29 protein-coding genes are annotated in these 50,970 nt (G+C 37.8%); 18 read left to right on the forward strand and 11 right to left on the reverse strand.

All coding sequences use genetic code 11. The annotated features are described in order from the left end of the window. Positions 1-40: 40 nt before the first annotated feature. From B3I52_RS14215 to B3I52_RS14250, 8 genes are all read right to left on the reverse strand, one after another. Positions 41-610: a DUF2911 domain-containing protein gene (locus tag B3I52_RS14215; RefSeq protein ID WP_293302414.1), complete on the reverse strand. Its 570-nt coding sequence runs from the start codon at positions 608-610 to the stop codon at positions 41-43. 65 nt (positions 611-675) lie between these two features. Further along, positions 676-858 (reverse strand): hypothetical protein, encoded by a 183-nt coding sequence (locus tag B3I52_RS14220; protein ID WP_293302417.1) that lies wholly within the window; start codon positions 856-858, stop codon positions 676-678. A 154-nt stretch (positions 859-1,012) separates the two neighbouring features. Then, a complete protein-coding gene (locus B3I52_RS14225; protein WP_293302419.1) occupies positions 1,013-3,508 on the reverse strand; it encodes a glycoside hydrolase family 9 protein in 2,496 nt (831 codons plus the stop codon). 77 nt (positions 3,509-3,585) lie between these two features. Beyond that, positions 3,586-4,158, reverse strand: a complete 573-nt coding sequence (locus B3I52_RS14230; RefSeq protein WP_293302420.1) for a DUF1573 domain-containing protein — start codon at positions 4,156-4,158, stop codon at positions 3,586-3,588. 1 nt (position 4,159) lies between these two features. Then, positions 4,160-6,292, reverse strand: a complete 2,133-nt coding sequence (locus tag B3I52_RS14235) for a DUF4838 domain-containing protein (protein WP_293302422.1) — start codon at positions 6,290-6,292, stop codon at positions 4,160-4,162. Positions 6,293-6,301: 9 nt separating this feature from the next. Further along, positions 6,302-9,172 (reverse strand): tetratricopeptide repeat protein, encoded by a 2,871-nt coding sequence (locus tag B3I52_RS14240; RefSeq protein WP_293302424.1) that lies wholly within the window; start codon positions 9,170-9,172, stop codon positions 6,302-6,304. Further along, complete coding sequence (locus B3I52_RS14245; protein WP_293302425.1) at positions 9,172-10,602, reverse strand: glycosyltransferase family 2 protein; 1,431 nt, start codon at positions 10,600-10,602, stop codon at positions 9,172-9,174. The genes B3I52_RS14240 and B3I52_RS14245 overlap by 1 nt, the downstream gene beginning before the upstream one ends. Positions 10,603-10,617: 15 nt before the next feature. After that, entirely contained in the window at positions 10,618-11,832 is a 1,215-nt protein-coding gene (locus B3I52_RS14250; protein ID WP_293302426.1) for a HEAT repeat domain-containing protein, read from the reverse strand. A 597-nt stretch (positions 11,833-12,429) separates the two neighbouring features. On the opposite strand from B3I52_RS14250, the gene B3I52_RS14255 reads away from it, so the two are divergent. The 4 genes from B3I52_RS14255 to B3I52_RS14270 all read left to right on the forward strand — a co-directional run bounded on the left by B3I52_RS14255 (position 12,430) and on the right by B3I52_RS14270 (position 19,074). Continuing rightward, positions 12,430-15,012: a phosphoenolpyruvate carboxylase gene (locus B3I52_RS14255; protein WP_293302427.1), complete on the forward strand. Its 2,583-nt coding sequence runs from the start codon at positions 12,430-12,432 to the stop codon at positions 15,010-15,012. Positions 15,013-15,140: 128 nt separating this feature from the next. Beyond that, a complete protein-coding gene (locus B3I52_RS14260; protein WP_293302430.1) occupies positions 15,141-15,599 on the forward strand; it encodes a GNAT family N-acetyltransferase in 459 nt (152 codons plus the stop codon). 90 nt (positions 15,600-15,689) lie between these two features. Next, entirely contained in the window at positions 15,690-18,065 is a 2,376-nt protein-coding gene (locus B3I52_RS14265) for a TonB-dependent receptor (protein WP_293302431.1), read from the forward strand. A 97-nt stretch (positions 18,066-18,162) separates the two neighbouring features. Beyond that, the gene (locus B3I52_RS14270) at positions 18,163-19,074 is read left to right on the forward strand and encodes a hypothetical protein (RefSeq protein ID WP_293302432.1); all 912 of its coding nucleotides are present in this window, start codon (positions 18,163-18,165) and stop codon (positions 19,072-19,074) included. Positions 19,075-19,089: 15 nt separating this feature from the next. On the opposite strand, the gene B3I52_RS14275 is transcribed toward B3I52_RS14270, so the two are convergent. Both B3I52_RS14275 and aspS read right to left on the reverse strand, forming a co-directional pair. Beyond that, complete coding sequence (locus B3I52_RS14275; RefSeq protein ID WP_293302434.1) at positions 19,090-21,504, reverse strand: S9 family peptidase; 2,415 nt, start codon at positions 21,502-21,504, stop codon at positions 19,090-19,092. A gap of 141 nt (positions 21,505-21,645) precedes the next feature. Further along, a complete protein-coding gene (gene aspS / locus B3I52_RS14280; RefSeq protein ID WP_293302437.1) occupies positions 21,646-23,394 on the reverse strand; it encodes an aspartate--tRNA ligase in 1,749 nt (582 codons plus the stop codon). 723 nt (positions 23,395-24,117) lie between these two features. Here aspS and B3I52_RS14285 point away from each other — a divergent pair. The 10 genes from B3I52_RS14285 to B3I52_RS14330 all read left to right on the forward strand — a co-directional run bounded on the left by B3I52_RS14285 (position 24,118) and on the right by B3I52_RS14330 (position 40,712). Then, positions 24,118-24,708 carry an RNA polymerase sigma factor gene (locus B3I52_RS14285; protein ID WP_293302438.1) on the forward strand — a complete coding sequence of 197 codons (591 nt, stop codon included), beginning with the start codon at positions 24,118-24,120 and terminating at the stop codon, positions 24,706-24,708. Positions 24,709-24,763: 55 nt separating this feature from the next. Continuing rightward, positions 24,764-25,948, forward strand: coding sequence for a FecR family protein (locus B3I52_RS14290; protein ID WP_293302441.1), 1,185 nt, complete (start codon positions 24,764-24,766; stop codon positions 25,946-25,948). Between the two features lie 237 nt (positions 25,949-26,185). Continuing rightward, a complete protein-coding gene (locus tag B3I52_RS14295) occupies positions 26,186-29,488 on the forward strand; it encodes a SusC/RagA family TonB-linked outer membrane protein (RefSeq protein ID WP_293302444.1) in 3,303 nt (1,100 codons plus the stop codon). A 12-nt stretch (positions 29,489-29,500) separates the two neighbouring features. After that, the gene (locus B3I52_RS14300) at positions 29,501-30,997 is read left to right on the forward strand and encodes a RagB/SusD family nutrient uptake outer membrane protein (RefSeq protein WP_293302446.1); all 1,497 of its coding nucleotides are present in this window, start codon (positions 29,501-29,503) and stop codon (positions 30,995-30,997) included. A gap of 223 nt (positions 30,998-31,220) precedes the next feature. After that, positions 31,221-33,695: a zinc-dependent metalloprotease gene (locus B3I52_RS14305; RefSeq protein ID WP_293302448.1), complete on the forward strand. Its 2,475-nt coding sequence runs from the start codon at positions 31,221-31,223 to the stop codon at positions 33,693-33,695. A gap of 73 nt (positions 33,696-33,768) precedes the next feature. Continuing rightward, the gene (locus tag B3I52_RS14310; RefSeq protein WP_293302450.1) at positions 33,769-35,916 is read left to right on the forward strand and encodes a TonB-dependent receptor; all 2,148 of its coding nucleotides are present in this window, start codon (positions 33,769-33,771) and stop codon (positions 35,914-35,916) included. 157 nt (positions 35,917-36,073) lie between these two features. Beyond that, positions 36,074-37,219: an ATP-binding protein gene (locus B3I52_RS14315; RefSeq protein ID WP_293302453.1), complete on the forward strand. Its 1,146-nt coding sequence runs from the start codon at positions 36,074-36,076 to the stop codon at positions 37,217-37,219. 2 nt (positions 37,220-37,221) lie between these two features. Next, complete coding sequence (locus tag B3I52_RS14320; RefSeq protein ID WP_293302455.1) at positions 37,222-38,784, forward strand: PSP1 domain-containing protein; 1,563 nt, start codon at positions 37,222-37,224, stop codon at positions 38,782-38,784. Beyond that, the gene (locus tag B3I52_RS14325; RefSeq protein WP_293302457.1) at positions 38,777-39,370 is read left to right on the forward strand and encodes a gliding motility lipoprotein GldH; all 594 of its coding nucleotides are present in this window, start codon (positions 38,777-38,779) and stop codon (positions 39,368-39,370) included. The genes B3I52_RS14320 and B3I52_RS14325 overlap by 8 nt, the downstream gene beginning before the upstream one ends. 154 nt (positions 39,371-39,524) lie before the next feature. Further along, positions 39,525-40,712, forward strand: a complete 1,188-nt coding sequence (locus B3I52_RS14330) for a thioredoxin family protein (RefSeq protein WP_293302460.1) — start codon at positions 39,525-39,527, stop codon at positions 40,710-40,712. A gap of 73 nt (positions 40,713-40,785) precedes the next feature. Here the strand turns inward: B3I52_RS14330 and B3I52_RS14335 are convergent, their stop codons facing one another. After that, positions 40,786-42,087, reverse strand: a complete 1,302-nt coding sequence (locus B3I52_RS14335) for a UDP-N-acetylmuramoyl-tripeptide--D-alanyl-D-alanine ligase (RefSeq protein WP_293302462.1) — start codon at positions 42,085-42,087, stop codon at positions 40,786-40,788. A gap of 167 nt (positions 42,088-42,254) precedes the next feature. On the opposite strand from B3I52_RS14335, the gene B3I52_RS14340 reads away from it, so the two are divergent. From B3I52_RS14340 to B3I52_RS14355, 4 genes are all read left to right on the forward strand, one after another. Then, positions 42,255-44,735, forward strand: coding sequence for a M14 metallopeptidase family protein (locus tag B3I52_RS14340; RefSeq protein ID WP_293302465.1), 2,481 nt, complete (start codon positions 42,255-42,257; stop codon positions 44,733-44,735). Positions 44,736-44,934: 199 nt separating this feature from the next. Then, complete coding sequence (locus tag B3I52_RS14345) at positions 44,935-48,063, forward strand: SusC/RagA family TonB-linked outer membrane protein (RefSeq protein ID WP_293302467.1); 3,129 nt, start codon at positions 44,935-44,937, stop codon at positions 48,061-48,063. 11 nt (positions 48,064-48,074) lie between these two features. After that, on the forward strand, positions 48,075-49,628 hold the full coding sequence (locus B3I52_RS14350; protein WP_293302469.1) for a SusD/RagB family nutrient-binding outer membrane lipoprotein: 1,554 nt from the start codon (positions 48,075-48,077) through the stop codon (positions 49,626-49,628). Between the two features lie 12 nt (positions 49,629-49,640). After that, the gene (locus tag B3I52_RS14355) at positions 49,641-50,528 is read left to right on the forward strand and encodes a DUF1735 domain-containing protein (protein WP_293302471.1); all 888 of its coding nucleotides are present in this window, start codon (positions 49,641-49,643) and stop codon (positions 50,526-50,528) included. The last annotated feature ends 442 nt before the right edge of the window (positions 50,529-50,970 follow it).

Consider the following 50,970-nt stretch of genomic DNA (forward strand, 5'->3'; position numbering starts at 1 on the left):
TCTCTTTTGAGACAGCCCCTTTTCATTTATCTAGTAATTGCTACTTTTTAAATCCGATAGGTAAAAAAACTTGGGTATTATCCCAGGCTATTACCAAATTAGCACCTTCTGGAGCATCGATAAAAGTAATAGAAAAAGCCTCAATCGTTTTTTCTGTTTTATTGGTAACCACCTCTGTTCTTAATACATCTTTCTCCATGTTATAAGAAAATGCGCCCCATTTGTCAGTCTGCTTATTGATGATGATAGTCCATTTATCCTGACTAGGAATAGCAAAAAGACTATATCTTCCAGCTTTAATTTTTTTGCCTGCAATGGTTACAGCCTTAAAAAATTGGATTTCGGTATTTTCGTTAGCCCCTAAACGCCAAACTTTATCAAATTGCTCTAAAACGCCAAAAATTTCTCTTCCTTTTTTCTGCGGACGAGAATAGAGTACACGCATTACAGGTGCGATTAAATCTTTAGACTTTGTAACGTTTAATGGGTAGTAAATTACATCTAAAGGGCTAGCATCTACTTTTGGAAAAGTAACACCAGTTGATACATTTTGTGCATTTACAGCCAATGGTCCTACTAAAAAGAGCATCAACAAGCTTAATTTTTTCATCAAAATATTTGTTGTTAGTGGTGTATCTTGATTTTATTGCTTTGCGGCTATAGCTATAAAGGAACCTAGTATTCTCTTCCTTTTACAATTGTATTTAAAAAAACACCACCGAAAATTAAACCGATGATAGCTGCAAGGAAAAGATAGCCAATATGTAAAGTAACGGCAGATACAGCAAGTACAAATGCCAACATGCCCATTACATACCAAACCCAATCAAAATTGTTTTTATTTTCTGAATTACTCATTTTAATAACTTTTGTGCCAAAGTTAATTATTTCAATGAAAAACACCAATTATAATGTAACGATTAGCTAATTCGATGATATGCACAAAAACCAGTAAATACAAACACTATTCATTATCACATCAGCTAATTATCATCTCATTTGGATAATTATATCAATTTTTTAACAACTGGCTTACAGTAACAGCTTTGTAGTCCTTTTGTTTGAGATACTTCAAAAGTTCGGGAAGCTTATCGTAAAATTTATCTTTTCTTCTAGGGTCTGTACCTACATGCAATAACAATATAAAACCGTTTAGGCTCTGCTGTTTTTCGTAAGCAATAATTGATTGATAAATTTCTTCACTGTCTCTGTACGATTTACCCATTTCTGGATAGGTGTAATCTGCAGTAGAACGTGTTCCTGGTGTAAAATTGATGAGTTTAAGTCCGAAATCTTCTGTCCAATTGCTAATGGTTTGGTTATACCATTCGAAAGGAGGGAGAAAGTACGGAGCAGATTTTTTAGTAATGCCGAATTGCGCCATTGCTTTGTAATTGGCAAACAAATCGTTGTTAAATTGTTTCTTCGTTACTAAAAGCGAATCGCGTTTTTTCCAATCGGCATACAACAAATGTTGGTTAGAGTGGGCGCCTAAATAATGCCCTTTTGCTTTAGCTGTTTTTATAAATGCTGAAAATGCAGGGTTTCGATAAAAATTGCCAGTAAGAAAGAAAGAGGCTTTTATTTTTTCTCTTTCTAATGCCGCAATTATTTTCTGACTGCCATCTGCGTATTCATCGCCGGTAAATACAATTGCCAGTTGCTTTTCTTTGGTATCGCCCCTAATAATTGCCCCTTGTTCTTTTTTATAGTTAGAAAACTCTTTACTCGTTCTGCTATCGTAGGCGGCAAGTAGATAAACTAACGAAGCTGTGCCGTCCATGGTTGGCTCGTTGGTGCTATAATCGCCATAATCATCGTGGTAAACAGCTAAATCGCTTTGGAATTCCGCATAATCATCGGGTTTGGTGAGTTGTATGCCAATTAAATTTTTGTAGATGCTGGTGTAAACAGGGCCGTCAACCAAACCGCCATCAATTGGGTATTTTCCCAAGTGCGTAAAAGCCGAATGCGGGTCGGTTGGTGTGTCTCCCCAGTTCGGCAAACCGTAAACCATGCTCGTTCCCCAAGGGTTGCAGCCAAACAGCCAATCGAAGTTAGCCTGTTCTAGCTCAGAAAAAGTACCATCGCCGCTCAATTGCTTGTACCACATACATTGCATGGCAAAGGCAACGGTTAAGTTGTTACTGCACCAGATAAAAGGTACGCCCCGGTAAAAGGCATTATTTTTTGCCCTGCTCCACACGTGCGTGATGCCGTGCTTGTAGTAATCTATCAATTCTCTTTTTCTATCTCCACTGGATTGTTTAGCGAGTTCATAATGTCCTAAATTGATAAATGGATACCATTGATAATGTTTGGCGGTATCTGCTATTAACCAGGGAGTGATAGGCTCTTGTTTGGCATAGTAATAAGCAGAGTCTAAAGATTTTTTGCCGTAACCAGTGGTTTTTCCTGTTTTAGCCAAGGCCAATTCCATGTCGTCAACCCAGTTCTCTTCCGCATATATGTATGGCGATTTTACAGATACTGTTTGTGTAACGCCTTTTTTCTTGAGTGCGTAATAGTAGGCAGTTTTAGATTTTTCTGCTAATTGTTTGGCGTAGTTTTTATCGTTTTGGTAAAGTTCGCTTGCCAAAGCAAAAGCACTGGCAAATTTGGCCGCCGTAGAGCTGGTACCTTTGGTATCGTTCATAAACTTGCCTCGTTGCTGCGGTTTGCCATCAATAAAATATAAGGGGCGTTCAAATCCTTTTCCGTATTGGCTATCTTCTTTTGGGATACGCATAGAGATGTGGTCTCTGTCATCTGCCAATTGATTGAACATGATATTGGGCTGTGGGTGCATTTTCATCAACCAATTTAAACCCCATTTGGCTTCATCTAGCACATCGGCAACGCCATTTTTACCTTCGAGTCCGGTTGCCAATTTGGTGTCTGAAAAAGCTTTTGGGAAATCCCGATAGGCCATTAATAAATGATAGGTGGCATTGGCCGTAGTGGTAGAATATTGGAGGTAATCGCTGGCATCGTGCCAACCGCCAACGGCATCAAAATGGGTGCTATCCTTAAGTCCTCCTTCTTTGCCGTAAACTACAAAGCCATCGTGAGTATGGCAGCTATCTTTTAAAAACGGATTATAGCCACAACGTTGCTGGCGCATGTAGCGCAGGGCAAAATCTGCCGTGTTTTTATAAACGTTTTCGTTAATGATAATTTCGGGCGAAGTAACGCCATCTACTTTGAGGTAGTAATTGCCAGGCGTTTTAAATTCAGAAAAATTTAGCCTTGCCGATGTAGCAAAAGGGCCATAAGCCCCAAAAACCTTGACGTTGTTAGAGCTATAAACAGGCTTTCCACTTGTTTTGTCGATGAGTTCGAAACGCGTTGGAATCTCATTGCCTTTGCTTGCCCATACCGCCACTTTAATAGATTTTGGTTGGTAGCCTAGAAGGTTAACCCTGATCCAGCTTTGCTGATTTTTTGGTTTAAAAGCGAAAAAAAATAAAAGGACAACAACTATGGCAAAAAATGATAGTTTCTTCATAACTAACGGCTAAAATTTGGTTAATCTAAATTAATCAAATCTTTTAAAGAACCGCTAGTTTGTAAATGGAAAGTATGCTACTTGAACTTTCGCATTTGTTTCGGATCTACAATGTAGCCTTGCTGATTTGCTGCACCATCTACCAATTCTTTTACTAAGCTTTTGTTAGCTTCTTTGTCGGCATTGTAAAGTTCTTCGTAATCTTTGGTGTAGTGTGGGTCTGGTACCACGTTAATCTCGAAGAAGAATGTTTGCGAACCTTCTTTTGTATTGGTTTTTATAGTGGTGTAAATGCCAACGTAACCTAAGTTCTTATTACTGTTGTACTCCATTTCTATGGTGCCATATTCGCCCACAGGGATTAGCTTTGTTGGATATTTTGCTACCGTACAACCGCACGAAGGGTAAACCGCGAATATTTTTAATGGATTTTTGCCTGTATTGAAAACTTTTACGTTAATGTTTTGGCGTTGTCCTTGTAAAATAGGAAAATACTTACGTTCTGGGTCTTCAATTTTTATTGTGGTAGTACTGCCGTCCTTATTGTTCGAACAGGCAGATAAAAGGCTTAGCGCTATTATGGAAACGCTTAAAAAGAGCAATAATTTACCGTTATCAAAAAACAATACTTTCTTTCCGTTTCTATTCATACTATTTAATTATTATTTCATCACAAGCCATCGATCTTTTTCGGTTTTCAGCCTGCTTTTTGATTTCAATTCTTAATGTATCATCATTGGCGCCAATTTTTATTGGAATACTGGCACGCACAATTTTTCGGGTATCGCCAACTTCTTCCTTTTCTCCCAACATTATTTCGTAGTTATTTTGCCCAATATATACGCTCACTTTTTCTGGTGGGTATATCTTGTGCTTTTTATCGTAAAGGAAATCAATTTGTAGGGTTGTGGCTTTTTGTAATCCGGCTGTTGTGGTTTCTAAAGAAAACAAGGCGGTGCTGTTGATTAGCCAATTGTTGTAATAATCTTGAAAACCTATGGCACCATCGCTTAAAATGTCGGTAGTTGCGTAATCTTCGTCTAACTTGGATGTAGCCTTAAAATGCTTATGATAAGCTAGGCTTTGATAAGGAGCTGTTATTATCCTCGAGTTCCAAGCGCTGATATAATTGGAAATTGTAAAACCAATTTCATTGTATTTTTCAATTTCGGTAGCACTGCTTAATTGTTTTAAGAGCGAAAGATACTTTTCAACAATAGGGTTTAATGTTAGTTTGCCCCTTTCAAATGTTGCATAACCATTTTCGGCAATGCCGTTTACTCTTAAAAGTTCTAGGTGCTGGAAAACGAGAGATAGCAATAATGTATTGGCTGCTTTTTTATCTGTAGGTTTAAGGTGGTGTTGCTTGGCCGAAATAACATGAATTAGTTTGGCTAGGTCATCTTGTTTAAGGTATTTATGTACCGCATTTTTAATTCCGCCGTAGATGTCTAAGGTACGCTTATTGTTTAGTGCTGTTTGCTCTATTTCAATGTAGTAATCAGCGAGTTCTTTGCCAAAGGCCGGGTACTTAGTTTCAAGAAATAATCTTGTGTGTTGTTTTAGATCTGCTTGTAGATTGTTGAGCAATTTAGCATATAAATAAGCCTTTAAATCTCCAAAAGCAGCAAATGAGCCTTCGTCGCTTCCGTGTATAAAAATGCCTGTAACACCATTTTTAACATAAAATTGAAGGTTTTTCTGCGTTATGGAAACCGTAGGGTGAGCTTCAAAGTAATTGTCGAAATTAATGGCATAATCCCACAGGTAAATGTTTTGGGTTGTTTTTTGCCATTTCTTAAAGGTTTCGGCAATTGAGGCCGCGTGGTTTGAGTGCGCTAAAACAATTCCCTTTGGGAACGACATGGTGCTTATCATTACGCCCACATTTGCATTTACAGGTTTGTTAGGCGGATTTTCGGTAGTGATATAGGCTGTGCTGAAAAAACTAGCCATTGGAAATTTTGCTGCTAACTTATTAATTAAGGCATACACAGCTGGGCTAGCGTTGGTTTTGGTGTTTCCCATTTTAATGCATTTTTCGCAAGTGCATGTCAATTCATTATCGTAGGGCATTACCATAAATTTGTTTGCCGCTGGGTTATCCGATAGCTTTTCGGCAATAGCTACTTCTAAAGCGTTTTGCAATTCGGGGCTAGAGAAGTTCAATTGTTCTTCGTTAGGCACGCCATTAACAATGGCATACATTTTCGGTGTTACTTTAATAAACTTGCCAATGTTGTGTCCCCATAATCCCCAAGTTTCTTCAAGGGTGTTGGTGTTGTTCCACAGTCTAAATTCACTGTCGAAGTTTTGGGTAAAATACGGCTCTTTATAAGTCAATACCGCATCCGATTGGTAAGATAACTCCATTGGCACCACAATGATTTCCTGAAGTAGTTTAGTTTTGTTTTTAGTAAACTCATTTAATGTGGTGTAGTTGCTAAAGAAATACCTTATGGCTTGTTTTAAATCTTTTGCTGAAGATCCAACCACAGAAAGGTAGTTTTCTTTTTGCGTAAGGCTAAAACCGCTTATCTCGGGATTTATTTCGAGCTGAATATAGGTGCTGTTGGTTTTTGGCAATTGTTCGGTAACGGTTAAAGAGATGCCCAACCTGTTAAACAACGCAACCATATCACCAGCTGCTGGTTTTGTATTGTTTTTATAATGCACCAAAGGCTTAACCTCACCTTTTTTATAAAGTACAAAGCCGTTTGAACCAGCACAAGATGTAATGAAAAAATGTGCCAAGATGATTAAAAATGTAGTTCTCTTTTGCATTTTTGCGTGTTAAAACCTTGTTCTCAGAGTTACAAACAAATTATATTGGTTAACGTAAGCCGTTGAACTAACTTTAAAGTTATACCAGTTGCCTTGCATGCCTACCGATGTTCTGGCGTTTAAATAATGGTAATAGCCCGCCCCAACCATAGTGTTTACATAAGAAGTAAATGTATTTACTTGGAAGTCTAGCTTCTGGTCTTCGGGAACTGTACCCATTAAGGCCATTGCGGTAACATAATTTTTCTCGTTCTTCAAGAAAAACCTCGATTGCGCAAAAATACTGTGGTAAAAACTGTCGCCCTCTTGCATGATAAGGCCTTTGGCATTTACCCAAACATTATTAAAGGTTCTTTCTACGCCCAATATACCTGTTAGGAAGCTTCTGCTGTCGTGCATTTTAGTGTAACGAGCACCAACTTCTGCTTGCCATACTTTAGAAAATGGCTGAAAATAAGATAACGAAGCCTTTTGTTTAGGAAAATAGGCATTAGAAATACCCACGCTAGCTGCAAAACTTGCCTTATTATCAAAGCTATGGTACCAATCAACTTCTGCTTGTGCCCCTACACCGGTTTTTCTGCCGGCATAATTACCCCTAATTACGACCTTGCTTTTCTTGTTCAGGTCTCTTAGGTACTCTAAAGTGGCAATTGAGGTATTTAATATGGTAGAATCGGAAGTGGTGTTTAAATAACTTACGTTAACCTGATTTTTAAGCTCTTTGCTTTCTAAATAATCTAGCCTGTCCTTGTGTTCCTGAGGTTTTTCTAAAGGTTTCATAAAACGATAGTGATAATCTCTGGCCGATTTAAAATCTCCCATTTTTTCGAAAACCAAACCTTTTTGGTAAAGTAAATCTGGATAATCTTTGTGATAAACCAAGGTAGAATCTACAATTTGCATAGACCTAACAAGGTCTCCTTCTTCTATTAAAATATTGGTTAGTTTAATAGCTGCAGCGGTGCTTTTCGGGTTAATCACCCTAATTTGATTGTAAATTTCCTTGCTTTTTGCAAAATTACTGCTATCGTCCAATGTTTTGGCATATACCAACATTTCGTCAACGAGTGTGTTTTTTAAGCTGTCGTTAAACGGATATTCTTTATGAAGTTCAAGCAGTAAAGTAGTTGCATTTTCATGTTTTCCGGCCTCTGCATACACTCCGGCAAGTTTCAGTTTTAATTCTTTCGAATCAAGAGACAACAGCGGTCTAGTTTGAATAAATGCAATGGCATCTTCATATTGTTTCATGGCTACCCTTGCGCCAATACCATAATTGTAAGCCTCTAAATGCTGCGGATTGGCTTCTAATAGCTCGTCTGCGATAGCTTTTACCTTTTCAAAATCTTCTTTCTTGTTTAGGTTGCGGATATAGCCTAACGAAGCTGTAGCATACATATGGGCAAACTCTGGTTTGTCTGGGTTTTTTGCCCGATATTCTTTTGCCAAAGTATAAGCGCCACTAAAGTCTTCCATGGCCATTAATAAATCAATTTTATTAAGGATGTACTGGTGATCTAGCGGATAATCGGTAATTAAGCTGTTGATGGTTTGTAGCGCATCTGGATAAGATTTTTGGTTGCTATGGATTGCAAAAATGTACTGCGCTGCGTATTTCTTATATTCTGGTGTTTGCGAAACTTTTAAAAATCCCCATAAAGCTTCTTTATAATTCTGCTCGTTGTAATCTAATTTCGCTTTTTGATAGGCCCAGTTACGATATTTCTCTTTTACATCAGCATCGTTAGGGTAAAGGTTGTTAAGTTTTTCAACGGTGTTGGCTGCTTTTTCCCAATCTTTTTGAGCTTCGAATATGTACAGCTGTTTTGCCAATAGGTCTTTAGAGCTTGGGTTTGCTTTTAATCCCTTGTTAATTAACTCTTCAGCTTGTTTAAAATATCCTCTTGATAATGAGGTTGATAATAGGTAGTCGAATGCTTCTGTGTCTTTCGGGTTTTGATCGTAAATACGAGTGTAAAGCACAAACGGATCTGAGTTTTTGTAGAACCTGGCCGCTTTAGCCACCATATAATTCAATACAGTTTTATAAGATGCGCTTTCGCCTTTTCTCAATCGTTCTTCAATTACCGAAATTGCTTTTTGGTATTCATGGGTTTCATCCAATAGCCCAATTTTCTTGTCTAAAATACCCGAATGTAATGGAATAGCTTGTAAACCCCTATCTGCGATGGATAATGCAGCAGCATAATTACCCATTTTGGTATAAGCATTAATTAAATTGAGGTATCCTTCTGGGTCTGTAGGCGAAATTTCAATAATTTTTTCAAACTGATCTACACTTGAAGGAATATCTTTGTTTTTATTTAACCGAGTTACTTCTTCTTTTAAAATGTTGTTATACAGTGTTTTAATTTCACTGTCTTCAGGGAATATTTGATATAGCCTTTTGGCAGATCTATTGGCTTCTACATAGTTTTGCATTAAACTATATAACTGAACTTTACGTAGCCAAAGCCCTTTGCTGTAAGGTGTAATTTCTAATAGTTCGTTGGCGTAGCAAACGGCACTGTAGTATCTTTTGGTTTGAGTTTCAATGTTAATTAGGTAATGTCTTGCATCAACTCTCCGAGGGCTTTCTTTTAAAACCTCTAATAAGGTAAAACGAGCTTTGTCTAGTTGGCCAAGTTCCATGTAGCATTTGCCCAGATATTCTTTAATATCCATATCTAGTGGCGATTTTTTAAGCGCTCTTTCGCAATAATTGGCTGCTTTTGAGAAGTTGCCTTTTGAGCCCGCTACCCTTGCCATGGTGAAATACTCGTCGGAAGAATCTTGTGCAGATAGGTTGGTGATTAACAATAAACTTAAAATGGATATTGCGAAAAATTTGAATATACGATGTGTGTTCTTGCTCATTAACTTGTCTTTTTAACAGTTCCCGTTAAGCCTTGCCTGGTCATTGTTCCCCATTTCACCTCTCTAGAAGCAAAGTAATTGAAGTATCCTTTTAAAGAAAAGAAAGCCAATAATGGGTGGTAAATGAACGATTCTACAAAAATGAGAATCCATAATTTGAAGGTTTCGTAAAGCGTTTTGTATTGGCGTTGGATAAAATTATCGTATAAGATTACTAACGTTCCGATGGTTATTGCAAAAGAATAAGAATAAAGGAAGATGTAGAGTGCCGCATTCCAGTTTACATCGCCCTTTAATACCAATAAGATAAACCATGCCAGGCCTACTATTTCTATAATTGGCGCCAAAAATTCGTAGAGGAACATAAAGGGAAAAACAACCAAGCCTAAACGCCCGTAACGAGGGTTAAAGAGGATTTTTCTGTGTACCACGAAAATTTGAGCAAGCCCGGTTGCCCATCTAATGCGTTGCCTGGCCAAGATACTTAGGTTGGGCGGCCCTTCGGTCCAACAGCACGAAATCGGAATATAGTCGATATGGTATTTTCGTTTATTGTTGATCATGAAAGCAGCCATTTTGGTGGTTAAGTCCATATCTTCAGCATGAGATTCGCTACTATATCCACCCGAATTAATGGCAATTTCTGTGTTAAATAGCCCTAAGCCTCCCGAAATGTTGGGTACACAGTTTACCAAACCCCAGCCCATTTTACCAAATAAATAAGCCCTTAGGTACTCTAGTTCCTGAAAGCGAGGAATAAGCCCTCTTGGAGGCCTTACCCTGGTAATTGTGCCTTCTTCTACATCGCAACTGTTCGACATTCTTAAAGTTGCACCTACGGCAATGGTATCAACCTTTGAGTTAAGGATAGGTTTAATCATCCTTAACATGGTATTTCTATGTAAAATACAATCTACATCGGTACATAGAAAGTAGGGATATTGCGAAGCATTAATGCCAGCGTTTGAGGCATCGGCCTTTGTGCCGCCATTTACTTTATCTACAATTGTTAAATGGCTATATTTTGGATTTGTAGATTTAAAAATTCTTTTGAAAGGCTTTGTTTTTATCCTTTCTACATAAGCATAAGGCGTTTCTACCAATTCAAATTCTTCTACCAAAAGCTCTAAGGTTTTGTCTTTGCTACCGTCATTAACAATAATTACTTCAAAAAGCGGGTAGTTTAGGGTTAATAACGACTTTACATTAGCAATAATGGTTTTTTCTTCATTATATGCTGGCGCAACAATAGATATTCCTGGGGTGAGAGGAGAGTTAAGTAAAAACTTGTCGTCTAACTTTGAACTATAGGTCTTGTAACGTAATATGTTAATGAAAGAAAATATGCCCAATACCGAATAAAATAGAAAGAGCGAGGAGGCATAAAAAAAGACAAAGTATTCAAATAGCGTAAAAGTAGTATCCATCATTTATATAAGCAGTGGCTAAATTGAAAACCCTAGGTTAGTAGTGTTAAATTGAGGTTCGCTATTTTGGGCGTGCCTGGCGTTTTTTCTTTCAGTCCTTAATCTAGACGGAATTAACGGGTTTTTAATATGTTCTAAAATGAGTTTGTTAAACCCAACTTCAAATAGGTGTAATTTATCTATATGTGTCTGTCCTTCAGTGTTATATTTGTATATAACTTCAGCAATTAGTTTCTTGGTGTCTAGGTTGTTGGCGCCTACATAAATTCCTTTTAAGAAAGCCAACGATTCGCCAGAAGAGATGGCAGACACGGCCTCTATAATTGCATTTTGACAGCTTACGGGTTGGTGGTGATACATCGCTTTGATTTTTTCTTCAATCTCTACAACACGCATCTCGCCTAAGGCAATTATTGCTTCTTTTCTAACTTCGTGGTCAGCGGTGTCTAATAAATTAGTTAGTGCAGGAATGGATATTCTTTGGTTGAAATAAGACACGGCCTTAATGATAAAAATTAGCTGAGAGTTATTTTTAGAGTATTTTATCCATTTACTAAAATTAGGTAAATTGTGTTTATGGTGAGCTTCAAGCTGTTCTAACAAGTTAATTTGATCCCAATAGTTTAAGTTGTTGTCTTGTTGATCAAAAAACTTAAAGGGGTCGTGGTTGCTAATGGCTAGATAAGAGCTTCTAGATTCTTTTCTCAGGAACGAGTTTTTACTGTAGGTATGAGGCAGAATTGATGAATCTGGAACCGTTAGGTCTAAAACCGAAAGCGATTGAAATGTTCTTAGGCGAGTTCTGGTGTTTGAAAAATCAAGCTTTTTGATCAAAAACTCTTCAATTTTAAGACCTGTTATTATACTTCTGTAGTTTTTATTCTCAACTATATCCTTTCCGCTTTTTATAATGTCTTCGAAAGCAGTAATAAGAGGGTCATAGGTTTTGTTGTTTAGCTTCCCAATTTCTTCCGTATATTTCGTTAATACATTTTCGCTTATTAGTAATTCGTGCGAAGCCAAATTTTGAAGAATAAATGCTCTTTGTTTAGGGTATAATTGCTCTTCTATACGTTCTTCTTTGTCTTTGTTCCCTCTAATAAGGTAAATAAAAGCAATAAATATAATAGCGATAACACTATTAAACATGATAAAGTACATGGCAACTTGTAAAACAAAGGGATAAGAAGAAATGAGTTCCAGATATTGTTCTATTGCTGTAAAGAATGACATGGGCGTATAAATTTTCTTCGCCTTTGCAGGCTTTGGTTGGTTTTAGTTTTTACAGTTATAGGCAAAGAAAGAGCCAGAAGCAGTAGGTAAGTCAAAATCAATGGTTTTGCTTTAGTTTCGGTTGTTTTTAAGGGTAAAAGCCGCTTTTTTCTTGAAAAAGCAATGTTTTGCCATTTTTATAAAGGGGGGGGTAAATGCCCTAAGTGGGGAAGATATTCCCAGTAGCTTGTGTTCAATGGTGGTCTTCCTGAACCGGTAATGTTGGCGCTAACTTCTCGAAGTTTTTAGACAATATGAAGCTAATCTGGCGGGTGGAAAGAAAAACACTAATCGAAATGGCGGGGTGGTTGCTGTGAGGGGTAAAATAAAACGCCCCCGATTTTGGCCAGGGGCGCTTTTCCCAAAAAATTAACAATTTTTACAAACCTTAAAACTAAGGTTTTGTAATGCTTTTAAAAGATTTAACCTTTATAAGCACAAGGTAGCAATAATTATCGAAATATCAAAAAGCACCTAAAAAAGAGTAATAGACTACTAAAACTGTCGTTAAAATTTACTTTTATTTTTATCGCAAATTAAATATCCTTATTTTTCGGGATGCAATTAAATCAACCCAGCCAACGCGAACATTATTTTAATAACGAGGTCGTTTCTCGTTTCGAATTGTACAACAGTTTATTTCTTACATTACCGTTCTATAAGATTAAAGATACGGGTACGCTTTTGCCTTTGTTTTTTAAGAGTTGTGAAGAAGGCATTAAAAACCACGAAAAACCAAATGAACTGATTGAGAAGTTTTTTGAAAAGTATGTACACGATAAAGATGAGAAGGGTATTGTAGATTTGTTGTTCCGGTTTATTCAATATATCGAACGCCAAGTAGTGCTTTTTGACGCTGTTGAAGACGCTTCTTTTACTAAATTAAACATTAACGATGAACAAAGTTCTTTGAGAGCATTGTTTTTGAAAGCAAATGATGACCTTAGTTTACATGAAAAGATTGACCATTTGATAGAAGACTTTTCGTTGAGGTTGGTACTAACGGCCCATCCTACCCAGTTTTACCCTGGGCCCGTTTTAGGAATTATCAACGATTTAACTGCGGCCATTAAAGTTAACGACTTTACTGCCATTAATCAGTTGCTGCAACAACTAGGTAAAACTCCTTTCTTCAATAAAAAATCGCCAACTCCGGTAGATGAGGCTTTAAGCTTGGCCTGGTATTTAGAAAATGTATTCTATTTTGCTGCGGCAAACATTCAAACTGGATTAAACCAATTATTAAGCGAATATCATATAGATCCTAAAAAAGTAATAGAGTTAGGCTTTTGGCCAGGTGGCGATAGAGATGGTAATCCGAATGTAAAGGCTAAAACTACTTTGGAAGTTTCTAAAATGTTACGACAAATTCTGTTCAGGTGCTATTACCGTGATTTTAGAAACATTAAAAGGCGTATTACTTTTAGAGGAGTAGAAGAAAGCATAAATTTACTTCAAGAAGTATTGTATAAAAACGCTTTTAATAATGCTATTATAGAGGAAGATATATCTTCTTATATAATTGAAAACTTAAATAATATTATCGACACCTTAAATAGGGATCACGGTGGTCTTTTTGTTAATCTCGCAGAAGATCTGTTAAGAAAAGTAGAGCTTTATCGCTGTCATTTTGCCTCTTTAGATATTAGGCAAGATAGCAGGGTATTAAGAAGCGTACATCAATATTGCAGAAGCCAGAAGCCTATTAACGCATTATATAATGAAAATTACGATACTTTGTCTGAAGATGAAAAACTAAAAGCCATTTCGTTTAGAACTGCCAAAATTATCTATACCGATGAGCAAGACAATTTGATTAAAGATACGTTGCAGACTATTGCTGAAGTAAAGGACATTCAACAGAAAAATGGAGAAGAGGCCTGCCATCGTTTTATTATAAGTAACTGCCAACAAGCAAGTGATATTTTGCAGTTAATGGAACTTTTCTTATGGAATGGATGGGAAGCGAAAGATTTGACTATAGATTTCGTGCCATTATTCGAAACCGTTAACGATTTAGCGGGAGCGGGAGAAATTATGGAAAAACTATATACGCATCCTTTCTATAAAAAGCACTTGGCTTTAAGAGGCGGAAAACAACACATTATGCTGGGCTTTTCTGACAGTACGAAAGATGGAGGGTATTTAATGGCTAACTGGTCAATATTTACGGCAAAAGTTGCTTTAACCAAAGTAGCCGAGGAACACAATATCCAACTGGCATTTTTTGACGGAAGGGGTGGCCCTCCGGCTCGTGGCGGTGGTAAAACACACCGTTTCTACGCTTCTATGGGTAAAGAAATAGCTAATAAAAACATTCAATTAACCGTTCAGGGGCAAACAATTAGTTCGCAATATGGTTCGGTTGATAGTGCCGCATTTAATATAGAGCAATTAATTAATGCGGGTATTTCATCGGGAGTGATAGAAAAACATAACATTTTATTAGACAAGGAAAATTTCGATACCCTTAGCCAAATGGCCAGAGACAGTTACAATGCTTATATCGATCTGCGTAACGATCCGTTGTTTTTGACCTACCTAGAGAAGCTTTCACCACTTAGTTTGCTGTCAAAAATTACGATTAGCAGCAGGCCTGTAAAAAGAAACTCGGGAGAAAAATTAAAATTAGACGATTTAAGGGCAATTAGCTTTGTAACGTCGTGGAGCCAGTTGAAGCAAAACGTGCCTGGATATTATGGGGTGGGCACTGCCTTAAAAGTTCAAGAAGATTTGGGCAATTGGACACAGCTACAAAAAACCTATCAACAATCGGGTTATTTTAAAACAATTGTAGATAACTGTATCATGTCTATGAGCAAATCTGATTTTGAAATTACTGCTTATTTGGCTAACGATAAGGAGTTTGGTGCTTTTTGGAAGCAACTGTATAACGAGTTTGAACTTTCTAAGAAAATGTTGTTCAAATTAACAGGACATACTTCGTTGATGGAGAATTATCCAGTAGAAAAGAAATCTATAGCAGTACGTGAGAAAATTATTTTGCCATTGGTGCTAATTCAGCATTTTGCATTAGATAAGTTACAGGGAGATTTAAGCGAAGAAAAACAACAAGCTTATGAAAAATTAGCCATTAGAACGGTTTATGGTATTGTAAACGCCGGTAGAAACTTGGCTTAGAAGTCGGGAAGTTAGCAACTGGCAAGAAAGATAACAACCTATTACATTATTGATATTTTCCGCAGATGTTATTCAACGAAAATCTGCGGAATTTTTTAATCAATTTTATTAATTACACATTCAACATTATGGCAACGCCGATATTAAGCTGGACTTATAAATCATTCGAAGAGCTATCTAAAACAGAACTTTATGCTATTTTAAGACTAAGAAGTGAGGTTTTTGTTGTTGAACAGCATTGCAATTACCAAGATGTTGACGGTAAAGACCTCAAATGCCACCATTTAATGGCTTGGGATGGCGATAACTTAGTAGCCTATACCAGAATAGTACCTCCCCAAGTTTCTTTCGCAGAAGCAAGCATAGGTAGGGTACTAACTAACGCCAAGTACCGAGGCATTGGCGCAGGTATTACTTTAATGGAAAAAAGCATAGAAAAATTACATGAAACCTATGGTACAAGGCCTATAAGAATTGGCGCACAGCTTTACTTAAAGCGCTTTTACGAGGGATTTGGCTTTGTCAAAAGTAGCAATGAGTACCTGGAAGATGAAATTCCGCATATAGAAATGCTACTGACACCTTAATTTCGCTTATTTAGATTAATTCAAAATAATTCTTGCTTGATTGCTGGGGTGTTATTATCTTTGCCGCAATTAAGAATTAGTCTAAATAAAATGAATAAAAGAATTTTACTTGCTATAAGCGTGTTGGTATGCACACTAACGATAACCACCTACGCACAAACAAAAAACTCGTTATGGGGTGTTATAAAAACTAATGATGGCCGCCCGGCCGCTAATATCACTGTTGCTATTAAAGGCACAAGTTTGGTTACCCAAACTGATGACGATGGTAGCTTTTTGTTTAAACATGTTCCTAAAGGGAAATACCAATTAAAAGTTTCGGCGGTAGGTGTAAAATCTCAAGAACTTGCAATTAATGTACAAGAAGATAGCAATAAGCTAATGCCTATTACCATTTCAGAGAGCGCATCGCAATTGGCAGAAGTTAACATTAGCACTTACAGGTCTTCTAACAAAAAATCTTCTATTTTAGGTAAGGTTGCAATTCCCGCAAAAGACTTGCCCCAAGCGGTACAAATTATTACTACCCAAGTAATACAAGACCAACAGGCAGACCGTTTAGGCGATGTAATGAAAAACGTTAACGGTGTTGCGCTGGGTGCCAATAGAGGGGGTGTTGGGGAGAATTTTTATGCCAGAGGTTACAGTTTAGGGAGTAATAATATTTTTAAAAATGGCACCCGTATCTCAATTGGCGGCAGTCCAGAGGCAAGTACCTTAGAGTCTGTAGAGGTGTTAAAAGGTAGCGCCGCCTTATTGTATGGCGGGGTTACGGGTGGTGCCGTAGTAAATATGATTACTAAAAAACCAAAATTTGAACAAGGTGGCGAAGTTTTTTTCCGTACAGGTAGTTACGATCAATATAAAGGCATGGTTGATGTTTATGGCCCTGTTGACGATAAATTTGCTTTCAGAATTATTGGAACTGGCGAAAAAGCAGGAAGTTTTAGAGATCATGTAAATGCCAAGAGGTTTTACATCAATCCTTCTATTTTATACAAAGCCAACGAAAAAACAGCTGTGCTTTTTCAGGCAGATTATTTAAAAAGCGATTATACACCCGATTTTGGCGTGGGCTCTGTAAACAGTCAGATTGTTGATTTTGGGAGAGAGAAGTTCTTGAACACACCTTGGGCATATAATAAAACCAATACTGCTACATTGCAGTTAGATGTAAACCACCAATTTAATAAGCAATGGAAGTTGAATGCTATTGCCTCTTATCAAAACTACGATAGGGACTATTATGGCGCAGAACGTATTCAGGCCAATGCAACAGGCAGCGCAGTTAGAAATCTTAACAGGGCGAAAACAAATGAATATACCTATAATCAGCAGGTAAATTTAGCGGGTCATTTTCAAGTTTTGGGGATTAAAAACACTCTTTTGGTAGGTGTAGATGCAGATCAATCTCGTGTAAGTAGTAATGCTTTTAATTATAGAAACCAAGCAGGCGATTTGGTTGCTACTTTTAACTATGGCACCATGAATGTTTTCGATCCATCTACCTACCTAGGCAATGGTTTTATGCCCGAGGCAATAGCCATTTCTACTACCTTAACCCCCGTTTACAGGTACGGTGCTTTTGTACAGAACTTGTTCGAAATTACAAATAGCTTTAAAGTGTTGGCAGGCATTCGCTATACTGATCAAAAAACCGCAAGTGTTCAAAAAACTGACCTTGCCACCGGAGAGACTACCCCAACGGCAGCTAAGTTTGACGATGCTTTTTCGCCAAAACTGGGTTTAATCTATCAGCCGTTTAAAAATACTTCGGTTTATGTGAGCTATGCAAACAATTTTACCATTAATACAGGTATTGATATCGCAACCGATGGCCCAATGGCTCCTTCAATTATAGATCAGTATGAGGCAGGGCTTAAGAATGATTTCTTTGGCGGAAAGCTTTCGGCAAATCTTACTTACTATGTAATTAACAACTCTAATTTAGCACAAGCAGCATTGTTAGACCCTACCAAGAAAGAATTTTCGGGTGCAACCCGAAGCGATGGCTTAGAGGTTGATCTTAGCGGAACTTTAGCAAAAGGTTTGAATATCATTGCTGGTTATGCTTATAATTTTATGAGATTTACTAAAACTCTACCTACTGGAAATGTAGAAGGCGTACGTGTAGTTGGTAGTACAAAAAATACCGCAAATGCCACCTTGTTTTATACCGTGCAAAACGGAGCGGTAAAAGGCCTAAAACTAGGAGCATCGGCATTTTACACCGGTGATAGAAATGGCGGATGGAATGACACGAAAGGTGCTGCTGCATCAAGAATAATCCCGTTAAAAGGCTTTACCACCTTAGATTTATCGGCAGGCTATTCGTGGCGTAAATTCTCGTTATTAGGTAAGCTATCTAACCTTACTAATGAGTTAAATTATTACGTACACGAGAATTACAGTGTAAATCCAATACCACCACGACAGTTTTTAACCACATTGTCTTATAAGTTTTAATTTTTTGTAAATATGTTGAAGAGCTCCAAGGTAAACTTGGGGCTTTTTCGGTCTTTGGTGCTTTGGTAAACGTCTATTAATAAACAGATAAATAAGCATGAATAAAATTAAATTGATGTTGTTGCTAATGCTTTTAACCACAGCGGCCGCAGCACAAAAAAGTAGAAAAAAATTACCGGTTCATTTCGATGCCGAAAAATGGGTAGAATATGTAGAGGGAGATATGCCCTTAGTAATAAGTGTACCACATGGTGGACGTGTAACGGTAGATAGTTTGCCTATTAGAGATTGCAAAGGCGCTATTACTGGTGTTGATGGCAGAACAATTGAGTTGGCAAGGGATATACAGCACTATTTTAAAAAAACATACAATCTTGTGCCACATATCATCATCAGTCATATTGCTCGCAAACACGTTGATCAAAACAGGGAACTAGACAATAAAGCGACTTGCGGTTACGAGAAAAACGAAAAACCATGGCATACTTTCCATAACTGGGTAGATTCTGCGTTAAATTTAGCAAGCTCAAATGGTAAAAGAGCCATGTATATAGATTTGCATGGACATGGACATAAAAACCAGCGCCTAGAGATTGGTTATAACTTAGGTAAGTCTGAACTAGAGAAAATACTTGACGAAACCTATAAGCACGGATCAAAATACCATTCCATAACCAACTTGTTAAAACAAGAAAGAGGGTTAAATTTAAAAGAAGCTATTTTTGGGGAAAAAGCGTTTGGAACGTTTTTGGTAAATAACGGGGTGCCAGCTACACCGTCTAGCCAAGATTTAGTGCCTACAAAAGAAGAGTTGTTTTTTTCTGGAGGCGATAATACCAGGCGCTTTACCAGCGAAAAATATCCCAATGTTTTTGGCTTGCAGATAGAATGCGATAGCTCGGCTAGGAGCGAAGCAAAACGGAGTAACACCGCAAAAGGGATTGCCGAAGCCATAGTACAATACCTAAATATATATGCAAATACACAAATAGAAGCGGCAAAGAAATAAAAACAAAGGGAAGAATTAATTCTTCCCTTTGTTTTTTACATACTTTTCTAACCACAAATCTATCTCATACAATCGGTGTAAAATAGATTCTTTTGCTCTGTATGTATGTTCTTCATACGGAAACTGTACTAATTTTGAGTAGCCTCCAAGTCCTTGTAATGCGGCAAATAAACGTTCGCTTTGTAAAGGAAAAGTTCCTGAATTATCATCGGCCTGCCCATGCAAAATAAGCAAAGGAGAAGTAATTTGATTTGCATAATTAAAAGCAGACATCTTGTTGTAGGTATCTTTAGCTTTCCAATAATCTCTACGCTCGCCCTGAAAACCAAAAGGGGTTAACGTTCTGTTATAGGCGCCACTACTTGCAATTCCGGCAGCAAACATTTTGGTATGTGCCAGTAAATTTGCCGTCATAAAGGCACCATACGAATGCCCACCAACAGCCACTCGGGTAGAATCTACTACACCCATTTCGCAAACGGTTTTAATAGCTGCTTTGGCATTTGCTGTAATTTGGGGCAAGTAAGTATCGTTAGGTTCGGTTTTACCTAAGCCAACCACAGGCATATCTGCCTTGTCTAATACGGCGTAGCCTCTTGTTACCCAATATATAGGAGATAAGGGACTTATCCGTGTATAAAGATGTGGCGAAGTGGTTAATTTAGATGCAGCACCTGCGGTTTTAAACTCTCGTGGGTAAGCCCACATTAGCATAGGCAACAAGCCGCTTTCTTTTTTATAATCTTTAGGTAAATATAAGGTTGCTGTAAGCTTAATGCCATCGTTACGTTGGTAATGTAACAGCTGTTTTTTTACCCCCTTTAACGAAGGGTAAGGGTCATGAAAATCAGTAATTTTTGATCGTCGTTTGTTGGTTAAGTTTAATGAAAAGTAATTTGGAACTTCCTCTACCGACTCTCTGCTAAATATTAGGGTGTTGCTTGTGGAGAAGTAGTTGGTAGGTAATTCATAACGAGGTGATTGAGATTTGAAAACAGTGTCTTTTTTCTTAGCGGTGATATTCCATTTCAACAAATAAGGAGTAATATCTTCGCTGGTATATTTTTTTCCAATGACATATAAGAAATAATTGCTTTTAGCACTATCTATTAACAATATTTTTCTACCAAATTTATTATTTGTGAGCACATAATTGCCATTGGTAGCATTAATTTCCTCGTCAGTATCGTCTTTTTCTACATCTTCTGTAATAGCAATTTTCTTATCAGGATTAATGATTACCCTGTTGGTATTTGTACCCCAACGCTGAGATAGAATTGCCAAATCTGCCTTTCCCCAAATTATCTTGGTAAATCTATATTTACATTCGTAGAATTGAGTTGCATTGCCACTAAAAGGTGCCGATAAGGTGTAAAGAATATCCCTTATTTCGGCAGACTTCGTAGGGTCGCCCTCATCGTTGGCTGTTGCCCAAAATAAGGTAGCGGGTTGGTCTGTTCGCCAAGCATAGTCTCGGGGGCCGTTTACCGTGGCATCTCTACCTGTAGGCTTATTTTTACCAAATCTTCCGTTGATAAGCTTTTTTACCAATTGGCCCTGCTTGGTAATAATTTCGGTATTTGAGCTAAATGAGCTTGCTGGAGAGGTGTAAGAATAAGGTTTAATTAGCTTTCTTATCAGGATGTAATTCCCATCAGGAGAGAAATCAAACATTCTATAAATGGCAGGCTCGCCAATGTTTGTTTCTTTACCGTTTAAATCAACTATTTTTAATTGTGCTTTAACATAGTAGTCAAATAAATCTTCATCATATTTATTCGAAAGCAAATTTTGATACGTTCTAGCAGGTGCTTTTCTGCCTAAGCTTTGTTGGGTGATTGGACCATTTGGTACTGTTAATGCAACTGGAAATTTTCTGTTGGAAGGTACAAATTGCCCTAAAATACTTTTACTGTCAGTGCTCCATTGGTACGATTTACCCGAGATGTCACTGAGTGCCGAGTTACTTATTTTTTTGCAATTACCGTCTTTAAGATCAATTACCCAAAGCTCCACAGCATTTTTATTGAGCTGTTGAAAGGCAATATACTGTTCGTCTGGGCTCCACGTTATATCTGATATTTGAAGATTTTTAGGGAGGTTTTGTAAAGCTATTTCTTTGCTTGTTTTTAAGTTTTTAGCAATAATTCCAGTGTAGGTTTCTTTATTAAAAATCGAATTATTTTCTGGGGTGATACGGTAACCAGCCAAACCAATTCTCGGTTCAGCTAATTGAGCTATACTCATCATGTCAGGCTTGTCAAGCGTAATCATGAAATCGCCAGAAGAACTAAACATAACTTTTGATTCGTTAGGTGCCAAAGCTAAATCTTGTATGCTTTTTGGAGGAAGCTTGTAACCACTTTGTGCAAATAAAGCATTGGATAAGACGAAGATGGAAAATGCAGCAAAGATGAATTTACTTTTCATGGTTAATAATTGATTAGATGTGGTTAAAAACTTCAGTTAAAACAAGTTTAACTATCAGTATCACTAGATAAGACTTACACCCGCCAAAAAAGGACCACCATAAACAAAAAGGCTTCTAAATTTAGAAGCCTTTTTTAATGATTATACTGTAGTTTTAATCTTCAATTCGTTTAACTGCTTATCGTCAATAGTACTTGGGCTATCAATCATTACATCTCGGCCCGAGTTGTTTTTAGGGAAAGCAATCACATCGCGAATGCTATCCAAGCCAGCAAAAAGCGAAACCAAACGATCGAAACCGAAGGCCAAACCACCATGCGGAGGAGCGCCATATTCAAAAGCATCTAACAAGAAACCAAATTGTTTTTTAGCTTCTTCATCGCTAAAGCCTAAATGTTTAAACATTAGCGCTTGCGTTTCTTTATCGTGAATACGGATAGAGCCGCCGCCAATTTCGGTACCGTTTAATACCATATCATAGGCATTTGCTCTTACTTCGCCTGGTTTGGTATCTAATAAGGCAATGTCTTCTGGTTTTGGCGAGGTAAACGGATGGTGCATGGCGTGGTAACGTTCTGTTTCTTCATCCCACTCTAACAGTGGGAAATCCAATACCCATAATGCCGAGAATTTGTTTTTGTCGCGTAAGCCCAAACGAGAACCCATTTCTAAGCGTAGCTCGTTCATTTGCTTTTGTACTTTCTCTTTAACGGCACCAGCTAATACCAAAACTAGATCGCCTGGCTGGGTTTGTAATGCAACCGACCATTTTTTCAGTTCGTCTTCGTTGTAAAACTTATCTACCGACGATTTTAACGAACCATCTTCGTTATGGCGTAGGTAAATTAACCCAGTAGCACCAATTTGCGGGCGTTTTACGAAATCCGTTAGTTCATCTAATTGTTTGCGGGTGTAATGTGCACAGCCTTTAGCGTTAATGCCCACTACCAATTCTGCATTGTCAAAAACGGCAAAATCTTTCCCTTTTACCACATCGTTTAGCTCTACAAAAAGCATTTCGAAACGGGTATCTGGCTTGTCAGAACCGTATAGGCGCATGGCATCGGTGTATTGCATACGCGGTACCTCTGGTAAATCTATGCCTTTAATTTCTTTAAATAAAGTTCTAATCAATCCCTCAAAAGTGTTTAAAATATCCTCTTGCTCTACAAACGACATTTCGCAGTCTATTTGTGTAAACTCTGGTTGTCTGTCGGCACGTAAATCTTCATCTCTAAAGCATTTCACAATCTGGAAATACCTATCGAAGCCAGAGACCATGAGCAATTGCTTAAAGGTTTGTGGCGATTGTGGCAAGGCATAAAATTCGCCTGCATTCATGCGGCTTGGTACCACAAAATCTCTTGCTCCCTCTGGTGTAGATTTTATTAGAACAGGGGTTTCTACCTCAATAAAATCCAATCCATCTAAATACCTACGTACCGATTGTGCCATTTTATGACGCAATACCATGTTATTGCGCACGGGATTACGGCGCAAATCTAAGTAACGGTACTTCATACGTAAATCGTCACCGCCATCGGTTTCATCGGCAATTAAAAATGGCGGTAATTTGGCCGAGTTTAAAATCTCTAAGGCTGTAACCTTAATTTCAATTTCTCCCGTAGGAATATCTTTATTTTTGTTTGTACGCTCAATTACCACACCGTCCACTTTAATCACGTATTCGCGACCTAAACTACGAGCTTGCTCACATAAACCAACATTATCGTTCATGTTAAATACCAATTGGGTAATGCCATAACGATCCCGAATGTCGATAAAAGTCATTCCGCCTAAATCTCTAGAGTTCTGCATCCAGCCGCACAAGGTTACGTTTTCGCCTAAATTTTCGAGGGTCAACGCACCGCAAGTAGTTGTTCTTAACATGTTTATTCCATCTTATTGAGCCGCAAAAATACAAATTGATTTAGGATTTACGATTTACGATTTTAGATTTACCCCACAAAGGGATTAAATTATTCTTTTTAGAAGAGCAATACCCGTTTTTCAATCAACGTTAATGTGGCTGTACATTGCAACTCCTCTTCCGATGAAAAATCGGGATGCGGGGTTTTCATTGCCATCTGGTCTAAGCACATACCATTGTCCCGAAGAAGAGTTATGTGCTTGCGCCAGAATGGGAAACACAGCGGGTTCTTTAGGTGTTCCGTAGCAACTTGATGTTCCATTTTGGAATGTCAAGCTATTGAACTCCTGATTCGATAGTTTAGCGGTAATGCACCAGTCTGGCTTTGGCTCGGTTCTTTGGCAATAAAACTTGCAAAAGGACGTGTTTGTCGGGTTTTGGCGTGTTTGTCGTTTTAGGTATGCTGGTTCACCGTCGGTCTACCGTCGGTCCTCCGTTGTTGCTACGTCGCTGGCTAAGGGTGTTGGTGTTGCCTTTTATAATTGAACATAAAAATGACACTTTTGGCAATATTCGGATAAAACAAAGATTAACGTTATCTGATACGTGGTTGATTTCTAAGGGTTTTAAGACTGATCATTTAGCTTTAGAGAATTTAAGAATTAGATAAATTCAGTATATTGCCAAAAATTATTTTTTTTAAACCCTGGAGATCGGTATCTCAATTTCGCTTTTAGTAATAAATGGCTATTAAACCACATATTAACGAACAATCGCTTCTTAATTTGATTGCCAAAGGAGATGAACGTGCCTTTAAAGATATCTTTTATCACTACGTTTCTCCACTTTCAAATTTCGTTCAAAAAGTAACCAACGATGTTGCAATTACGGAAGAGGTAGTTCAGGATACTTTTATCACTATTTGGCTAAAGAAAGAGACTATTAGTGAAATAGAGAATTTTGGCGGCTATTTATATACGGTTTGTAGAAATAATGCATTGCATGCACTTAAAAAAATAGCCAAAACTACATTGGTTACGGAGTTGTTAACTGATGATTACAACGATTGCATAGCTGAAGAGATTGATTACATTGAAGAGTTTAGAAAACTAGTTGATTTATCAATCCAAAAACTACCAGCTCAGCAAAAAAAAGTTTATACTTTGAGCAGATACGATAAACTTAAGCATCAAGAAATTGCTAAGCAGCTAGGCATATCTATTGAAACCGTAAAAAAGCATATTCAGTTGGCAACTAGTTTTTTAGAAGCAGATTTAAAGAGCCAAATCACACCATCAATTATATTTATCCTTACCACACCAATAATTTTTTAAAAAAAATACATCTTCCATTACCCCTTTTTTATTCTTTTTAACTCTCTATAAATAGATGCAAGTAAAACTTGCCAATATGGAAGAAAACAGATTTAATTATTTATTTGAAAAATATCTGCAACACCATTTAGAAAAATTGGAGTTGATAGAGTTTTATACATTGCTTTTGAAGGAAAAGGATGATGATGCTTCGAAACAATTAATGGACAACTGGTATTACGTTCAAAATGATTTGGCTAAACCTACTATCGATAGTGAAAAAAACTTTTTAAAAATACTACAAGTAATACAGCACAAAAAGGCTACGCAATTTATGGGGCAATATAGGTGGCTTAAAATAGCATCGGCAGCTTGTATATTTATGGTGTTAATATGGGCAAATAATCGTTATAAAACAGCAAGGGATGCTAAAGCATCATTTATTGCTGCACAGAAAATATTACCCGCTAGAGACCAGGCTAGTTTGAGATTAAGCAATGGAGAACTTGTATTATTAGATACGTTTAAAATTGGCACAAGCAAGATAATTGATGATGTTAAGATAGTTAAAACATCCACAGGAGAAATTATTTACGAAGCGCTAGTTAACGACGATAGCCATGGAACGAACGAACTAGTTACACCAAAAGGGGGTAAATATACCTTAATACTACCAGACAGAACTAAGGTTTGGTTAAATGCAGCAACAACCTTGAAATACCCTAAGCAATTTTCTGGTGATAAACGTATTGTTGAATTGTCGGGTGAAGCATATTTTGAAGTGGCAAAAATTAAAGACAAAGCGTTTGTTGTTAAATCACGTGCTCAGTTTGTAGAAGTACTGGGCACACACTTCAATTTTAATGCCTATATAGATAATGAATTTACTACAACAACTCTTCTAGAAGGGTCGGTTAAAACGGGTAATCAATCTTATTCTACCATTATTAAACCTGGAGAGAAAGCGGAGTACACCAACAACAGTAGAGTACAAGTTAGCATGGCTGATGTAGAAACCATTATGGCTTGGAAGAATGGGGATTTTGTATTTAAAGAGAAGACATTGGATTTAGTAATGAAAGAGGTAGCCAGATGGTATGATGTAGAGGTTAATTTCGATGAAAATGTAAGGCCTCAAGAAGTAAAATTAATGGGCTGGGTTTCTCGTAATAAGGATCTTAGTGCAATTATAAAAAACTTAGAAGCTGCCACAGGATTAACTTTCAAAGTAAAAGAGAGGAGGATTGAGGTAGCTAAATAAATTAACACTCTTTTTTACACACAATCAATAACCAAGCGTGCTGCAAACACGCTTGGTTTGAAATGATTACATAATTATCAGCTAGTAAACCAACAAATTTTATAACCTTATCGAAACAAATTTATGAAATTTTATTACAATTTCGGAATCGACCTTAGGGTACATGTCCAGAAATTTAGCACCAAACTTTGTTCGGGTTTCTTTACCTTAAATCCTGAACTAAAAAGACGAATTATCATGAGGATTAACCTAGTCTTTACGATTTCGTTATTTACGATCTTGCAAGTGAGTGCCAATACCTTTGGTCAGCGGATCAATATTAACGAGAAAAATGTCAGTTTATCAACCGTACTTAAAACGATAAGAAACCAAAGCGGTTACGATGTGTTATTTGATGCTAAGCTTATCCAAAAAGCACCCAGCATAAGCATTTATGTCAAGGATGCGACCGTAGAAGAGGCGCTTGAAAAATGTTTAGAAGGACTAAGCTTAACTTATAAGTTAGAAGAACACACGGTCATCATCAAAGAAAAATCTTTGGTCGAAAAAATTACAGATCACCTCTCTTATAAAATGTCTGTGAACGAGATTACTGGCACAGTAAGGGCTACAAATGGAGAAATTTTAGCAGGCGCTAGTGTAACCGTAAAAAGGACAAAAAAAACTACATTAACCGATAATAAAGGTGATTTTTTCATAAAAGAAGTGCTTTCCTCAGACAGCTTGGAAGTGAGTTTTATTGGTTATAAATCTAGAACACTTGCTGTTGGTAGTCGTAATAACATTTATATCCTATTAGAAGAGGCAATTAATCCATTAGATATTTTAGTCGTTCAAGGATATGGTAAAACCAGTAGGCGTTTAGCAACTGGTAATATTACACGAATTGGAGCAGACGAACTTGGAAACCAAATAGTAGATAATCCAATTCTTGCCTTAAAGGGAAAAGTAGCTGGCTTAGATATTACCCAAGCCGATGGAATGGCTTTCTCCAACCAAAAAATTGAAATTAGAGGAAGAAAATCTATTAACAGTAATTTCGGTTCTGATCCATTAGTGATCATTGACGGTATTCCACAAACAGTATCTAAACAGGTTCCCAATAATGCGGGCACCATGTATCAAACACCTATTTCGTCGGGTATGCTAGCAGGCTCAGGAACATCTAATTTAGAGAGTTTTAGTCCGCTATACGGAATTAATGCTAATGATATTGAATCAATTGAGGTGCTCAAGGATGCTGATGCAACGGCAATATATGGTAGTAGAGGAGGAAATGGCGTAATATTAATTACTACCAAAGGAGGAAGAATTGGTAAAACGGAGCTAAATGCCAAAGCTGGTCATGGTATTAATTATGTAATTAATGAATGGGATTTGTTAAATACTGATGAATACCTAGCCATGCGTAGAGAAATTTTTAGAAATGATGGTTTAATACCAAATTCGGTAAGTGCACCTGAGTTATTCAGGTACGATCAAAATAGATATACAAATTGGCAGGATTTCGCTTATGGCGGAACTGGGCGCTGGTCTGATTTTAATATGGACTTAAATGGAGGAGATGCTAGAACGACCTTTAGGGTTGGCGCAGGCCTAAATACAAAGTCTGAAATCATACAAAGGGGAGGTATGAATAGCCGTTTTTCAACTAATTTTTCATTAAGACATAAAGCTTTAAACAATAAATTATTGTTCGATCTCAGGTCTGGTTTTGGTAAGACAAAAAATACGGCACGCAAGTTTGGCGGAAATGTACATCTTACTCCTCCTAATGCCCCAGCCATATTTAATGAGGCAGGAGCTTTAAATTTTGCTGAATGGCAAACGCACATGACTCCTTTTGCGTCTTTATTAACTGAGAACCAAATGGAGGGACAGTCAATTAATTTAAGCGGATCATTAAGCTATTCACTGCTTAAAAATTTGAACATATTAATTAATGGCGGTTATTCGAGTAATAGTGCTGATCACAGATTTCTAAATCCACTTGCTGCTCAAAATACTGCATTGTCAGCAAATTCGACAAATAGGTTATACCATAGCGCAATGAGCGTAAACAATGCTCTAATTGAGCCTCAGCTTACCTATGCAAATGGGAGGTTGTCTGCCATTGTGGGGGGCTCTTACCAGAACAATAGCAACTTAAGAAACTGGGTGAGAGGTGAAAAATTTGCGTCAGACGAACAGATGAACAGTGTGAACAATGCTGCTCTATTTGCTGCTGGTGAGGGTAAAACGTTGTATAAATACGCTGGGGTTTTCGCTAGGTTAACTTATAATTTGTACGATAAGTACGTAGTTAACCTAAATGCACGTAGAGACGGTAGCAGTAGGTTTGGTAAAGATTATCGGTTTGGCAACTTTGGCTCTGTTGGGGCAACATGGATTTTATCGAAAGAAAACTTTGTTCGTTCAATATTGCCAAAAACCATGAGTACGGTTAAATTGAGAGGAAGTTATGGTGTTACAGGTTCTGATGGTATAGGCGATTATAAGTTTTTGCAACAATGGGGAAGCAGCTCGAGTGGAGGTGCATTTAGAAATTATGATGGTATAACAGCTTTGTATCCTCAGTTATTGAATAACTCTGAGTTTCGTTGGCAGAGAAATGTGAAATCTGAAATTGGATTAAATCTAGGTTTCTTTGAAGATAACCTAACCTTAGATTTAAGCTATTACTCAGATTTTACTAATAATCAGCTGTTAAGTTTTCCTACACCAATGTATTCTGGATTTTCATCATTGATACTTAATTCGCCTGCCGAAGTAAGTAACAAAGGTTATGAGCTATCCTTAGGGATATCCATAATCAATTCGAAAAAATTTAGTTGGAGTGCCAATTTTAACCTTTCTAGAAATACCAATACATTGGTAGATTATCCTGATTTTGAGAGTTCACCTTACTACAGTACCTATAAAATTGGTCAATCATTAGGTACTCAATACGTATTTGAATACCTTGGAGTTGATCCGCAAACGGGGAACTATACTTTTAAAGATGGCAACGGTGACGGTATCATTACTCATGTGTATAATGCACCTGCTGGTATAAATGGCGATGATCGTATCGCAATGATTAATACTAACCCTAACCTTATAGGAGGAATGTTCCATTCTTTTAAGTATAAAGGCTTGTATGTACAAGCAGCTTTTAACTTTAAAACAGGTAAAGCAATGTCATTTATGAATGCAACCGGGAATAATAATATAGCTCGTTATACCTACCAGAACACATGGCATAAACCGGGCGATAATGCCAAATACGCTAAGCTATCTACACAGCCTGACAACCGTGCAGCTACGTCAACCGTTGCTTATGCCGATATCGATTTTATAAGGTTAACCAACATTACATTGGGTTATCAAGTGACATCGGAAATAGTGAAATCTTTAGGTATCTCTAGATTAGCATTTAATCTAAGTGCGCAGAATATTTTTGTACTTACAAAGTTCCCAGGTCTAGATCCTGAATTAACAACAGAACAAAGTTTCCCACAACAGCGAGTTGTTACCATGGGATTGAATTGTACATTTTGATCGAATTAAATCATGAAAAAAATAATTTTAAATACAATTGGCTTATTATTGCTAATAATGGGCGTGTTTTCATCCTGTAAAAAGTTGGTAGATATACCTGACCCCATTGATACACTCACTGATGAAAAGGTTTTCAAAACCGATCCTCAAGCTGACCAAAGTATAGCTGCTTTATACCTTAGCATGATGTCGACTTCAGATTTCTCTTTTAGCTTTGGTTATGCAACCCTACACGGTGGTTTAGCTGCCGATGAGTTAACAGTACTTGATCCGATAATTAATTTTGAGTATTACCAAGTGTATAAAAATGATATTCAACCAGAGAATGGAAAATCATTTGCCGAACTATGGACGAGTGCTTATAAAACAATTTACATTGCTAATGCAATATTAGATGGGGAAGCAGCATCTGTTTCATCGCAATTAACAGCTAAGAAAAGAGAAGAGTTAAAAGCGCATGCTAAATTTATAAGGGCATTTTGTTTATTTTACTTAACTGGGTTTTATGAAAAAATTCCATTAACCAAAAGTTCTAAATACAATCAACTAATTAGCTTATCTAAATCTAGTCAAGAGGAGGTTTACCAAAGTATCTCTGTTGATCTAGAAGAAGCAATCCAGCACTATCGTGCGGCAAATTTAATCACTTCTGCAAGTAAAGGAAGTTCTTTTGCAGCAGAAGCCTTATTGGCAAGAGTATATCTTTACCAAAAGAATTGGGATAAGGCAAAGTTACACGCGACTAACGTTATCAATAGTGGCCATTATATTTTGGATATTAATTTACGCAACACCTTTACTAAAAATAGCACCGAAGGTATCTTTAATTTAAAGAAAGATCCAACCAGTCTCATCGATAAATTTACTGACACCCACTTCCTCTCACCTTTAATTCCTTTTTATGCAGCATTTGGTGATGATCCAATGATATGGGATATGTTTTTAACGCCAGATATGTACGATGACGCATTTATGGGATTTTTTGGAACTGCCCCTCAGATAGAAGTTTCACAAAGTTTGGGTGGTGCTTTCGAAAGTAACGATAAAAGAGGTAAAGTTTGGTTAAATTATAATCCAACACCAACCTATGCGCCTTACACTGGTCGAAAGGTCTATTTTTCTGATAAATATCCCGCTGCTAATGTATCTCCCGATACGTATAATGTTATGCGCCTAGCTGAAATGTATTTAATTAGGGCAGAAGCTAATGCTCATCTTGATCTAGTTGATTTAGCAAAGGCAGATCTGCAAGTGGTACGTAACAGAGCGGGTTTAACCAATGCCATCAGTTTAGCTGATAAAAATGCAGCACTTGAGGCAGTGGCTAATGAAAGAAGGTTTGAACTATTTGCAGAGTGGGGCCATCGTTTATTTGATTTGAAACGTACAGGCAAAGCGCTGGGGGTGTTAAGTCAAAATCCAGATAAAGTTGGGATAAACGCCAAAAGAATCAAATTTCCAATACCATCCACAGAGGTTGCAAGAAACCCAAGGCTTGGTGGAGACTAATTAGCATACTACGTAGTACACACAACTTTTTTTTAAGCACAACAGCTAGCTGTTGCGCTACTTAAACTATACAATGAAACCTTTATTTAAAACAAAGGGCTGGATGGCTATTGCCCTTTCGACTTGCAGTTTTTGTGAGCTCCTGCCAAGTAGATGATAAGGTTCTAGATACCAAAATATTAAATTTTAAAATCACAAAACTTAACTAAACGCACAAAAAAAAATGAAATTGAAATCGAAAGTGCTCATGCTGGGCATGGCAATTGCTGGGCTAATACATGCTAACAGCAGTTTTGGACAGGTTAAAGCGGACACGGTAAAGAAAGATACCGTTAAGACCGTAAAACCTAAAAAAGATCCATTAAAAAAAATTAAACCCTATCATGAAGTTGTAAATAAGAATTACAAGTCTCAAACGGGTATGTTTAGTGTTCATCGTTATCGCGACACAACTTATTTCGAATTAAGCAATACTATTATTAACAGAGATATATTAATTGTAAATCGCTTAGCGTCTATCTCATCTAATTCTTCTAATGTTTTTCCCGGCGAGTTATTAGATGAGCAAATGATTCGATTTGAATTAGGAAGAGATTCTACGATAAAAATTAGGTTGATTGAACTCGAAATGATGGCTAATCCTAATAGTAATTTGGCACGTGCAGTTAAAGACGCAAACATTGGGACAATAATAGCGTCGTTTCCTATAAAAGCATATAGTAAAGATTCAACATCTTACGTGCTAGATTTTACTAAGTATTTAACAGAACCCGGTTTATTTCATAGTATAGAGGGACCTTTAAACAATTTCGTTAGCCCAGTTTTAAAAGATGTAGAAATAGTAATGTTACGTCCGTTTGCAGAGAATGTCGAATTTACTCTACGAAAGAACATGACTAGAAAAAAACCAACTAGCGTAACCAATCAAGCCACTATAGAAACTTACACATCTATGTTGTTGTTGCCAAAGGTACCAATGCGTAGAAGACTAATTGATGACAGGATTGGTTACTTCCCTAAAACATATCAATACTTTGACGATAAACAACAGAGCTACAGGCCTATTGGGTTTGCGAGTAGGTGGCGCTTAGAACCTAAAGAAATTGATATGGAGAAGTGGAAAAGAGGAGAGTTAGTAGAACCTAAAAAACAAATTGTAATTTATATAGATCCAAATACGCCTAAGCAATGGGTTCCTTATTTAATTAAGGGAATTGATGACTGGCAAAAAGCCTTCGAACATGCCGGTTTTAAAAATGCAATAATAGGCAAGGAATGGCCTGTTAATGACCCTAATATGCATATAGGCGACGCTAGATATTCGATGATACATTATTTTCCTTCGAGAACACCAAATGCTAGAGGGCCGCACGTAGCCGATCCTCGTAGTGGTGAGGTAATAAACACCAGAATAGAATGGTATCATAATGTGATGGATATCTTGGATCGTTGGTTTAAAATACAAACTGCAGCAGTTAATCCTAGTGCACGTAAACCAAAGTTAGACGATAAAACTATGGGTGAACTTATTAGAACGGTGTCTAGTCATGAAGTAGGCCATACGCTTGGATTAACGCATAATTTCGGAGCAAGTAGTTTTACGCCAGTAGAAAAACTAAGAGATGCCAAGTATTTAAAAGAAAATGGTCATACAGTAAGTATTATGGATTATGCTCGTTTTAATTACGTTGCGCAACCTGAGGACAAAATCCCAATGGAGGATTTATTTCCAAAAATAGGTGCATACGATAAATGGGCGATAAAATGGGGTTATGGCTATGTAGGAGGTAAGGACGAATTTGAAGAGGATAAAATCCATAGAAAGCTTGTTAGCAAAAAATTAGAAACAAACCCAAATGTTGTTTATTTAGATGGAGAACGTTTATTTGGAGACGCAAGAGCACAAACTGAGGATTTAGGTGACGATGCAATTGTAGCCAGCAATTACGGCATTAAAAATCTAAAAGTAGTAATGGCTAATTTGGTAAAATGGTTTGCTGAAGATGGACAAGATTTTTCAAAAATAGCTAAATATCACGAAGAAATCATGCAGCAATTTATAAGATATATGGGGCATGTTTCTTACAATCACATTGGCTTTACAAGAGATCCGAAAGTGGGAGGAAATAGTGGTACTGTTTATAAGCCAATTTCACGCGAACGTCATATCGCTGTTGTGAAATTTTTTGATGAGCAAATTTTTACAACACCAAAATGGCTAGTTAATACCGAGGTTGAAAATTTAATAAAAGATGCGGTTTATGACTCTAGAGCTAATCCTTCACACTTGGATGCCATTGCTAAGTTTCAGCATATGTCATTAACAACGCTTATTAGAAGTATTCATTTACATCGAATTTTAGGTAATGGTTTGAGATTCAATACTTATACGCTTGAGGACCATATGCAGTTGATGCACGAAATTATTTGGAGAGAATTAAAGCAGCCTACGATTGAACTTGACAGATATAGAAGAGGGCTTCAAAGAATTTATGTAGATACTTATGCAGATATCATAAAAATGGTTGACATCAATTATTTATCTACATCTACAGATGTTCAGCTTCTAGTGAAATTAGACATGAAGGCTTTAAAGCAGGAAGTAGAGAATGCGATTGACAAGGCTGATGGGATAAATAAAGAACATCTTAAAGATATTGTATTACGTATTGATAGAGCATTTGACCCTAAAAAGTAAATTTAATAGTTAATAGTTAGTTCCGCAGCCTCCTTCTGGTAAAGTTGGGGGCTGCTTTTTTAAGTTTAATTTGATGAAGAAAATCATATTTTTAGCCTTTGTATTATCATCTTTAGCTGTAGCAAAGGCACAAATTGTTGTAAAAGGTCAGGTGCGGAACAGCACGTATAAACCTATTGCTGGCGCTAGTGTTAAATTAGCCACAGATACGGTTGGTAGTGTTACGGATAGCTTAGGAAATTTCGTTTTCAGTACTTTAAAAACAGGTGACGTGACGGTAGTAGCATCCTTGTTGGGCTATAAAACAGATAGCGTTGTGGTTAAATTAATAGCAAAAACTGTTTATAGTTTAATTATTCTTAAAGATGTAAATCAACAACTTAATACGGTACAGATCCAAACTAGAAAAGCTTTCAACCCACCCAACCAAGAACTTAGCCACGGAATGATAACTACTGCCATAGCACCTGGTGCGGCGGCCGATGTTACTGCTGCGATGCAAGTATTTCCTGGGGCAGCACCAATTGCCAATGAAACAGGTTTTTTCGTACGTGGGGGGCACGCAAATGAGACACTAATTGTCTTCGACGGGATGGTGGTGAAGAACGCATTTGGTAGCAAACTGCCTGATTTAGCTAACAGAAGTAGGTTTTCCGCATTTTTATTCGATAAAACGAACTTTACAACTAGTGGATACAGCGCTATGTATGGTCAAGCACTTTCCTCGGTTTTAACTATGGATACGAGAGATCTCCCTCCAGCCAGTTCTACTGAATTTGCAATCATTAATTTAGGATTGGGTGTTGCTAGAACAGAGCGATTTAAAAATAGCTCACTTACTATTGGAGCAAATTATTATAATTTCTCTCCATATCATCAATTAGTCAAGCAAAACACGCTTTGGAAAGATGACCCAAAACAATACCAAACCAGTTTAAACTATAAGCACAAACTCAAAAAAGGCACGTTTAAAGCCTTTGTCGATTATAGTGATACTGAGTTGTCATTTGATATCATTAATCCCAACACTTCTACTTCCGATTTACTTAAAAACCGAAATAAAAACCTTTATATCAATACCAACTATCAGGGTCAATTGAGCCACTACTGGAAAATATACTTCGGTACAGCTTATAACAAAACTACAGAGCAAGGTGATTTTGGCAACAGCCCATATTTTCAAAACGACGATCTTTTGCAGCAAAAGTTAATGTTTACCGCAAGTATTTTAGGAGCCATCCCTTTGCGTATGGGAGCCGAATACTTTTACAATGAACGTAAGGAGGGAATCAATAACAAAGAAAGGGGCTATACCGATTTGTTGAGCGCTGCATTTACAGAGCTTGATGCTAATTTGTTGCCACAGTTGAGTCTAAATTTAGGTTTTCGCACCGAATATAGCCGCTATATGGACAAAGTGAATGCTTCGCCTCGGATAGCCGCAATTTACAACCCTACAAAAGATCATAAGTTTACAGCTAGCTACGGGCAGTATTTACAAAAACCGGATGATAGTTTTTTAGCTGTTAGCAATCAACTAAATTTTGAGAAAAACATACAATATGCTATAGATTATGAATTTCCATTGAAGCGAAGATTGGTGAAATTGGCTGCGTATCACAAAAAATATAGCGATTTAACCAAAATTACAACGCCGTTCTTTTCTGGATTTCAAGCTTACGGACCACCTTTAGATATTCAAAGCGTAAAGGCTACGGGAAGCGGATTTGCGAACGGATTTGAACTATTTTTTAAGGATAAAGAAAGTGTCCGTTACGCAGAATATTTCGTTTCTTATTCTTGGGTAAACACCAAGCGTAACTTTATAGACTACGCCATGTTTGCTACACCAACATTTGCACCAAAACATACGCTTAATGCAAATTTTCAAAAATTCTCTAACAAACTTACTTGGATATTTGCAGTTAACTACGCTTATAACCACGGTAGAACTTATTTCAATCCCAACAATGCTGCGCTAATGGGCGATAAGGTTAAGGATTTCCATAACTTGAGCGCTTCAATTTCGCATATTCCTCGTTGGGGTAAAACTTGGTCATCAATTAGTTTGAATGTAAACAATATACTGGGTTTCAAGCAAGTTTACGGGTATCGATATGCTTTTAGCGGAGTTCAACGAATACCTGTCTTGCCTACGGCAAAAAGGAGTGTTTTGTTAAGTCTTTTGGTAAACCTCGATGGGCAAGATTATAATAGATAACATAACAAAGGCGGCATTTTTGGCAGCCTTTGTTGCTATCCGTTATTCCGTAAAAATAGAATAATTAAACTGACATAATGGAATTGTAGAGGGTATTACTAGCCAACTAATTATCATATCGGCTTACCAGCTAATTAAAAATTTACTATTTTGCACCATGCAGTTTAAAGATATTATTGGGCAGGAAACCATAAAGCAGCATCTGGTACAAACCGTGGCCGAAAATAGGGTAAGTCATGCCCAATTGTTTCTTTCGCCCGCCGGAAGTGGCGCCTTGCCTTTGGCTATTGCTTATGCCCAATACATTAACTGCCAACAAAAAACAGCTCAAGATAGTTGTGGCCAATGCGCTTCTTGTCGCAAATACGAACGTTTAATACATCCCGATTTACATTTCTCTTACCCATTCTTTGCATCAAAAGATATAAAGATAGCTACCGATGTATTGGAAGAATGGCGTAGCATGGTATCAGAAAATCCTTATTTTGATTTGGATATCTGGCGTTCTAAATTAAGTGCCGACAATAAACAAGCAAACATTAACATTGCCGAAGCGCATGACATCATTAAAAAATTAAGTTACAAAGCTTTCGAGGCCGATACCAAGGTGCTGATTATGTGGCTGCCCGAGTATTTAGACAGAGAAGGAAACGCCCTGCTTAAAATTATAGAAGAACCGCCGGCAAATACACTTTTCATCTTAGTGGCGCAAAATCAAGAACAAATATTAACCACTATTTTGTCGCGGACACAAATTGTTAAAATTCCCAAATTGGCAGATGAAGTAGTAAAGCAGTATTTGATCGTTAAAGCCAATTTATCCGAACATCAGGCAGAAGAATACAGTTTTTTGGCCGATGGCAATTTGATAGAAGCCAATGCATTATTGGCCGACGAGGTAAACAACAACGCAGGTTATTTTGCCGAGTGGCTGCGCATGGCTTATGGCAATCGCGTACCAGATATGATGGCTTTTACCGAAACCGCTGCCAGCTGGGGCAGAGAAAATCAAAAAAACTTTATCAAATACGGCATTAATTTTTTAAGAGAGTGCGGCTTAATCCTTAGCAGTGCCGAAAGCTTGGTGAAACTGCCGCCACAGCATTTTGAAGTCGCAAAAAAACTGTCGGGCGTATTAAATATGGCCATGGTAGAGGCTTTAATTAACGAGTTAGAAAAGGCACATTATCATATCGAACGTAATGCGAATCCGAAAATTCTGTTTTTAGATGTATCTTTACAACTGGTAAAAATAATAAAGTTTAAAACGCTCCCGAAAGGGACTCAATATATATACACGTAATTATGGGATGTGGAAGTTGCTCTACAGGAGGCGGTTGTGCCCCTGCTGGCTGCAAAAGTAATGGCGCTTGCCTTACTGGAGGTTGTCAGAAAATGGAAGTACACGATTGGCTGTCTAATTTAGATATGCCATCAAATTATAGATCTTTTCCAATAATAGAAGTTAAATTTAAAGGCTCAAGAAAAGAGTTCTTTGTAAATAGCGATGACATTTACTTGGAGATTGGCGAACTTATTGCCGTTGAAGGTGCTACTGGGGGTTATGATATTGGCCACGTTTCGCTCACTGGCGAACTGGTGCGTACACAACTTAAGCGTAGAAAAACACCTATCGATCAAGTTACCCGCAAGGTTTACAGAAAAGCTACCGAAGCCGATGTAGAAAAATGGAAAATTGCCAAAGGCTTAGAATGGGAAACCATGCATAAGGCCCGTACGCTGGCCTTAGATTTAAAGCTTTCCATGAAAATTAGCGACGTAGATTACCAGGGCGATAGAACAAAAGCTACATTTTTTTATACGGCAGAGGGCAGGGTAGATTTTAGGGAATTGATTAAGAAAATGGCCGAATCTTTTCGTATCCGTATCGAAATGCGCCAAATTGGGATGCGCCAAGAAGCTGGTCGTTTGGGTGGTATTGGCTCTTGTGGCCGCGAATTGTGTTGTTCTACTTGGCTAACTAACTTTAAAACGGTTTCTACGGCTGCCGCTCGCTACCAAAACTTATCATTAAATACCCTAAAATTGGCGGGGCAATGCGGTAAGCTTAAATGCTGCCTAAACTACGAGTTAGATACCTATCTGGATGCTTTAAAGGATATTCCAGACCGTATTGATGCCTTGCAAACCGAGATCGGTGTTGCTCGTCATCAAAAAACAGACATCTTTAAAAAACTGATGTGGTTCAGTTATGCTAATCAGGAAGATTGGATTCCGTTAAAAGTTGACCGTGTAAAAGAGATCATGGCAATGAATAAACGTGGCGAAAAACCAAGCAACTTGAAAGATGAAGCTGTTGAATTGAAAACTAGTACTGTGGTTGAGAAGGTTCACGATTACGAGAATGTGGTTGGTCAGGATAGCTTAACGCGTTTAGACGATAAAAATCGCAATAGAAATAATCGTAACCGTAATAACAATAGGAACGATAGAGAGCGTGATAGAGACCGGGATAGAAATAGACCTCAATCTAATCAGGGTACCGATAAAGAGAATGGCGGTAATAGAAATGGACAAGCTGGCTCGAAAAATAGAGACAAACAGCAAAACCAGAATAAGCCGCAACAGCAGAAATCTCAAGATAGACCTCAACAAGAGCAAAATCAGAGAAATCAACCTAAGCAAGAAAATAGACCGCAACAAAACCAACGACTACAACAAAAACCTGTAGAAGCTAAGGCGAAAGAGAACAATCAACCTGCGCCGAAGGGAGAGGCTCCTCAAGCTCAAGGCGAGGGGGGAAATCCAGAGCAAAGGCGTAACAACAGGAATAGAAATAAAAACCGCAATAGGAATAGGCAACAAGGAGAAAAAAATAAAGACCAAGGACCAAAGCCAAATGAATAAGAAGCAAGGAACAAGGAACAAGGAGCAAGGAGCAAGGAGCAAAAAAAGCAAAGCTTTACAAGTTAGAAGGGCTATGCAGCATGCTTGTCCCCCTTTGGAGCGGGTAGGGGGAGGATTTTTAACTAGCCTCTTCTCTAAATTGCAAGTTGTTACCTTTTTCTGCCTTCTATTCACTTTCTCTTCCTGCAATTTCAATACCGTAGTAGATACCAACCAAAGCATAGAAGATAACCAATGGTTATACGCTAATGTTGCAAAAGCTGAGTTCGAAATTAAAGATGTAACCAAGCCTTATCAGGTTAATTTTAAGTTGCGTATCAACACAGAATACAGGTATTCAAATCTGTTTGTATTGGCAACTTTGAAGGATGCAAAGACTAGAAAAAAAACTCGCTATCAGTTCAAATTAGCCAAAGAAGATGGCACTTGGTTAGGTAAGGGTTCGGGTGATTTATATACTTATTCGTTTCCGCTACTTAAAAATCATCGCTTTGCCGACACAGGAAAGTATCATATTGAGATTGAACAAAATATGAGAGATAATCCGCTGTTAGGTATAAGTGATGTTGGTATTGAGGTGAAATGATTTACGAAAAACGATTTTAGACCTGATACATCACCGCATCATTAAAAATTCGGTGTTATTTGTGCCTTTGTGGTCAACTTACTTAGAAGTTGTAAAGTTTTAACGTTGCAATTGCCAATCGAAAACTGTAAATTGTGAATTGAAAACTGGTGATATGAGAAAAATATTGTTTGCGGCCTGTCTGCTATTGGTAACATTTTGGGTTAACGCTGCCGAAATCAAGTTTCTAGAAAACCCTACTTGGACTTCGGTACTCGAACAAGCGAAAAAAGAGAATAAAATTATTTTTTTAGACGCCTATGCCACTTGGTGTGGCCCATGCAAACAAATGGATGCCGAAACTTATACCAATGATGCGGTAGCCAACTTCTATAATGCTAACTTCATCAATGTAAAGTACGACATGGAAAAGGGTGAAGGCACAATGTTGGCAGATCGTTATTATGTAACGGCTTATCCTAATTTGGTTTTTATCAACCCAGAAGGTGTTATGCTGCATAAAGGAGTGGGGTTTTTGCCCGCTGATGAATTTTTGGCCTTGGCTAAAGCAGCTAAAAATCCTGAAACACAATATTATACTTTAAAAAAGAATGCCTTAAAGTTAAGTAATGCGCAATTTTTAAAGTTTGCAAAACAGGCAGTAGCCCTACAAGACGAAGATTTTGGTTACCTAAGTAAAGATTTCTTGACTGCAAAAGCAGATATTTTAGGCGATTCTGATTTGATTGATTTGATCATGAATTATGCCTTTGTATTGCCTAAAGAAAAGGATCTTAACTATTTCTCTACCAATAAAAGCAAAATATTAAGAGAGGGCAAATACACCCAAGATGATTTTGAAGAACGCTTAGTAAGCCTGGCCATTCAGTTTGCACTTTCTGAAGAGGTACAGGTAACCGAAGAGATAGACTTTGAAGCCGTAAAAAAGATTTTAGATAAATACGTGCCAGAGCGCTCATTTTTTGTTTACAACTACTTTAAGACCCAATATTTCTTAGAGAACAAAGAAATGGAGCCCGCTTTGGCTGCATTTAACGAGATTGTGAGCAACCCTGCTAAGGTGGGTTACCAACAGCTGTGCAACGCAATGATGGGCTTTGGCCCCACCTTATACGAAGAGGGCAAGTTAGATAGCTATTTAGAAAAATTTGAAGCAGTAGCTGTACCTGCCAAAGAAGCTAGTTTAACGTATCTAAAAGAGTTTGTAAAAGCAATTATCTACATCAAAACCAAACAGACCGATAAGTTTAAAACCGCCGCTAATGCGATGCTTGCAAATGCAACTACGCCAGAAGATGTAAAGAAAGACTTAAAACTTGCTTTGCAAAATATGGAGAATTAAATTAATTGTTTATTGACAATCCTATTTTCTTTTCTCTCCTTTTTAGGGGAGAGATTCTGGCGGCAGAGAAGGGTTATAGTAACGGCAACAACTGCTCTAATGCCATCCCTCTACTGCCTTTTAATAAAATAAGCGATTCTCGCCAGTTTTGCGCTTGAATAAACGCTGCGGCTTCGGCTGGTGTAGCAAAGAAATTTGCTTTAAAACCGCCTTTAGCATTGTAAAAATGATGCCCCACAAAAATTAGTGTTCCAATCTCATTTTTAAGCGCTAGTTTAATAATGTGATGATGCTGAATTGCCGACTCTTCGCCTAGCTCAAACATATCGCCCAAAATGGCGATTTTGTTAGTGGAAGTAAGGCTGTTTAAATTGGTAATTGCTGCTGCCATACTGCTTGGGTTGGCATTGTAAAAATCGCAAATCACAGTGTTTTTCTCAGTTTTGGTTAACTGCGAACGGTTGTTGGTAGGAAAATACTCTGCCAGCCCCTTGTTAATTTCTGTTGCGCTTAATCTAAAAAAGCAACCAATACTAATGGCCGCTAAAATGTTTTCAAAATTATAAGTTCCGGTTAAATTGGCTTTGGCTTCGTAGCTTTTATCATCAAAACTCCACTCAAACTCAATTAAGGGGTCGCTATGTTTTAATACCCCATGCACTGTACCTTCTTCTGCAATATTATAGCGCACAACGTTTTTAACTTTGGCATTGCCCACCATTTCAGTTAAATCTTTGTTGGCGGCGTTTACAAAAGCATAACCATTGTTCTCGCTGAGGTAGGCATAAAGTTCTGCTTTGCCTTTCTTAACGCCTTCGAAGCCGCCAAAACCCTCCAAATGCGCCATGCCTACATTGCTAATGAGGCCATGCGTTGGCTGTGCAATGGTACATAAAAACGCAATTTCTTTTTGGTGGTTAGCGCCCATTTCAATTACCGCTACTTCCATCTCTTTAGTAATGCTTAAAATAGAAAGAGGCACGCCAATATGGTTGTTAAGGTTCCCTTTGGTTGCAAAAACCTTAAAATGCTCTGCTAGTACAGCCCTTATCAACTCTTTGGTGGTGGTTTTTCCGTTACTGCCAGTTAAGCCAATTATTGGGATGTTTAATTGTTTTCGGTGGTGTTTTGCAAGTTCCTGTAGGCTGCGTAAAACATCATCTACCAGTATAAAACCATCGCCTTTGGCATAAGCTGCATTATCAATTACAGCATAAGTGGCGCCGGCTGCAATTGCTTTGGCTGCAAACTGGTTGGCATCGAAATTTTCTCCTTTTAGGGCAAAAAACAAACAGCCTTCGGTAATAGAACGGGTATCTGTGCAAATAACAGGGTGTTTTAAGTAGTGCTGGTAAAGTTCTTCGATGTTAGCCATGGTGCCAAATGATATAATAATGTGTTGTAAAATTACAAATGCTTCATCGAAATCAAATATTCTTTTAGTATTATTGAGTATTAGCCACAGATGTACAGATAATTATTTATTAATCGAGCTAACTTGATGATGTATTTGTGTAGCTGTGGCTTATTTTGAAAATAGATATGAGGAAAGCTTCACTTTTATTATGGCTATCACTTTTTTGTACAAGCCTGTTTGTGCAAATACAAAGGCCAGATGCCTTTTTGGGATACGAATTGGGTACGCATTTCTCTGTTCATCAGAAAGCAGTAGATTATTTTAAAGATGTAGTTGCCAAAAGCAGTAATGTAAAGCTGCAATCTTATGGCAAAACCTATGGAGGAAGGGAATTGCTGTTTGCTATCGTTTCTGATCCTTCAAATATGGAGCGATTAGAACAGATCAGAACCAACAATATAGCTATTTCTAATAACGATAAAACAGTAAAGCTTGCCAAACAGCCAGTAATTGTGTGGTTAAGTTATAATGTACACGGTAACGAAGCCAATTCTACCGAAACCGCAATGAAAGTGCTTTATACTTTAGCAGCAGCAAAAGACGAACGAGTTAAAGCATGGTTAAAAAATACCGTTGTGATTATTGATCCCTGCTTAAACCCAGATGGGCGAGAGCGTTATGTAAACTATTTCAACAGTGTTGCTGGTACGGTTCCTAATCCCGATCCTTTAGCCAGAGAACATTTTGAGCCTTGGCCGGGTGGCAGAACAAATCATTACTATTTCGATTTAAACCGCGATTGGGCTTGGCAAACACAAATTGAAAGCGAACAAAGGTTAAAGCAATACCATCAATGGTTGCCACAAATCCATGTCGATTTTCATGAGCAAGGCTACAATGAACCTTATTATTTTGCGCCCGCAGCAGAGCCGATACATCAAGCTGTTACCTCTTGGCAAAAAGAATTTCAAGTAATTGTAGGAAAAAACAATGCAAAGTACTTTGACGAAAATGGGTGGCAATATTTCACGAAAGAACGCTTCGATTTACTTTATCCATCTTATGGCGATACCTATCCTTTATATAATGGTGCTATTGGGATGACCTATGAGCAGGGCGGAATAAGAGCTGGCTTGGCAGTAGTTACTGCCGATGGCGATACGCTTACGCTGAAAGATCGTATAGCACACCATTTTACCACCTCAATGGCTACCTTAGAAACGGCATCGGCACATGCCGAAAAACTATTGGTTGAATTTAGGAAGTTCTTTGAACAGAGTTTACAGCCTACCACTACCTATAAAAGTTATGTAATAAAAGCACAAAATATTTCTAGGTTAAGGAAATTGGCAGATTTGCTGTCGAAGAATAAAATCTCTTTTGCCTTTGGCGTAGAAAAAACGGACCGGACTATACATGGCTATAATTACGAAACCCAAAAAGTAGAACCTTTTAAGGTAGAACGGAACGATATGGTAATTAATATTGCCCAAAAACACGGTGTATTGGCCAATATTCTTTTTGAACCGCACACCGCCATTACAGATTCTAATACCTATGATATTACCGCTTGGGCTTTGCCTTATGCCTACGGTTTAAATGCTTATGCGGTTAAGGAAAGCTTAAACGGATCTTTCCCTTTTGTAGAAGAACGGCAGAAAAATTTACCCGTTATTGCCAAGCCCTATGCTTGGGTATTGCCATGGGGAGGTATAGCAGACGCTAAACTGTTAATGGCCCTGCAACAACAAAACATTAAGGTGCGCATGGCCGAACAAGGTTTTACCATAGGCGGCTTAACGTATAAACCAGGCACATTGTTGGTGTACCGAGCAGAAAACGAAAAGAAAAACCACCATTTTCAAGCTTTGATAGAAAAGTTGCTCAACGATAATATGGCGAATTTTAAAGTGTTAAGTTCGGGCTATGTAGAAAAAGGGAAAGATTTTGGCTCTTCGAGCTACAGGTTGTTAACGCCGCCAAAAGTAGCGGTATTGGCGGGTCAGGAAGTCTCTTCGCAGTCGTTGGGAGAAGTTTGGCATTTCTTTGAACAAGAACTGAACCACCCATTATCCATATTAAATGTATCTGCTGCAGCTAACTTAGATGTAAATAAGGTGAATACGCTAATTGTTCCAGATGGTTATTATGCAGATAAACTGGCCGAACAATTAGTGCCTTGGCTTAATGCTGGCGGTAAGTTAATATTGCTAGAAGACGCCATTGCTGCATTTGTAGGCAAGAAACCCTACCAAGTTAAACGAAAAGAAGAGCCTAAAAGCGATGTTGTAAAGGTAAATACGTTGCAATACGCCAATAGAAACCATGATGATTTTAGTAATGCTATTCCCGGGGCTATCTATAAGGTATATCTAGACCAAACCCATCCATTAACCTACGGCATTGGTAAATACTACTATACGTTAAAAACAGATGCCAACATCTACGAACCTTTAGCGAATAGTTTTAGCGTTGGTTTGTTAAAGCCCGATAGCTATATGGCAGGAGTGGCAGGAGGCAAAGTCAAAACTAGAATTTCTTCAGGGATGCTTTACGGCGTTCAAGAAATTGGAAAAGGCTCGGTGGTTTATATATCAACAGGTATATTATTTCGGATGTTTTGGGAAAGCGGTAAACAGATGATGGTGAATGGGGTGTTTTTTTAACAGAAGAAAGGTCTAGGGTCAATCTATATAGAATATAATCGTGAAGAAACGTATGCTGGAGGTTATATTATTTCTAAAAACACAGTGTTTGGGGAATAATAATTGTTAAGAAATGTTAAATAAAATTTGTGTTACATTTTTTAACTCTTTATATTTAGCACTTAATTAATTATTAACTAACCTAAATTTTTAAAAATTTATGAAAAAACTTCTACAAAGTTTGTTCATTTTGCTATTTGTGGCTACTGCTGCCATGGCGCAAAATAGGACAATCACTGGAACGGTTACTTCGAAAGAAGATGGTCTTCCATTGCCAGGGGTAAGTGTAAAAGTTAGGGGTACTAACATTGGGGCGTCAACTGGAGCCAATGGTAGATACTCCTTGTCAGTTCCGGCATCTGCCACCAATTTAGAATTCAGTTCTTTGGGATATCTTTCGCAAAGCACGAACATTGGGTCGTCTGGTACTATAAACGTAGTATTAGCGCAAGACACAAAGGTGCTTAACGAAATTGTGGTTTCGGGTGCAGGTTTAACCGTGCGTAAAAAAGAACTCGGAGCCAACCAAACCACCTTGTCAAACGATGCCATAACCAAAGCGAAGCCAACCAACGTTTTATCTGGTCTTACAGGTAAAGTGGCTGGTTTAAATATCCAATCGGTTGGTAGTGGTGTAAACCCTAACTATCGTGTGGTTTTAAGAGGTATGCGTTCGTTAACGGGTAATAACGAGGCCTTAATTGTGGTGGACAACGTAATTGTCCCAAACTCAATTTTAGGGAATTTAAATCCAGATGACATAGAAGATCTTACTGTGCTAAACGGAAGTAGTGCCGCGGCGCTTTATGGTTCGGCAGCATCAAACGGAGCCTTAATTATTGTTACCAAAAAAGGTAAAAGAGGTGGTGGTTTTGATATTAAAGTAGCCAACACAAGTACTTTTGAAGAGGTAGCATTCTTTCCTAAATTGCAAAAAGAATTTGGTTCTGGTTCAGATAATGATGTGCAAGTATATCTTTCTTATGAAAATCAACAGTACGGTCCAAAATTTGATGGTTCTATCGTTAATTTAGGCCGTGTTCTTCCTGATGGAACTTTTCAAAGAGTGCCTTACTCATGGAGTAACGCGAAATATGATTTCTGGGAAACAGGATATACTAATGTAACCGATTTCTCGGTAACATCAGGCGATGACAAAGGCGGTATATATGCTTCTGCACAATATATGCAGGCTACAGGAACAACCCCAGGGGATGAATACAACCGTGCTACGGCAAGAATAGGGGGGACAAAAAAAGTATCAGAGAAAATTAATTTTGGTTATAGCTTAAGCTACATCCAAAACAGGTATGATCTTACTACTCAAACATCCAGCATTTTCGATGATTTGTTAAATGCGCCGGGCCATGCTCCGATAACACAATATAAAGATTGGAAAAATAATATAATTGCCAGCCCTAATGGATATTTTAACGCCTACCATAATAATCCGTACTTTAGAGCTGATAATTATAGGGAGAAAACAAGAAACGACTATTTTGTGGGAAGTACAGAATTAAAGTACAAACCTTTAGAATGGTTAGATTTTACTGGTCGTGTTGGTTTAACAGCCAGGAACACTTCGGCAAAAGCATACTCAGATATCTTTATATTTGACTCGTTCTTTGCGGGTCAGGCAGGTTCTACCGAGTATAAAAAACAAAATATTTTGGGAGGTGTAAGAGACGACTTTAGCTATACCACCAATATTGTGAGTGATTTTATTGCCCATGCACAAAAAAAGGTAAATGATGATTTAAAACTTGATCTAACCATATTGGGTCAGCTTAGTCAATACCAAGCCAAATCAGAATCGGCTTCGGTAAGTGGTTTGGTAACAGCAGGCTTGTTTAACCTTAGCAATAGTTTAAACCCGCCAACGGCTAGTGAATCTAATGCCTTAACCCGTTCTTATGGTTTGTCGGGGAAATTAGATATTGGCTATAAAGATTACTTATTTTTAACCCTTACTGGGCGTAATGATTGGGTTTCGGTATTGGCGCCAGAGAACAGGTCATTCTTTTATCCAAGTGCAACTTTATCATTTGTAGCTAACGAAGCGATTGATTTCTTAGGAAATGTAAAACAATTAGATTTCTTAAAGTTAAGAGGCGGATGGTCTAAAGTGGGTCAGGTAAACATTGCCGCTTATAGCTTATTGCCTACGTTTTCGCAAGCGGCGGGTTATCCTTACAATGGCCAAGGTGGCCTTTCTGTTGGTGGCCGAATGGTATCAGCTGGTTTAAGACCAGAAATGACCACTCAATGGGAATTAGGGGCTGATTTTAGTTTGCTTAAAAGTAGAGTAAGCGCAGGCTTTACCTATTACAATACCAAAACAAAAGATCAAACAGTTTCTACTGGTGTAGCAAGCTCTACAGGTTACACCTCTTTGTTAACCAATACAGGACAAACTAGCTCAAGAGGTATAGAAGCAAATCTATCTGCTATTCCATATAAAACCAATAATTGGGAAATATCTGTGGGTGCTAATTATGCCCACTATGACAATACAGTTGATTACATCAGTTCAGATTTATCTCAACTGACGTTAGGCGCATACGGTGGTACAGTAGGTTCTTACGCTGTTGCAGGCCAACAGTTTCCCGTAATACAAGGTAAAACACACGTTCGCGATGATCAAGGCAGAATAATTGTGGATAGAATTACTGGTTATCCATCGGCAACTACCGGTATAAGTGTTATTGGCCAAGCTAATGCAGCCCATATTTTGGGTGTAAATATGACCGTAAACTATAAAAACTTCTCTTTGTACGGTTCTGGAGAGTATCGCGGTGGCTATGTGTTGTATAACCGTGGTGGTGGTACGTTTGATTTTAGCGGTGCTGGTTATAATACTGGAATTTATAATCGCGACCGCTTTGTTATCCCTAACTCATCGTATCTTGATCCTGTAACCAATAAATACGTGCCTAACACGAACATCACTGTTAGAGACGGTGGTCCAGGCTATTGGACTATTGCTGGCCCAAGAACAGGTATTGATGAAAACTACATCACTTCTGGTGCTTTTTGGAAAATTCGCGAGCTGAGCCTTTCTTATAAAATACCTGCTTCGGTATTTACAAAAACAAGAGCAATTAAAGGTGCTAGGATTAGCGTACAAGGAAGAAACCTATTTATTTTCTTGCCAAAAACAAATGTTTACACCGACCCTGAGTATAGCGAAGGAAATGGCCTATCTGGAGGTAATGCTATTGGTTTAACTAGTCTTAATCAAACTCCTCCATCAAGATATTATGGTGCTACATTAACGTTAAACTTATAATAGAAAAAGTGATGAAAAGAAATTTTAAATATATATGTGGGTTATTCATAGCGATGTCTGCTTTTTCATGTAAAAAGTCTCTAGATATCAATACAAACCCAAATACGGCAACTGCCGCAACTGTAGATTTAGTATTGCCTACGGCTATTGTATCAACAGCCAACAATATACCTTCATATAACAGTATGGGTGCACAGCAAGTTGGTTATTTCTCAAATAGTGGTGGTGTTAGCGGCTGGGGAGGTATTATCTCTTACAGATGGCAAACAGATAATTTTGCCACGTTGTGGAGCAACACTTTTGATGTATTGCAAGATGTACAGTACGTATTGGATAACAGTAAAGGCAATGCCGCGTTTGCAGAGTTTGAGGCTGCAGCCAAAGTGTTAAAGGCATACAACTTTATGCTTTTGGTTGATACTTATAACGATGTGCCTTACAGCGAAGCAAACCAGGGAGATAAACACTTGCAACCAAAGTACGATAAGGCTGCGGACATTTATAAAAATATAGCTGTTTTGCTAGATGAAGCAGTAAGTGCTTTTAAAGGAGTTACTTTAGCTTCAGCCCTGTTTGTGAAAAATGATCCTTTGTATGCTGGTAGTGCTAGTAAATGGGCTGCTTTTGCTCAAACCTTAAAGCTTAAACTTATGGTTAAAGGGCAAGGAAAAGTTACTTTTGCAAATACTTCATTTGATGCTGGTGTGGGCTTTATAACTGACGATGCCATAGTGCAACCTGTTTATGCAAAATTGGACGGTAAACAAAATCGCATGTGGAACAGTTGGGCATACAGCTACTCTGGTACACCGGTTGGTGCAGCTTCACAATATGCTGTTACGCCATTTATCATGTCTTACTACAATGGCAATAAGCTAAAAGACGATGGAAGAATTGCCGTTACTTATAAAAATGGCGCAACTACTCCTGTTAACCAATTAGGCTATCAAGAGGCTGACGCAGGGCGTGGTTTATCTCCAAGCTCTTGGTTTATAGGTACAAGCGCTACAGTATATGGCAAAATTGGTATTTTAAAAGGTCCTGATGCAGGCCAGCCTATTATGTTGGCGGCTGAAAGCTACTTTTTACAGGCCGAAGCTGATGTAAGGGGCATATTAACAAGTGGCAATGCTAAAATAGATTTTGAGAAAGGAGTTACGGCATCTTTTAATTACTTGTATAAAGACAATACAGGAACCCTAACAGCAGGGAAATCCCCTGCTACCGATTTTGCAACTTACAAAACCAACAATAACCTTAGTTTTCTGGTAAATTTTGATTTGGCCACATCTAATGCCGAAAAACTAGAAGCAATTGGCACCCAAAAATATATTGCATTTAATATGTTGTTTGGTCACGAAGCCTGGAATGAGTACAGAAGAACAGGTTTTCCTAAAATTACGGGAACATCTAAAACAGAAACTTTTGTTTCTATAGTATCAGAATCAACAGCGTTAGATAAGCTTCCTACTAGGATACAATATCCTTCCGACGAGTTTAAATATAATGCAGCGAATGTTCCAACAGTAAATGTTTTTAGTGATAAAATTTTTTGGGCAAAATAATTTCGATTGAAAATGAAAAAGTTTAATAATAAATACACCGCAGTATTAGTGCTTCTTACGATGTCTTTATCATCGTGCTTGAAGGACGATACAATAATAGGGCCAGATGCTCCTGGAGCCCTTAAAAATATAATTGAATTGAAAAACCAAAGTGCTATAAAATCTGGAGCAACAGCACCTTACGCAATGTATATTCCGTTTACATTAGAGCCAACATCAACCTCTAATGAGTTTGAAGTTGCTGTACAATATGCGGGCGCAGAAACAGCTCCCAGTGATATTACGGTTAACTTGGCTACAGATGCGGCTGCTATTACCACCTACAACGCTAAAGAAGGTACTGCGCTTGCACAAATAGCCGCAACTTCTTATAGCTTCCCTGCATCGGTAGTAATACCTAAAGGGCAAAGAGAAGCTAAATTTAAGATAACCGTAAAACCAAATACGTTTGATGCAACTAAAGAAAATGCTTTAGCACTAAAAATTACATCAGCATCAACCGGTACCATTAGCGGTAATTTTGGTACTGCAATTTATAGTATGCCGTTAAAAAGTATTTGGCAAGGTCTATATACCGTACATATTAACAATAATTATGGCACAATAGATCCTAATATTGGTGATTTTGTGGAAGAGGATGTTCCTTTTGCAACTGTTGGCCCAAATAAATTGCAATCAACATATGTAAACCGAACATATAGTGGTTGGGTTCAATATCAATTTAGTGGCGATAACAGTACAATTAGCGGAATTACCGTTTTTGCTAGCCCAAGCATTAGAGTAAGTTCTATTGAAGGAGTTGATTTGGTTGACCCTGTTAATAAGAAATTTACCATTCGTTTTACATGGCTAGGCCGCGGAGTAACAGAGACTTGGACAAGAACAGGTGATTTGCCTTAGTTTTTGTTTTAAAATTAAAAAGGAGATGTCCAAAAATGGACTGACCCAAAAGTTTAGACAAATTTAGTTATTAGATTTGTTAGAATGAGCCCGATAGAATATCGGGCTCATTTCGTTTAAATTTAGGTTTAATCGTTTTTGTTCCGCTCTGAAAAAAGTTGACCAATAAAAAGTCAAGGTTATGAAAATACAGAAGTTAGGGTTAAGATCAACCGGGCTTTTGAACAAGGACAAGATTCAATTAAATATGGGGTAACAGCCTTGTCTTGGAATGATGCTAGAAGTATAGTAAATTGTACTATCCCAAAAAAAGACAGCTCGGGCAGGCCCATGAAAGACCCGCAAAAACAACGTATAAATGAGCTCGAGAAACAGTTAGCGGAGGAGAAGATGGAGGTACTGTCTAATGTTAACACCCGTACAAATTTGGAACAAAACCTTG

The organism is Pedobacter sp. UBA4863 (assembly GCF_002399615.1).
Lineage (GTDB): Bacteria > Bacteroidota > Bacteroidia > Sphingobacteriales > Sphingobacteriaceae > Pedobacter.

What these genes read in the sequence shown, in the direction of transcription:
- B3I52_RS14215 (WP_293302414.1), bottom strand. Translation starts at nt 610, where the DNA reads ATGAAAAAATTAAGCTTGTTGATGCTCTTTTTAGTAGGACCATTGGCT.
- B3I52_RS14220 (WP_293302417.1), bottom strand. Translation starts at nt 858, where the DNA reads ATGAGTAATTCAGAAAATAAAAACAATTTTGATTGGGTTTGGTATGTA.
- B3I52_RS14225 (WP_293302419.1), bottom strand. Translation starts at nt 3,508, where the DNA reads ATGAAGAAACTATCATTTTTTGCCATAGTTGTTGTCCTTTTATTTTTT.
- B3I52_RS14230 (WP_293302420.1), bottom strand. Translation starts at nt 4,158, where the DNA reads ATGAATAGAAACGGAAAGAAAGTATTGTTTTTTGATAACGGTAAATTA.
- B3I52_RS14235 (WP_293302422.1), bottom strand. Translation starts at nt 6,292, where the DNA reads ATGCAAAAGAGAACTACATTTTTAATCATCTTGGCACATTTTTTCATT.
- B3I52_RS14240 (WP_293302424.1), bottom strand. Translation starts at nt 9,172, where the DNA reads ATGAGCAAGAACACACATCGTATATTCAAATTTTTCGCAATATCCATT.
- B3I52_RS14245 (WP_293302425.1), bottom strand. Translation starts at nt 10,602, where the DNA reads ATGATGGATACTACTTTTACGCTATTTGAATACTTTGTCTTTTTTTAT.
- B3I52_RS14250 (WP_293302426.1), bottom strand. Translation starts at nt 11,832, where the DNA reads ATGTCATTCTTTACAGCAATAGAACAATATCTGGAACTCATTTCTTCT.
- B3I52_RS14255 (WP_293302427.1), top strand. Translation starts at nt 12,430, where the DNA reads ATGCAATTAAATCAACCCAGCCAACGCGAACATTATTTTAATAACGAG.
- B3I52_RS14260 (WP_293302430.1), top strand. Translation starts at nt 15,141, where the DNA reads ATGGCAACGCCGATATTAAGCTGGACTTATAAATCATTCGAAGAGCTA.
- B3I52_RS14265 (WP_293302431.1), top strand. Translation starts at nt 15,690, where the DNA reads ATGAATAAAAGAATTTTACTTGCTATAAGCGTGTTGGTATGCACACTA.
- B3I52_RS14270 (WP_293302432.1), top strand. Translation starts at nt 18,163, where the DNA reads ATGAATAAAATTAAATTGATGTTGTTGCTAATGCTTTTAACCACAGCG.
- B3I52_RS14275 (WP_293302434.1), bottom strand. Translation starts at nt 21,504, where the DNA reads ATGAAAAGTAAATTCATCTTTGCTGCATTTTCCATCTTCGTCTTATCC.
- aspS (WP_293302437.1), bottom strand. Translation starts at nt 23,394, where the DNA reads ATGTTAAGAACAACTACTTGCGGTGCGTTGACCCTCGAAAATTTAGGC.
- B3I52_RS14285 (WP_293302438.1), top strand. Translation starts at nt 24,118, where the DNA reads ATGGCTATTAAACCACATATTAACGAACAATCGCTTCTTAATTTGATT.
- B3I52_RS14290 (WP_293302441.1), top strand. Translation starts at nt 24,764, where the DNA reads ATGCAAGTAAAACTTGCCAATATGGAAGAAAACAGATTTAATTATTTA.
- B3I52_RS14295 (WP_293302444.1), top strand. Translation starts at nt 26,186, where the DNA reads ATGAGGATTAACCTAGTCTTTACGATTTCGTTATTTACGATCTTGCAA.
- B3I52_RS14300 (WP_293302446.1), top strand. Translation starts at nt 29,501, where the DNA reads ATGAAAAAAATAATTTTAAATACAATTGGCTTATTATTGCTAATAATG.
- B3I52_RS14305 (WP_293302448.1), top strand. Translation starts at nt 31,221, where the DNA reads ATGAAATTGAAATCGAAAGTGCTCATGCTGGGCATGGCAATTGCTGGG.
- B3I52_RS14310 (WP_293302450.1), top strand. Translation starts at nt 33,769, where the DNA reads ATGAAGAAAATCATATTTTTAGCCTTTGTATTATCATCTTTAGCTGTA.
- B3I52_RS14315 (WP_293302453.1), top strand. Translation starts at nt 36,074, where the DNA reads ATGCAGTTTAAAGATATTATTGGGCAGGAAACCATAAAGCAGCATCTG.
- B3I52_RS14320 (WP_293302455.1), top strand. Translation starts at nt 37,222, where the DNA reads ATGGGATGTGGAAGTTGCTCTACAGGAGGCGGTTGTGCCCCTGCTGGC.
- B3I52_RS14325 (WP_293302457.1), top strand. Translation starts at nt 38,777, where the DNA reads ATGAATAAGAAGCAAGGAACAAGGAACAAGGAGCAAGGAGCAAGGAGC.
- B3I52_RS14330 (WP_293302460.1), top strand. Translation starts at nt 39,525, where the DNA reads ATGAGAAAAATATTGTTTGCGGCCTGTCTGCTATTGGTAACATTTTGG.
- B3I52_RS14335 (WP_293302462.1), bottom strand. Translation starts at nt 42,087, where the DNA reads ATGGCTAACATCGAAGAACTTTACCAGCACTACTTAAAACACCCTGTT.
- B3I52_RS14340 (WP_293302465.1), top strand. Translation starts at nt 42,255, where the DNA reads ATGAGGAAAGCTTCACTTTTATTATGGCTATCACTTTTTTGTACAAGC.
- B3I52_RS14345 (WP_293302467.1), top strand. Translation starts at nt 44,935, where the DNA reads ATGAAAAAACTTCTACAAAGTTTGTTCATTTTGCTATTTGTGGCTACT.
- B3I52_RS14350 (WP_293302469.1), top strand. Translation starts at nt 48,075, where the DNA reads ATGAAAAGAAATTTTAAATATATATGTGGGTTATTCATAGCGATGTCT.
- B3I52_RS14355 (WP_293302471.1), top strand. Translation starts at nt 49,641, where the DNA reads ATGAAAAAGTTTAATAATAAATACACCGCAGTATTAGTGCTTCTTACG.